The organism is Dactylosporangium sp. NPDC000244, from assembly GCF_040300725.1.
Taxonomy (GTDB): Bacteria; Actinomycetota; Actinomycetes; order Mycobacteriales; family Micromonosporaceae; genus Dactylosporangium.
On the sequence record NZ_JBEPEH010000001.1, the window covers coordinates 57,224 to 114,894 of the forward strand.

A 57,671-nucleotide genomic window follows, 5' to 3' on the forward strand; every position below is an offset into this window, starting at 1 on the left:
TCGCCTGAGCCGCCGCCGGCCGACTGCGTCACCACCGACGAGGCCTGTGTTGTTGCGGCTCGGGCTCGCCGTCTCGGCGACCGTCCTGGCCGCCGCCGGCATCGGCGTGTTCGCCATGACCAGCGCCTCGGCCGCCACCTCCGGCCAGATCACCGGCTACGGCGGCAAGTGCGTCGACGTCGCCGCGGCCAGCTCGGCCAACGGCACCCAGGTGCAGCTCTACACCTGCAACAGCACCACCGCCCAGCAGTGGACCGTCGGTGACGACGGCACCATCCGCGCGCTGGGCAAGTGCCTGGACGTGAACGCGGCCAGCTCGGCCAACGGCACCAAGGTCCAGATCTACGACTGCAACGGCACCGCGGCGCAGCAGTGGTCGCGCAACAGCGACGGCACGCTGCGGGCGCTCGGCAAGTGCCTCGACGCGACCGGGCCCAGCTCGGCCGACGGCACCCCGCTGCAGATCTGGGACTGCTTCGCGAGCGCCAACCAGCAGTGGACGCTCCCGGGCGGCACCACCCCGCCGACGTCGAACCCGCCCACGAGCAACCCGCCGAACACCGGCAACCCGGACCTCGGGCCGAACGTGTCCATCTTCGACCCGTCGATGCCGGCCGCCACCATCCAGAGCCGGCTCAACGCGGTGTTCAACGGGCAGCAGAGCAACCAGTTCGGCTCCCAGCGCTACGCGCTGCTGTTCCGGCCGGGCGCCTACAACGTCGACGCCAACGTCGGCTTCTACACCCAGGTCGCCGGCCTCGGCCTGTCGCCGGACCAGGTGACCATCAACGGGGCCGTGCACGCTGAGGCGGACTGGTTCCAGGGCAACGCGACCCAGAACTTCTGGCGCTCGGCCGAGAACCTGTCGGTCAACCCGACCGGCGGCACCGACCGGTGGGCCGTCTCCCAGGCCGCGCCCTACCGCCGCATGCACGTGCGCGGCAACCTCCAGCTCGACGACGGCGGCTGGTCCTCGGGCGGCTGGATCTCCGACTCGGCCGTCGACGGGCAGATCCGCTCCGGCTCGCAGCAGCAGTGGATCACCCGGAACTCGACCATGGGCAGCTGGACCGGCTCCAACTGGAACATGGTGTTCGTCGGCGACACGAACGCGCCCAGCGGCAACTTCCCGAGCCCGCCCTACACGCGCGTGGCGAGCACCCCGGTGGTGCGGGAGAAGCCGTTCCTGTACGTCGACGGCGCCGGCAACTATCAGGTGTTCGTGCCGAGCCTGCGCACCAACGCGACCGGCAACTCGTGGCAGGGCGGGAGCACGGCCGGCACCTCGCTGCCGATCAGCCAGTTCTACGTCGTGAAGGCCGGGGCGACCGCCGCCTCGATCAACGCGGCCCTCGCCGCCGGGCAGAACCTGCTGTTCACGCCGGGCGTGTACCACGTCAGCGACACTATCCGGATCACCCGCCCGGACACCGTCGTGCTCGGCCTCGGCCTGGCCACGATCGTGCCCGACAACGGGGTGACCGCGATGACCGTCGCCGACGTCGACGGCGTGAAGCTCGCCGGGATCCTCTTCGACGCGGGCACCGTCAACTCGCCGGTGCTGCTCGAGGTCGGCCCGAGCGGCTCGTCGGCCGACCACTCGGCCAACCCGGTCTCGCTGCACGACGTGTTCTTCCGCATCGGCGGGGCCACGGTCGGCAAGGCCACGGTCAGCCTGCGGATCAACTCGAACAACGTGATCGGCGACCACGCCTGGATCTGGCGCGCCGACCACGGCAACGGGGGCACCGTCGGCTGGAACACGAACACCGCCGCCAACGGGCTCGTGGTCAACGGCGCCAACGTGACGTTCTACGGGCTCTTCGTCGAGCACTATCAGCAGTACCAGGTGATCTGGAACGGCAACGGCGGGCGCACGTACTTCTTCCAGAACGAGATCCCCTACGACGTGCCGAACCAGTCGGGCTGGTCCAGCGGCGGCGGGGCGCAGGGCTGGGCGGCGTACAAGATCGCGGCGAACGTCACCACCCACGAGGCCTGGGGGCTCGGCAGCTACTGCTACTTCAGCACCAACCCCAGCATGGTGCTCGGGCACTCGTTCGAGGTGCCGCAGACCGCCGGCGTCAAGTTCCACGACATGGTGACCGTCTCGCTGGGCGGCACCGGCACCATCTCGCACGTCGTCAACAGCACGGGCGCCGCGGTCAACTCCGGGCACCAGGTCGAGAACCTGGTCAGCTACCCGTGACGCGTTAGGCTTTCCCGGTGCCGACTCTGCTCATCCTGGGCGGCACCGGGGAGGCCCGGCGGCTGGCCTCGGTGCTGCCGCCGACGTACCGCGTGATCTCCTCCCTCGCCGGCCGCGTCGCCGACCCGGTGCTGCCGGCGGGGGAGGTTCGCATCGGCGGCTTCGGCGGGCCCGCCGGGCTCGCGGCCTACCTGCGCGCCGAGCGCATCGACACGGTGGTCGACGCCACCCACCCCTTCGCCGCCCAGATCTCCGCCAACGCGGCCCTCGCCTGCGCCGAGGCGCACGTCCCGCTGATCGTGCTGCGCCGGCCCGGCTACGCGGTCGCGGGCCACCGGGTCCCGTCGCTCGAGGCCGCCGCGGAGCTGCTGCCGTCGCTGGGCCGGCGGGTCTTCCTCACCACCGGCCGGCAGAGCATCGGGCACTTCCGCGACCCGGGGACCCACTACCTGCTGCGGTGCGTGGACGAGCCCGACGAGGTCCCGTCCAATGTGGACGTCATCCGGGATCGCGGCCCGTTCACGGTGGACGGCGAGGTCGCGCTGATGCGTGAGCACGCCATCGAGGTGCTCGTCACCAAGGACAGCGGCGGCGACATGACGGCCGCGAAGCTGGAGGCCGCCGAGCGCCTGGGGATCCCGGTGGTCGTCGTCGACCGCCCGCCGGTCACTCCCGGCGTCCCCGTCTGCGCCTCCGTCGAAGAGGTCACGGCCCGCCTGATCGGCTAGCATTGCCCCGATGCGTGTCGATGCCGTCTTCGTCGGCCGGGGACCCGAACAGGCGCGCTTCCGGGCCGTCCTCGCCGACCCGGACGGCGGCCGGATCCTCGTGCTCACCGGCCACGGCGGCGCCGGCAAGACCACCCTGCTGCGCCGCCTGACCGCGATCGCCGCCGCCGACCCGGGCCGTGACATCGTCGCCACTGTCGACTGGGAGGCGGAGCAGCCGGTCATCCGGGCCGAGTCCGCCACCGCCGCCGGGCCACCGATCTGGCTGGTGCTCGACCGGATGTACCGCGCCCTGACCGACGCCGTTCCGCCCGGCGCCGGCCGCAGGCGGATCGAGCGCGCCTTCCACCCGTTCCGCGAGCGGATGCGGCGCGTCCCGGCACTGGCCGCTCGCGCCCGGGACCTCGGCCTCGACGCCGGACGCCGCCCCGCCCTCAGCGACGAGGAGCGCACCCGCCTCGCCGACGCCGGGGAGGACCTCGCCGCCGTCGCGCTGGCCGCCCCGCTCGGCCCGGCCGCCGCCCCGCTGGCCAAGGCCGGCCGGGCGGCGATCACCGCGGCCGTTCGCCGGATCTCCGGATGGCGGGTCGAGGACGAGGAGTATCCGAGCCTGATCTCCGAGGTCGACGCGCTCGTCCGCGCGTTCGGCCACGGCCTGGACAAGCTGGCCGGTCGCGGCCGCCCGCCGGTGCTGCTGCTGGACTCCTGCGAGCTGCTCGGCCCCGCGCTGGACTGGCTGCCCGCGCTCGCCGGCCGCCCCCGCGCCGCCGAGACCTGGGTGCTGGGCCTGCGCGACGCGGCGGACCCCACCGCCGGCGGCCCCGCGGCCCGCCTGGTCGCCGCCCTGCCGGCCGAGCGCGCCGAGACGATGCCAATGCGCCCGTTCGGACCGGACGAGTCGGCCGCGTACCTGGCCGAGGCGTTCGGTGCGGCGCCGCCACCCGACGTGACGGCGGAGCTGACCGCGATGACCGGCGGGGTGCCCCTCGCCGTCGCGCTGCTCGTCGGCCTGCTGCGCAGCGACGTCCCACGCGCCGAGGTGTTCGCCGACGGCCCGGGCCGGGCGGTGGTGGCGACGCTGATGCGCCGGTATCTGGTCCGGCTGCTGGCCCGGCCCGAGTCGGCCGAGGACCTGGCGTTCGTGCACGGGCTCGCCCTGCTGCCCGGCCGGCTCGACCCGACGCTGCTGGCCGCGCTGTGGGACGTGCCGCCGGCCGAGGTCGCGGGCCGCCTGGACACGCTGGCGGCGCGCTACGACTTCGTGACGCCCGGCCCGCTGCCGCTGCACCGCGACGTGGCCGCGGTCGTGCTCACCCACCTGTCCGGCCCGGCGGAGCGCGAGATGGTGCGGCCCATGCACGAGCGCGCCGTCGCCGCGCTGCGGGCCCGGCTGTCGCGGCACGCGGCCGCGGGCGAGGCCGCGGTGACCGACGCCGACTGGCAGCGCGACGTGGCCGCCCTGCTCTGGCACACCTGCTGGACCGGCGAGCGGGCCGGGCACCGCCTGCTCTGCCACCTGTATGCGCCGGTGGCCGTGCTCGCGCCCCGCTTCGCCCTCGAACTGGCCGGCATCGCGGGCCGGTTCGCCGGGTCCTACGCCTCCGCCGATCTCCCGGTGCTCCGTGGGCTGCTGGTGCTGGCCGGCCGCCCGCTCGAGCCCGGCCCCGCGGACCCGGCCGCCGCCGGGCCGCCGGTGCTCGAGGCGCTGCGCGGCCACGACGACGAGGGGGTCCTCGCGGCCGATGTCCGCCGCCGTCATGCGGATCTGGTCGCGGTGATGCACGGTGATCTGCTCGGGCTGGGCATCCTCGAGCGGCTGGACCTCGCCGACACCGCGGTCGAGCGGGTCAAGGGCGACGACGAACGCGTGCGGCGCCCGGTGGTGCAGGCGCACCGCCGTTGCACCAGCTGGTTCGCCGCCCGGTTCCTGGACGAGGGCACGGCGGTGCCGCGCGAGGTCGCCCTGCGCGCGGGTCGCCGCGGGGTCGAGGTCAGCCCGGACGACCCGCTCGCCCACGCGGCCTACGGCACGGTGCTGACCTGGATCGGTGAGTTCGCCGCGGGACAGGCCGCCCTGCGCGAGGCGAAGCGCCGCGACCCCGCCAATCCGGCGCGGAGCATCATCCTCGCCTACGCGCTGCTGATGGACGGACGATACGAGGAGGCGGAGCCCGAGCTGCGCCGCGGGGTCGAGGCGCGGCCGGAGTCGGCGCGGCTGCGGCAGCTGCTCGGCCGGGTGCTGCTGTCGCTGCGGGAGCCGGGCGGGGAGGCGGTCCGGGTGCTGCGCGAGGCGGACAGGCTCGCGCCCGGCGACGTCGCCACCCTGGAGGCGCTGGCCGCGGCGCTGATCAACGAGGCCAGGTATGCCGAGGCCGAGCCCGTGCTCCGGCGGGCGATCGCGATCGGGCCCACGGGGAAGCTGCACAACCATCTCGGTCTGGCCGTCGGGCAGCTCGGCCGGCCGGACGCCGCGCTGGCGGCCCACCGCCGTGCCGCCGAGCTCGCCCCGGACGACGCCGACATCCGGGTCGGCCTGGCGGCGGCGCTCGGGGCCCGGGGCGATCACGCCGGGGCCGAGCGGGAGGCCCGGGCGGCGATCGAGCTCGACCCGGGCCACTACCTCGCCCACGAGAACCTCGCGGCGTCCCTGCACCACCAGGGACGCCGCGAGGAGGCGGAGCGGTCCTCGCGCCGGGCGGCCGTGGCCAAGGCCGCATCCGGCGGCGAGATCACGGAGGTGCCCCTGCGCGGGTGAGGGTCAGGCCTTGCGGAGCCAGTACGTCAGCCCCGCCGCCTCGTTGACCTCCGCGCCCGGCCACGGCTCGCCGGGGCCGAACGTGGTCGCGAGGACCTCGTCGGCGATCGCGGAAGCGTGCTCGGTCAACGCCGCCGCGGTCTCCTGGTCGGAAGGGTCGGAAGGGTCGGTCGTGGCGTATCCGACCTCGATCCGGTCCACCACCTCGAGCCCGGAGGACTTGCGCGTCTCCTGCACCTGCCGGATCACCTCGCGGGCGATGCCGGCGCGGCGCAGCTGCGGCGTGATGTGCAGGTCGAGCGCCACGGTCGCGCCGGCGTCGCTGGCCACCGCCCAGCCCTCGCGGGGCGTCTCGGTCAGGAACACGTCGTCGCGCTCGAGCACCACCGGCTCGCCGCCGACCTCGAGGGTCGCCGAGCCCGCCTCGCGCAGCGCGGTGCCGAGCGCCGCGGCGTCGGTCGCGGCGATGGCGGCCGCGATCTCCTGCACGCGCTTGCCGTACCGCTTGCCGAGGCTGCGGAAGTTCGCCTTCGCCGACGTGTTCACCAGCGAGCCGGTGAGCGGCTCGACCGACTGCACGTTGAGCTCCTCGGCGAGCAGCTCCAGCAGCGGCCCGTCGAGGCCCGGCGCCGAGACCAGCACCCGGGCCAGGGGCTGGCGGGTCTTCACGGTGGCGTCCGCGCGCGCGGCCCGGCCCAGCTCGACCAGGCGCCGCACGAGCGCCATCTCCTCCGACAGGCGCGGGTCGATCAGGGTGGGGTCCGCGACCGGGTAGGCGGCCAGGTGTACCGACTCCGCAGCGTCGGGGGTCGTGGACACCACGAGGTCCTGCCAGACCCGCTCGGTCATGAACGGCGTGAGGGGCGCCATGAGCAGCGTGACGGTCGTGACCGCCTCGTGCAGGGTGCTCAGCGCGGCCGGGTCGCCGCGCCAGAACCGGCGCCGGGCCCGCCGCACGTACCAGTTCGACAGGTCGTCGACGAACGCGGCGAGCAGCCGCCCGGCCCGCTGGGTGTCGAACGCGTCCATGGCCGCGTCGACCTCGCCGACGAGCAGGTTGAGCTCGGAGACGACCCAGCGGTCGAGCACCGGCCGCTCGGCGACCGGCACGATCTCGGCCGGGGTCCAGCCCGCGGTGCGCGCGTAGAGGCTCTGGAACGCGACGGTGTTCCAGTACGTCAGCAGGACCTTGCGCACGACCTCCTGGATGAGCGTGTGCCCGACCCGCCGCGCCGACCAGGGCGAGCCGACGGCCGCCATGAACCAGCGCACCGCGTCCGCGCCGTGGCGCTCCAGCAGCGCCATCGGCTCCAGGATGTTGCCGAGGTGCTTGGACATCTTGCGGCCGTCCTCGGCGAGGATGTGGCCGAGGCACACGACGTTGCGGTAGCTGGACCGGTCGAACACGAGCGTGCCGACCGCCATGAGCGTGTAGAACCAGCCGCGGGTCTGGTCGATCGCCTCGGAGATGAAGTCGGCCGGGTAGCTCGCGGTGAACACGTCCGCGTTCTGGTGCGGGTAGCCGTACTGCGCGAACGGCATGGCGCCCGAGTCGTACCAGGCGTCGATGACCTCGGGCACGCGCCGCGCGGTGCGCCCGCACTCGCACGGCAGCTCGACCTCGTCGATGTAGGGGCGGTGCGGGTCCAGGTCGCTCAGGTCGCGCCCGGCGAGCGCCCCGAGCTCGGCCAGCGACCCGACGCAGGTGAGGTGGCCCTCCTCGCAGCGCCAGATGGGCAGCGGGGTGCCCCAGTACCGGCTGCGCGACAGCGCCCAGTCGACGTTGTTCGTGAGCCAGTCGCCGTACCGCCCGTGCTTGATCGACTCCGGGTGCCAGGCGGTCCGCTCGTTCTCCCGCAGCAGGGCGTCCTTGATCCGGGTGGTGCGGATGTACCAGGAGGGCTGCGCGTAGTACAGCAGCGGCGTGTGGCATCGCCAGCAGTGCGGGTAGCTGTGCTCGTAGGCGAGGTGCCGCAACAGCAGGCCGCGCGCCCGCAGATCGTCGACCAGCGCGGCGTCGGCGTCCTTGAAGAACACGCCGCCGACCTCGGGCACCTCGGGCGCGAACCGGCCGTCGGGCTGGATCGGGTTCACCATCGGCAGGTCGTAGGCCTTGCACGTGGCGTAGTCGTCGGCGCCGAAGGCGGGCGCCTGGTGGACCAGGCCGGTGCCGTCCTCGGTGGTCACGTAGGTGCCGAGGACCACGAAGTGCGCGCCCTCCATCGGCACCAGGTCGAAGGGGCGCCGGTACGTCCAGCGCTCCATCTGCTTGCCGGTGAAGGACTCGCCGGTCGTCGTGAAGTCGTCGCCGAGGGCCTTGCCGACGAGGGGCTCGGCCACCACCAGGCGCTCGGTGCCGTCGGTGGCCACGACATAGGTGACGTCCGGGTGTACCGCCACCGCCGTGTTGGACACGAGGGTCCACGGCGTGGTCGTCCACACCAGCAGGGACGCGTCCTCGAGCGGCCCGGAGGTGAGCGGGAACCGGACGAAGACCGACGGGTCCGTCACGGTCTCGTAGCCCTGGGCGAGCTCGTGGTCGGACAGGCCGGTCTGGTCCCGCGGGCACCACGGCGAGACCCGGAAATCCTCGGCGAGCAGCCCCTTGTCGAAGATCTGCTTGAGCGACCACCACACGGACTCGATGTACTGCGGGTCCATGGTCCGGTAGGCGCGATCCATGTCGACCCAGTAGCCCATGCGCTCGGTGAGCCGGCCGAACGCGTCGGTGTGCCGGGTGACCGACTCGCGGCACTTGGCGTTGAACTCGGCGACGCCGTAGGCCTCGATGTCCTGCTTGCCGGAGAAGCCGAGCTCCTTCTCGACGGCGAGCTCGACGGGCAGCCCGTGGCAGTCCCACCCGGCCTTGCGCCCGACGTGGAAGCCCTTCATGGTCTTGTACCGCGGGAAGACGTCCTTGAACACGCGCGCCTCGATGTGGTGCGCGCCCGGCATGCCGTTGGCGGTGGGCGGCCCCTCGTAGAACACCCACTCGGGCCTGCCCTCGGACTGCGCGAGGCTGCGCCCGAAGACGTCGCGCTCCTTCCAGAGCGCGAGCACCTGATGATCCAGCTGGGACAGGTCGACCTGCGCTGGAACCGGCCGATACATGGTGAGTGGCACCTCTCCGTCGTCGTGGCGTTCGACGGAGGGACGAGACCGTGCGCCGGCCCCGCGGTACCACCCTCCTTGGCCGCGGCGGTCGCACGGCCCACTCGTGTTCAGTTGTGGCCGGGTCTACTGAGCCGCGCGCGGCCGTTCTTCCGGCGGCTCCGGGGTGATCTTCCCGCCCGCGCACGCCTGCCGGGCTTCCACCGTCCCCGGTTCGCTCAAGGCTGCGTGCGGGGGTACTCGTCCCCTTCAACGCCCGCCGCAGAGTATAGGCGCCGCCGGGGGATCACGAGCGCGGTGCCGGTCTCGGGGTCGGGGATCACGCGGCAGGGCAGCGCGAAGACCTCCTCCATCATCGCCTCCGTCACCACCTCGGCCGGGGTGCCTTCGGCCAGGATGCGCCCGTCGCGCATGGCCACCAGGTGGGTCGCGTAGCGGGCGGCCAGGTTCAGGTCGTGCAGCACGGCGACGAGGGTCCGGCCGTGCTCGCGGTGCAGGCGCGCGCACAGCTCGAGGATGTCGAGCTGGTGGGTGATGTCGAGGTAGGTGGTCGGCTCGTCGAGCAGGAGCAGCGGCGTCTCCTGGGCGAGCACCATCGCGATCCACACGCGCTGGCGCTGGCCGCCGGAGAGCTCGTCGACGAACGCGCCGGCCAGGGGCGTGACCGCCGTGGCCTCCATGGCCCAGCGCACCGCCCGCTCGTCGGCGTCGCTCCACGTGCTCAGCGGGCCCCGGTGCGGGTAGCGGCCGCGGGAGACCAGGTCGGCGACGGTGATCCCGTCCGGGGCGACCGCGGTCTGGGCCAGCAGGCCGAGGGTGCGGGCGACCTCGCGGGCCGGTCGCGTCGCGATGTCGCGGCCGTCGAGCAGGACGTGCCCGGCCTTGGGCTTCAGGACCCGGGCCAGGGAGCGCAGCAGCGTCGACTTCCCGCACGCGTTGGGCCCGACGATCACGGTGAAGGAGCCGTCCGGGATGTCGATGGAGAGGTCCTCGGCGACGGTCCGGCCGTCGTAGCCGAGGGTCAGGTCGATGCCGCGCAGCCGGTCAGACACGGGCTCTCCTTGCGGTTCGGGCCAGGAGCAGGACGAGGTAGCCGCCGCCGAGCAGGCCGGTGACGACGCCGACGGGGAGCTGGTGGCCGGGGAAGAGGCGCTGGGCCAGCACGTCGGCCCCGGTGAGCAGGGCGGCGCCCAGCAACAGCGACGGCAGCAGGTTGGGGCCCGTCGCCCCGGTGAGCCGGCGGGCCAGCTGCGGGGCGGTGAGGGCGACGAAGAGCACCGGCCCGGCGGCGGCCGAGGCCGCGGCGGCGAGCAGCACGGCGCACGCGAGGGCGGTGAGCCGGACGGCGCCGACGTTCACGCCGAGCCCGCGGGCCGGGTCGTCGCCGAGCTCGAGGTTGGCCAGGGCCCGGCCGAGGACGGCGACGACCGGGGTGAGCAGGACGAGCGCGCCGCCGGCGACGGCGGCTTGGCCCCAGCCGCGCCCGTCGAGGCTGCCGGTGAGCCAGAGCACGGCCCGGGCCGCGTCGACGATGTTCGCGCGGGTGAGCAGGTAGCTGTTGACGCCGGTGAGGATGCCGGCCACGCCGATGCCGACGAGGATCAGCCGGTGGCCGTGCCCGCCGCCGCGCCAGGCCAGCAGGTAGATCGCGGCGCCGGTGGCGATCGCGCTCAGCACGGAGCCGGCGGCCACGGCCGTGCTGCCGCCGCCGAGGACGACGACCGCGAGCAGGCCGCCGGTGGCCGAGCCCTGGGTGAAGCCGAGCACGTCGGGGCTGCCGAGCGGGTTGCGCACGAGGGACTGGAACAGCGCGCCGGCCAGGGCCAGGGCGCCGCCGACGGCGAGGGCGGTCACGACCCGGGGCAGGCGCAGCTCCCGCACGATGAACGCGTCGGCGGGGGAGCCGCCGCCGAACAGGGTGCGCACGACGTCGGGCAGGCTCATCGGGTAGTCGCCGCCGCTGATCGAGACCAGGGCGATGACGATCGCCGCGACGGCCAGGGCGGCGCTGACCCCGACGACCCGCAGGCGCGCCCGCGCGGTCACGTTGCCCTCCGGCGCCGCACGATGGCCAGGAAGAAGCCGCCGCCGACGACCGCGGTGACCACGCCCACCTGCAGCTCGCCGGGGCGGCCGGCCACGCGGCCGAGCACGTCCGAGGCGAGCAGCAGGGCCGGGGCGAGCACCGCGCTGAACGGCAGCAGCAGGCGCACGTCCGGGCCGGTGAACGGGCGGACCAGGTGCGGCACCATGAGGCCGAGGAAGACGATCGGGCCGCAGGCCGCGGTCGCCGCCCCGCACAGCAGCACGATCGACACCGCGGCGAGGACCCGGATGCGGCCCGGGTGGGCGCCGAGCGCGCGGGCCGGGTCGTCGCCGAGCGCGAGCGCGTTGAGCGGGCCGGCCAGCAGCGCGGCGATGACGACGCCGGCCAGGACGAACGGGGCGATCAGCGCCGCGGTGCCGGGGCGGGCCGCGGCCAGCGAGCCGGCGGTCCAGAACCGCATCCGGTCCAGGGACGCGGTGTCCAGGAGCTGGACGGCGGCGACGTACGCGTACAGGGCGGCGCTGACCGCGGTACCGCTCAGCGCGAGGCTGCCCGGGGAGGAGCCGCGCCCGCCGGCCACGGCATAGACCACGACGGAGACCAGGGCCGCCCCGCCGAAGGCGAACCAGACGTAGCCCGAGAGATCCGCCACGCCGAGGAAGGCGATGGCGCTCACCACGGCCGCGGACGCGCCGGCGTTGACGCCGAGCAGGCCCGGGTCGGCGAGCGGGTTGCGGGTCAGCGCCTGCATGAGCGCCCCGGCCAGCCCGAGCGCGACGCCCACGAGCAGGCCGAGGACGGTGCGGGGCAGCCGCAGGTCGCGCACGACGGTGGCCCCGGCCGAGCCGGCGTCGGTCAGGCCGTGCCAGACCTCGGCGGGGCTCATCGCCCTCGCGCCGATGGCGAGGCTGGCGGCGGCGACCACGACGAGGACGCCGGCCGCCCCGGCGAGGCGAGCGAAAGACTGCACAAGGACCGCCTTGACACGATCAAGTTAAGTGAGGCTACCCTAAGTGCCGATCGAGAGAGAGGCAACCCGCCATGTCCTTCAACGTGTCCCGCCGCGGCCTGCTCGCCGGCGTCCTCGGCCTCGGCGCGCTCGCCGCTTGCGGGGATGGCGAGTCCGGCTCGGGCGCCGACCCGGCGGCGAGCGGCACCGCTGGTGGCCCCTTCGCCTTCACCGACGACCGCGGCACGGCCGTGAACCTCGCCGCCGCGCCGAAGCGGATCGTGGCCTACGTGGGCACCGCGGCCGCGCTGCACGACTTCGGCGTCACCTCGTTCGCGGGCACGTTCGGCCCGCTCAAGGGGGCCGACGGCGCCAAGGACCCGCTCGCCGGCGACCTCGACCCGGGCAAGGTCGAGTCGCTGGGCAACGCGTGGGGCGAGTTCAACATCGAGAAGTACGCCGCGCTGCGCCCCGAGCTGCTGATCACGAACATGTACGAGGCGAACCAGCTGTGGTACGTCCCGGACGACTCCAAGGACAAGATCCTCGCCCTCGCGCCCAGCGCCGGCATCACGGTGTCGCGCACCTCCCTGGCCAAGGTCATCCAGCGCTACGCCGGCCTGGCCAAGGCGCTCGGCGGCGACCCGGAGGCGGGCAAGGCGCGCTTCGACGCGGCCGCCGAGGCGGTCAAGGCGGCGGTGAAGGCCAACGGCGGGCTCAAGGTGCTGGCCGCCTCGGCGAGCCCGGACCTGCTCTACGTCTCCGACCCCAAGGTCTACGGCGAACTGAGCTACTACCAGGAGCTCGGCGTCGAGGTCATCGCCCCGACCGCGGTCACCGGCGGCTACTTCGAGAACCTGAGCTGGGAGAACGCCGACAAGTACAAGGCCGACGTGATCCTGCTCGACAACCGCGCGCAGGCCCTGCAGCCCAAGGACCTCACCGCGAAGCCGACCTGGGCGAACCTGGCCGCGGTCAAGGCCGGGCAGGTCGTGCCGTGGCAGAGCGAGCCGCGCTTCAGCTACGCCGGGTGCGCGGGCGCGCTGGAGACCCTGGCCAAGGCGCTGGCGGGGGCGAAGAAGGTCGCGGCGTGACCTACGACTTCTTCGACGTCCACGTGGTCCGGCACGAGGCCCTGACGCCGGACGCGGTCCGGGTCACCTTCGCCGGGGACGCGCTGGACCGGTTCGTCAGCGGCGGGCGGGACCAGCGGTTCAAGCTGTTCTTCCCGGCGCCTGGGCAGGACGCGGCGATCGTCCCGCGCGGCGACGCGTGGTATCCGGACTGGCGCCGGCTGGACCCGGCGACCCGCGGGATCATGCGCACCTACACGGTCGCGGCCGCCCGCCCCGGCGAGTTCGACGTCGACTTCGCCCTGCACCCGGGCGGCGGCCCGGCGATCCAGTGGGCCTCGAGCGTGGCCGTGGGCGATCGCCTGCTCGTGCTGGGCCCGACGGTGACCGACAACGGCGGCGTCGACTTCCAGCCGCCGGAGGGCACGGAGTGGGTCCTGCTCGCGGGCGACGAGACGGCGGTGCCGGCCCTGGACGCGATCAGCGCCTTCGTCGGCTCCTCGCTGCCGGTGTACGGGTTCGTCGCCGCGTCGCCGAGCCGCTGCGTCGCCGGCGTGCACTGCCCGGACGGCCTGCTCGAGCCGATCCGCTCCGCGCGGCTGCCGGACGGCCCCGGCTACGCCTTCGTGGCCGGCGAGTCGGGCGAGGTCCGCGCGCTGCGCCGGCACCTGGTGCAGGAGCGCGGGTTCGACAAGCGCCGCGTGACGTTCACCGGCTACTGGCGCCGCGGCGCGTCCGAGGACGACCTGATCGAGGAGTCGGCCGCCTGATGAGCTGTGGTCCCGGCGGTTGGTCTGTCCGCCGGGACCACGTCCTCACGCGATCGGCGCCGGGGCCGAGGGCCGCGGGGCGGCGGCCAGGCGGCGCAGCACCGCCGGGGTGACGGCCCGGTAGGCGGCCGGGTTCACCGGGTTCAGCCAGTGCGACGCGCGGACCGGGGCGCCGATGTTCACGTCCAGGTCGCCGAGCACCTCGTCCACGTTGTGCAGCGAGAACGGGATGATCTTGCCGCCGCGGCTGTGGTGGCGGTTCGTGGCCTCGTCCATGAACGCGAGCTGCTGCGTGATCGCCGCGCGCATGTCCGGGGGGCTGGGGCGGCGGACCGCGCCCGCGATGTCGGCCGCGATCCACAGCGCGGCCATCTCGGCGTTGAGCGGGCTGAAGAACGACGAGTTGTAGCCGTTGAAGTACAGGTCGGGCACGTCGGCGGGGAGGATCTGGCGGTACAGCTGGAAATTTCCCCGCTCGTCCAGCAGATGCCCGGTCACCGCGTCCGGCAGGAAGGGCACGCCCTGCGTGAAGCCCGTCGCGCAGACGATCAGGTCGGCCGGGAGCCGGGTGCCGTCGTCCAGTTCGGCGTGCGGGGCGCCGCCGACGGTGAGCAGGCGCGCGATCACGCGGTTCTTGTGCACGGCGATCCGGCCCGCGGTCACGCCCTCGAAGAAGCCCTCGGTGGCCAGGCCGATCGCGCCGCGCACGATGTCCTCCATCCGGCCCGGCGGGACCAGGCCGAGCCGCTCGAGGCCGAACTGGCGGACCGACACCGTGCCGATCGAGTTGATCATGCTGGCCCGCAGGCCCTTGCCCGGGCCGTGCAGGAACCTCTCCATGCCGCGCAGGACCCGGTACCGGAACAGGGCCTCGCCCATGCGGGTCAGCAGGAGCAGCTTGAAGTTCCGGACGCCGCCGACCTTGCGCGGGACCTTCCACAGCAGATGGCGCGCGACGACGCCGGTGCTGGCGGCGACCTGCGACAGCGGCACGGTGACGTCGCACGCCGACTTGCCGTAGCCGACGACGAGGACATGCCTGCCCCGGGCGGCGCCGGCGTCGTGCAGCGCGGTGCCGGCCAGGACCTCGCCGCCGGCCGCGGTGAACTCCTCCAGGCCCGGGTAGGCGGGGACGAGGGGCTCGCAGAAGATGCCGTTGGCCACCACGAGCTTGTCGAAGCTCGCCTCCCCGGCCGGGGTCGTGAGCGTCCAGCCGCCGCCCGCCGCGGGCGTGGCCGAGCGGACCTCGGTCGACAGGCGCAGGGCGGGCGCCAGGCCGAACTCGTTCGCGTAGGACTCCAGGTAGGCCTGGACCTGGGCGCCGGTCGGCCACTGCGGGTAGTCGCGCGGCATGGGGTGGTCCGACAGGGAGTACTGCGCCTTCGGGCTCTGCGTGGTCAGGCCGGGATAGCGGCGGGTCCGGCTCCACACCCCGCCGACGTCGGGCGCCTTGTCGTAGACGGTCACCTCGTGGCCGGCCTGCCGCAGCACCTTCGCGGTGCTCAGCCCGGCGACGCCGGCCCCGATGACGCCGACGCGCATGCTCAGCTCACCTCGGGCGGCAGCTGGAGCACCAGGCCGAAGTCGGCCATGATCTGCTTGATCTTCGTGATGTCCCGCGGCCCGGGCGGCAGCTCGGCCAGGGCCTGGTAGTAGCCCTCGAGCCCGGCCGGCGAGACGACGGAGATGACCCGCGCCTCCTCGCCGGTGCTGTTGCGGAACGTGTGCACGACGTCGCGGGGCAGGTACAGGTAGTCGCCCAGGCCGATGGTGAACCGCTCGCCGCCGAGGAAGCAGTCGAGCCGGCCGGCCAGGCAGATGAACGACTCGTCCTCGCGGGTGTGCAGGTGCGGCGGGGGTCCGTCGGTGTGCGGGGGGACGGCGTACTCGAACAGCGAGTACGCGTCGCGCGTCGTCTTGCCGTCGGCCTTCATCGTGATGCCGAGGCCGATCGCCGCGATCTGGGTTCCTTCGCGGGAGGGCAGCATGTATCCGCCGCCGAGGGTCATCGTCGTCTCCCTAAGCCGTAGGTCGTCACAGCGTGGGCGCCCCGCGGAAGGAGAAGCAATCGGCAGTCCCGGTGAGCGGGACTACGAAAGCCGCGAGTAGGCCCGGGACGCGGCCGCGGCGGCCAGGCGCACCGCCGGGCCGATGCGGTCGGCCCGCACCAGGGGGCTCGGGCCGGTCACCGACAGGGCCGCCGCCACCGAGCCGAGCGGCCCGAAGATGGGTGCGGCCACGCAGCTCACGCCGATGTTGCCCTCCTCCCGGTCGACCGCCCAGCCCCGCTCGGGGACCGCGGTGAGCTCCCGCATGATGGCGACCGGGTTCGTGAGCGTGCGCGGGGTGCGGGCCGGCATCGGCTGGCCGAGGACCGCGTCGATGACCTCGGGCTGCGAGTACGCCAGGATCGCCCGGCCCAGCGCCGAGCAGTACGCCGGAATCACCCCGCCGACCTGGGACAGCATCGGCAGCGCGCGGTGCCCGCTGATCTTCTCGACGACCAGGATCTGCGCGCCGTCGAGGACGCCCAGCTGCACGGTGATCTTCGTGGCGTGGTGCAGGTCCTGCAGGAAGGGCAGCACCGCCTCCCGCAGCTCCAGCCGGATCGGGGCCAGCCCGGCGACCTCGAAGAGGCGGTTGCCGATGCGGTACCGCTCGGCGGGCTTGTCCAGCCACCCGAGCCGGATCATCTTCTCGGCCGTGCGGTGCGTGGTCGAGCGCGGCAGCCCGCACCGGGCCACCAGGGCGGCGAGGGTCAGCTCCCGGTGCGCGGCGTCGAACGCGCCGAGGATCGCCGCGGCCCGGTCGAGCGCGCCCTCGGCGGGTGTGTCCCGCTCAGCGGGACTCATCGTTGGTTCCGGCTGTGCACACCGGTCAGGCTAGGCGCACTCGCACTCAGGCTAGGCGCACTCGCACTGAGGAGGCCACCATCAAAGCCCTCGTCGGCGGGGGAGCGAGCGGCATCGGCTTCGCGATCGCCGCCCGGCTCGCCGCCTTCCACGACGTCACCATCATGGGCCGGCACGAGCGGACCCTGCGCAGGGCCGCGGCGCAGATCGGGGCGGACTTCCTCGTCGCCGACATCACCGAGCCCAACGACCTGCGACCCGACGTGCTGATCGTGAACGCGGGCGGCCCGCCGCCCGGACGCATTCTCGACGTCGGCGACGATGCCTGGCAGCACGGCGCCGAGCTGCTGCTCTTCGGCCCGCTGCGGATGGCGAGGGCATGCCTGCCCGCGATGGCCGGGCGCGGGTTCGGCCGGGTCGTGTTCATCACCTCCACCGCCGTCCGCCAGCCCCAGCCCGATCTGGCCGTCTCGGTCGTGCTGCGCTCGGCCGTCACCGCCGCCGCCAAGCTCCTCGCGCGGGAGTACGCGGACCGTGGCGTCACCGTCAACTGCGTCGCCCCCGGCCCGACGGACACCGCCCGCCGCCGCGAGATCCTCCAGGCCCGCGCCGCCCGCACGGGCGAGTCCTACGCCGAGCTCGACCGGCGGGACGCGGCGCTGGTGCCCGCGGGCCGGGCCGGCGAGCCGGACGAGATCGCGGCGGCCGTGCAGTTCCTGGTATCCCGGGACGCGAGCTACATCAACGGGACCGTGCTCACGGTCGACGGCGGAAGAACGGAAACCATCTGATGGGATTGTCTGGCAACGGCTTCGACCTGGGCGAGTTCCTGGCCACCATCGGCGACACCGTCCGGCCCAGCGCCGCGCGGCCCGTGGTCGTGCACGCCGGCGAGCTCGAGACGCTGCCGGCCGGGCAGATCCACAACCCGACGACCCTCGCGATCGCCGGGAAGCTGCCCACCGCGACCTTCGAGATCTTCCGGCAGACCATCCCGCCGGGCGAGAGCTCCGACATGCAGCGGCACTACCACGAGACCGTCCACTACGTGATCGCCGGGCGCGGGCACAGCGACGTCGAGGACGAGACCGAGGCGTGGGCCACCGGCGACTTCGTCTACACGCCGCCGTGGACCTGGCACCGGCACTACAACGACTCGGCCGGGGAGCCGGTCGAGTTCCTGACCATCGAGAACTCCCGCCTGCTGGCCGCGCTGGGGATCGTGCGCCGCCAGAGCGCCGGGCTGTGCACGGTGGACGAGGCCCGGAGGAGATTCCATGACTGACCTGCCCGAGCACATCTCGATCTGGGCCGAGCTGGCCGACCTCGACCACGAGCTGCGCCACGTCGACGTCGCCGGGGTGCGCACCCGGGTCCTGCGCGCCGGGAGCGGGCCCGACCTGGTGCTGCTGCACGGCACCGGCGGGCACCTCGAGGCCTACGCGCGCGACCTCGCCGGCCTGGCCGAGGACTTCACGGTCACCGTCTACGACATGGTCGGCCACGGCTGGTCCGGCCTGCCCGACCGGCCGTACACCATCGACGTGCTCAGCGATCACCTCGTCGGGCTGCTCGACGCGCTCGGCATCGGCGCCGCGCACCTCTCGGGCGAGTCGCTCGGCGGATGGGTCGCGGCCTGGACGGCGGCCTTCCACCCCGGCCGCGTCGACCGCCTGGTGCTGAACACGCCCGGGAACATCACGAACAAGCCCGAGGTGATGCGGCGGCTCAAGGATTCGACCCTGGCGGCCGTGCGCGACCCCAGCGACGAGACCGTCCGCCGCCGGGTCGAGTTCCTGTTCCACCACACCGAGATGGTCACCGACGAGCTCGTCGACCTCCGGCGGCAGGTGTACTCCCGCCCCGGCTTCGTCCGCGCCATCGAGAACACGCTCGTGCTGCAGGACCCCGTGGTCCGCCGGGACTTCGCGTGGGACCCCGCCTGGGTCGGCAAGATCGCGGCGCCGACGCTGCTGCTGTGGACCGACCACGACCCGACCGGCGGGCTGGACGAGGCCGAGCTGCTGCTCGGCTGGATTCCCGACGCCCGGCTCACGGTCATCGCCGACGCCGGGCACTGGCCGCAATGGGAGAAGCCGCGGCAGTACCTGCGGGTGCACCGCGAGTTCCTGCGTGACCGCCGGGACCCCTCATGAGCGGTACGGAGCGGAGCGGAGTGGCCGCTCATCGGCAGGCTCAGTCTTCGTCATGGCGTGGCCGGAGCGAAGCGGAGGCCGCGTCATGAGCGAGATCGTGGGACTGGTGGGGATCTCGCATTCGCCGTTCGCCACGATGATGCCGCCGACGGGCCCGGACGCGCCCGGGGGCCGGTTCCTCGCCGACGCCGCCCGGGTCGCCCGCGCGGTCGCCGCCCTCGCGCCCGACGCGCTCGTCGTCGTCGGCCCCGACCACTTCCACGCCAACTTCTACGACGCCATGCCCCCGTTCGTGCTCGGCGTCGAGGAGGCCCACGCGTTCGGCGACTTCGGCAGCCGCCGCGGCCGCCTGCCGGTCGCCGAGGAGCTCGCCTGGGCGGTGCGCGACGGGCTCGCGGGCGCGTTCGACGTGGCCCTCTCCTTCGCGCTGACCGTCGACCACGGCATCGTCCAGGGCTACGAGATGCTCCGCGGAACCGCGGACCTCCCGCTCGTGCCGCTGGTCGTCAACACCGCCGCGCCCCCGCTGCCGTCCCTGGCCCGCTGCGTCGGGCTCGGGCGGGCGCTCGGCGCCGCGATCCGCGCCTGCGCCGACCCGGGCCGGGTGCTGCTCGTCGCGAGCGGCGGCCTGTCGCACTGGCTGCCGTCGAACGACCCCCGCGACCCGGCGGTCCCGGCCGACCGGCGGGCCTCGATGATCCACGGCCGCCGCGACGTCGAGGCGTTCTCGGCCGCCCGCGAGCCCCGCGTCCGGGCCCTGGCCGGGCGCCCCGACGCCCCCGTGAACGCCGACTGGGACGCCTGGTTCCTCGGCCGCCTCGCGCGCTGCGACGTGGACGCGGTCGTCGGCCTCGGCGACGACGGGCTGGAGAAGGACGCCGGCAGCGGCGGCCACGAGGTGCGCACCTGGCTCATCGGCCTGGCCGCGGCCGGGCGCCCGCTGGTGTGGACGAGCTACGAACCGGTCCCCGAGTGGATCACCGGCATGGCCATCGGCACGACCTTCGAGGTGAGCTGAGCGTGGACGCGCTGTCCTGCCTGCTTCAGGCGCGGGCCTCCGGCGTCCCCTGCCCGCCGGTGCGCGGGCTCCTGCCGCCCGGCGACGTGGCCGCGGCCTACGCGGTGCAGCGGGCCTGGGCCGAGGCGGACGGCTCGCCGGCCTCGACCTGGCGGCGGTGCCGATGACTCGACCTGGCCGCACGCGCGTGAGCCTGGCCGCGGTCCGATGACCGCGGCCAGGCTCCGGGGCTTGCGTCAGTTGGAGGCGACGCCGAGGCCGGCCTGGCCGGTGGTGTCCGGGCCGCCGAGGTTGCCGAGGCGGGCGTGCAGGTCGTCGATGTCGCCACCGGTGAACGACGGCGACTCGCCCTCGTCGTAGCCGGCGCTGTACGCCTCGTGGTGACCCTGCTCGAGCGCGGTCGACTCGGCCTGGTGGGTGTCGTGCTCGAACACGCCGAACTGCTGGCCGAAGTCCGTCTCCGAGCCGTGGTCCGCGTGCAGCTGCTCCATCGCGCTGTGGTCCTGGCCGGCCTCGAAGTGGCCGAAGTCGGCGCCCTGGCCGGCGAAGTCCGGCTGCTCGTCGCCGTGGAAGCCGGGGTCGAGCTGGCCGCCGTCGTCGTAGTCGCTCATGCTGTCCGTCCTTCGGGAAATGTCGCGGTGGGTGTTCGGCTGAAACGATAGGCGCCCGGCCCCGGCCCGCGTATCCCCAAACCGCGCCACCCCGCTCAGGCGGGATAGCGCCGCGGCGTCCAGACCACCGGCGGCTCGCCGTCGCGCTCGCGGACCCGCGTCTGGGACGAGCCGATGATGAGCAGCGTGCGCATGTCCACCTCGGAGGGCTCCAGGTCGGCCAGGGCGACCACGCGCACCGACTCCTCCGGGCCGCCCACGTCGCGGCCGATGACGACGGGCGTGCCGGCCGGCCGGTGGGTGAGCAGGAGCGCCTTGGCCGCCTCGACCTGCCACGTGCGCGACTTCGAGCCGGGGTTGTAGACGGCGATCACGAGGTCGGCCCGGGCCGCGGCCTCGAGGCGGCCCGCGATGACGTCCCAGGGCTTGAGGCGGTCCGACAGCGACAGCACGCAGAAGTCGTGGCCCAGCGGGGCGCCGGCGCGGCTGGCCACGGCCTGGGCCGCGGTCAGGCCCGGCAGGACCCGGACGGGGACGTCCTTCCAGCGCGGCTCGGCCGCGACCTCCAGCACCGCGGCGGCCATCGCGAAGACGCCCGGGTCGCCGGAGGAGACGACCGCGACCCGGCGCCCCTCCTTGGCCAGGGCCAGGGCGAACTCGGCGCGCTCGGCCTCGACCCGGTTGTCGGAGGCGTGCCGGCGCTGGCGGGGGTTGCCGGGGACCCGGGCCAGGTACGGCCCATACCCCACGAGATCGTCCGCGGCGGCGAGCGCGGCCTGGGCCTGCGGCGTGAGCCAGTCGCGGCCGGCCGGGCCGAGGCCGACCACCACCACCTCGCCCGCGGACCCCGGTGCGGGCCGCTCGGCCAGTGCCGCGGCGGTCTCGTCGTGGACGCGGGACGGCAGCAGGGCGATCGAGAAGTACGGCACCGTCGCCGGGTCCACCTCGGCCAGCGGGGCGACGCGCTCGCCGGCGGTGGTGGCGCGCTCGACGTACCAGGCCTCGTCCAGCCGGCCCGCCCGCTCGAGCGCGTCGCGGACCTTGCCGAAGGTGCGGCCCAGCTTCATCACCGCGGCCGAGTCGGTCGCGGCGAGGCGCTCGGCGAGCGCGTCGGCGGGCAGGGTGCCGGGCAGCACGGTCAGCACCTCGTCCCGCTCGACCAGCGGGCGGCCCAGCACCGCGGAGGCGCCGGCCACGGACGTCACGCCGGGGACGACCTCGGTGCGGTACCGCTGCGACAGCCGCTTGTGCATGTGCATGTAGGAGCCGTAGAACAGCGGGTCACCCTCGCACAGCACGACCACGTCCCGGCCGGCGTCGAGGTGGACGGCCAGCCGCGCCGCCCACGCGTCGTAGTGCTCCTCGATCACGCCCCGGTAGTCGGGCGTGTCCTCGGTCGTCACCGGGTAGACCAGGGCCTCCTCGACCTGCTCCGGGCGCAGGTAGGGCGCGGCGATCGCGCGGGCGATGCTGCGGCCGTGGCGGGCGCTGTGATAGGCGACGACGGGCGCGGCCGCGACGAGCCGGGCCGCCTTGACCGTCATCAGCTCCGGGTCGCCGGGGCCGAGGCCCACCCCGTACAGCCGCCCAGTCTCCACCGTGATCATTCCTTCTCGCTCGCGATGGCGTTGACGGCGGCGGCCGTCATCGCGCTGCCGCCCCGGCGGCCGTGCACCACGAGGTGCTCGAGGCCGGACTCGGCCAGGGCCGCCTTCGACTCGGCGGCGCCGATGAACCCGACCGGGATGCCGATCACCGCGGCGGGCGTGCCGGCCCCCTCAGCGACCATCTCCAGCAGCCGGAACAGGGCGGTGGGCGCGTTGCCGACGGCCACGACGGCGCCGTCGATGCGGCCCCGCCACAGTTCGAGCGCGGCCGCGCTGCGCGTGTTGCCCAGGGTCGAGGCCAGCGCCGGTACCGCCGGATCGCGCAGCGTGCACACGACCTCGTTGTCGCGGGGCAGCCGCGCCCGGGTCACCCCCGACGCGACCATCTCGGCGTCGCACAGGATCGGCGCGCCCGACCGCAGCGCGGCGCGCGCGGCCGCGACCACGCCGGGGGAGTAGCCGACGTCGGCGGGGAGGTCGACCATGCCGCAGGCGTGGATCATGCGGACCGTCACCTGGGCGACGTCGGCCGGCAGCCCGGACAGGTCGGCCTCGGCCCGGATGGTCGCGAACGAGCGCCGGTAGATCTCGGCGCCGTCGCGGATGTAGTCGCTCATCCGCGCACGCTGCGCTGGTAGCCGGACGCCGTCGCCAACATCTCCACGTGCCTTCCCTTCGGTGCGCCACAGCGCCGCTCGCAGCCCACCCAGTGCGCCGGCTCCGAGGAGCCCGCGAGCACCGAGGCCCGGGCGTCCGCGCGAACGTCGGCGAGCGCCTTGGCACACCCCGGCCGGCCCGCGCACGCCGTCACCCCGGCCCACGGCGAGGCCGGGTCCGCGACGAGCCCGGACGCCACAGCTTGCGGCATCGTCGATGTGGGCACGACCACGGTGCGCCATGGCGTGACGATGATCTCTCCGGCCAGCGCCGCGGACTGGGCCGGCGTGAGCAGTCCGAGCGGCACGGCGAGCACGGCGGACGAGCCATGGATGCCGGGCTCGGGCGGGTCCAGCCGGGTGAGCGGAATGTCCGAGACGGTGGTGCCCAGCCGCGCGGCGACGCGCGCCGGGCCGTCGTCCAGCTCGGCCAGCCGCCACGCCCTCGAGGCCTGCGCGGCGCGCTCGGCCAGGAACGCCTCGGCGGCGCAAACGAGCAGCTCAGGGCCGCCGTGCCGCGCGGTGGGGCGACCGGCCAGGGTCAGCCGGGAACCGTGCAGGCCCACGTCGCCGAGCAGCGGCGTCACGTCCCCGCGGCCGTCGTCGACGGTGGCCAGGAACCGGCCCGGCAGCCCCGCGAGGGCCGGCGTGGCGCACAGCAGCGCGTCGAACGCCGCGACCAGGGGGCGCACGGCCGCGCTCAGCGGGCTGGCGACGATGTTGCGGACCCGCTCGTGGGTGGCCGACGGCAGCAGCCCGGCGTCGGTGAGCCGGGCCGCGAGCTCGTGCTCGGCCCCCGGCCTCAACGCCCTGACCTGCACGTTTCCGCGCGAGGTGAGCTCCAGCGCCGGATCGCCGAGCTCGGCCGCGGCGGTGCGCAGGACCGTCAGCCCCGCGGCGGTGAGCCGCCCGCCGGGCAGCCGGACGCGCGCCAGCCCGCCGTCGGCGGCCGCGTGGACCTGCACGGCGCCGGGGCACCGGTCGGGGGCGTCGCGTCCGCTGGGAGCCTGCACGCGGCGGATACTACCTGCGCTTGACGGCACACACGCTCGTCCTGAAGAGTTGACGGCGCTGTGCAACGGCGACGTGGAGGAACCCGGTGCGAATCCGGGACGGTCCCGCCACTGTGAACCGGAGAGACGATTTCCGGCAAGCCAGGATACTCTCCGCCGCCGGACCCATCCCACCGTCTTGGGGCGCGGACCCCGAGGGAGGACCCGGCGTGATCCTGCTGTTGTCGACGTCCGACACCGACCTGCTCAGCGCCCGGGCCAGTGGTGCCGCGTGGCGCCTGGCCAACCCCTCGCGCACGGCGGTCGAGGACCTGCCGGGGCTCGCCGAGGGCGCGGAGCTGGTCGTGGTGCGGTTCCTCGGGGGGTACCGCGACTGGCAGGAGGGCTTCGACGCGCTCCTGGCGACCGGGCTCCCGGTGGTCGTCCTCGGCGGCGAACAGGCCCCCGACGCCGAGCTCATGAGCCACTCCACGGTCCCGGCCGGCCTCGCCGCGCAGGCCCACGCCTACCTGGCCTTCGGCGGCGCCGCCAACCTCGCCGAGCTGCACCGCTTCCTCTGCGACACCGTCCTGCTCACCGGCCACGGCTTCGCCGCCCCGGTCGAGACCCCCGCGTGGGGCGTGCTGGACCGCGAGGCCGCGCCGGTGGACGGGCCGACGGTCGCCGTCATCTACTACCGGGCCCACCACGTCGCCGGGAACACCGCGTTCGTCGAGGGCCTCTGCGCCGCGCTGGAGGCGGAAGGTGTACGGCCCCTGCCGGTCTTCGCCGCCTCCCTGCGCACCGCCCCGCCCGAGCTGCTCGGCACCCTGGGCCGGGCCGACGCGCTCATCGTGACCGTGCTCGCGGCCGGCGGCACCCGCCCGGCCGACGCGCAGGCCGGCGGCGAGGACGAGGCCTGGGACGTGGGCGCGCTCGCCGCCCTGGACGTGCCGATCCTGCAGGGCCTGTGCCTGACCAGCAGCCGCGAGACGTGGGACGGTAACGACGACGGGCTCTCGCCGCTGGACACCGCGACCCAGGTCGCCATCCCGGAGTTCGACGGGCGGCTCATCACGGTGCCGTTCTCGTTCAAGGAGATCGACGAGGACGGCCTCACCGTCTACGTCGCCGATCCCGAGCGGGCGGGCCGGGTGGCGGGGATCGCCGCGGCCCACGCGCGCCTGCGGGGCCTGGCGAACGCGGACAAGCGGATCGTGGTGATGCTCAGCGCGTACCCGACGAAGCACTCGCGGATCGGCAACGCCGTCGGCCTCGACACGCCCGCGAGCGTCGTGCGGCTGCTGGCCGCGCTGGCCGAGCGCGGCTACGACCTCGGCGAGGGCTTCCCGTCCGACGGCGACGCGCTCATCCACGAGCTCATCGCGGCCGGCGGCCAGGACGTCAACTGGCTCACCGAGGAGCAACTGCGCGGCAACCCGGTGCGGATTCCGGCCGAGCGCTACCGGGCGTTCTTCGAGACGCTGCCGGAGGACCTGCGCGCCGGGATGGAGCAGCACTGGGGCCCGGCCCCGGGCGAGCTGTTCGTGGACCCGGACAACGGCGACATCGTGCTCGCCGCGCTGCGGCGGGGCAACGTCGTGGTGATGGTGCAGCCGCCGCGCGGGTTCGGCGAGAACCCGGTGGCCATCTACCACGACCCGGACCTGCCGCCGTCGCACCACTATCTCGCCGCCTACCGCTGGCTCGCCGACTCCTTCGGCGCCCACGCCGTCGTGCACGTCGGCAAGCACGGCAACCTCGAGTGGCTGCCGGGCAAGACGGTCGGGCTGTCGGCCGGCTGCGGCGCGGACGCGGCCCTGGGCAACCTGCCGCTCATCTACCCGTTCCTCGTCAACGACCCCGGCGAGGGCACCCAGGCCAAGCGCCGCGCCCATGCCACGCTCGTCGACCACCTGGTGCCGCCGATGGCCCGGGCGGACACCTACGGCGACATCGCCCGCCTCGAACAGCTGCTCGACGAGCACGCGAACATCGCCGCGCTCGACCCGGCCAAGCTGCCGGCGATCCGGGCCCAGATCTGGACGCTCATCCAGGCCGCGAAGCTCGACCACGACCTGGGCCTGGACGACCGGCCGCACGACGCCGAGTTCGACGACTTCCTGCTGCACGTCGACGGCTGGCTGTGCGAGGTCAAGGACGTGCAGATCCGCGACGGCCTGCACGTGCTCGGCCAGGCCCCCTCCGGCGAGGCGCGGATCGACCTGGTGCTGGCGATGCTGCGGGCCCGCCAGATGTGGGGCGGCCAGGTGGCGGCCCTGCCCGGCCTGCGCGAGGCACTGGGGCACGATGAGTCCACTGTGGATCGGGCTGCGGTCGACGACGTCGAGTCGCGCGCCCGCGCGCTTGTCGCGGCGATGGAAGCTCGCGATTGGGCTGTCTCCGATTTGTCGGATATTTCCGACAATCCGGATGTCGTACGTGTCCTGCGCTTCGCTGCCGAGGAGATCGTGCCGCGCCTGGCCCGCACCACCGACGAGCTGACGATGGTGCTGCACGCGCTCGACGGCGGCTACGTGCCCGCCGGGCCGAGCGGGTCCCCGCTGCGCGGGCTCATCAACGTGCTGCCGACCGGGCGCAACTTCTACTCCGTGGACCCCAAGGCCGTCCCCTCGCGACTGGCCTGGGAGACCGGGCAGGCGATGGCCGATTCGCTGCTCACGCGGTACCGGGCCGACCACGGCGACTGGCCCCGCTCCGTCGGGCTGTCGATGTGGGGCACCAGCGCCATGCGCACCGCCGGCGACGACATCGCCGAGGCCCTGGCGCTGCTCGGGGTACGCCCGGTCTGGGACGAGGCCTCGCGCCGGGTCACCCGCCTGGAGCTGATCGACCTCGCCGAGCTGGGCCGCCCGCGCATCGACGTGACCATGCGCATCTCCGGCTTCTTCCGCGACGCCTTCCCGCACGTGGTCGCCCTGCTCGACGACGCCGTCCAGCTCGCGGCCTCGGCCCCGGGGGAGTCGCCGGAGGAGAACTTCGTCAAGGCGCACATCGAGGCCGACGTCGCCGAGCACGGCGACGCGCGCCGGGCCTCGCTGCGCGTGTTCGGCTCCAAGCCGGGCGCCTACGGGGCCGGCATCCTCCCGCTCATCGACAGCCGGAACTGGCGCGACGACCGCGACCTCGCCGAGGTCTACGCGGTCTGGGGCGGCTACGCGTACGGCCGCGGCGTCGACGGGATCGAGGCGCGGGCCGACATGGAGGGCGCGTACAAGCGGATCAGCGTCGCGGTCAAGAACACCGACACGCGCGAGCACGACATCGCGGACTCGGACGACTACTTCCAGTACCACGGCGGCATGGTGGCGACCGTGCGCGCCCTCACCGGGAAGGCGCCCGCGGCGTACGTCGGCGACAGCACGAACCCGGACGCCGTGCGCACCCGGACGCTGAGCGAGGAGACCGCGCGGGTGTTCCGGGCCCGGGTCGTCAACCCGCGCTGGCTCGCGGCGATGCGCCGGCACGGCTACAAGGGCGCGTTCGAGCTCGCGGCCACCGTCGACTACCTCTTCGGCTTCGACGCCACCGCCGGGGTCGTGGCCGACTGGATGTACGAGAAGCTGGCCGAGTCCTACGTGTTCGACCCGGACAACCACAAGTTCCTGACCGAGTCGAACCCCTGGGCGCTGCACGGGATCGCCGAGCGGCTGCTGGAGGCGGCCGACCGGGGCCTGTGGGAGCACCCCGAGCAGTCCACTCTGGACGGTCTGCGCGAGGTGTACCTCCAGACGGAGGGCGACCTCGAGGACGTGTAGCCCAGCCTCGCCGGGGCCGCGACCGTTAGCTGCTTCGGCGGGCCGCGACCGCTAGCTGCTTCGGCGGGCCGCGACCGCTAGCTGCTTCGGCGGGCCGCGACCGCGACGGTGCTGTAGACGACCGGGAACGCGTCGGGGATCGCCCGGCCCACCTTTGCCAGGACGCCGGCGAGGGTCTCGGCCGGGAGCCGGTTCACGCCGCCGGAGGTGGAGACCTGCTCGAGCCATTCGTCGCGGGTGTAGTCGCGCCGCCACGGGAACGTCCACGGCTCCGGCTCGCCGAACCCGCCCGCCGTCCGCATGCCCTCGGCGGCCCGGTCGGCGAGGGGGCGGTACGCCTCGCCGCCGAACGAGAACCGGCCCGGCACCGGGATGTGTTCGCGCAAGGCGTCCCCGGTCGCCTCGGCGACCTCCGGCGGCGGCTCGACGCCGTTCCAGAACAGCGCGAGCAGCCCGCCCGGCCGCAGTGCCCGCGCCGCCGTGGCCGCGCCCCCGACCGGCTCGACCCAGTGCCAGGTCTGCCCGGCGACGACGGCGTCGAAGGCGCGCCCGGCCGGGTCCCACGCCTCGATCCTCGCCACCTCGACCTCGAGCCCCTGCCGGCGCGCCACCTCGGCCATGCGCGGGTCGGGGTCGACGCCGAGCACCGAGCACCCGGCGGCCTGCAGCTGCCGCGCGACGATCCCGGTGCCGCAGCCGACGTCGAGCACCGTCCGGCCGGGGCTGCCGGCGAGGATGCGCTCGATCAGCGCGGCGGGGTAGCCGGGGCGGGCGCGGTTGTAGCGCTCGGCGTCGGCGCCGAAGGACTCCGCGACCGCCCGCTGCTCATGTGAGTGCTCGGATGACGGTAGAGTGGGCATGCGCCCACCTTAATGGGCAAGTGCCCACTAGGCAATGGAGGGTTGCACACGTGCCGACCGGGGTGGCCATCCGCGACGTCCGCGAGCAGCTGTTCGCCGCCGCCGACCGCATCCTGCTGCGCGACGGCCCGAGCGGCCTGACCAGCCGCGCGGTGACGACCGAGGCGGCGGTCGCCAAGGGCGTCCTGCACAAGCACTTCGCCGACTTCGACGCGTTCCTGGCCGAGTTCGTGCTCGACCGCGCGCACCGCATGGCGCCGCAGGCCGAGGCGCTGCGGTCCGCGGCGGGCGGCGGCACCGTCGCCGGCAACGTGGCCGACGCCCTCATCGGCGTCTTCGGCTCGGTCGCGGTCGCCATCGTCGCCCTGATCACCTTCCGCGACGAGCTGCGCGCGCGGCTGCGCGAGACCTGGCCGGCCGGCGTGCCGGTGCTCACCGACGCCGCCGTCATGCTCGGCGACTACCTGGCCGCCGAGCGCGACCTGGGCCGCCTCGCGCCCGGCGCCGACCCGCAGACCCTGGGCGCGATGCTCATCGGCTCCGCGCACCTGCTCTTCGCCGACCGCACCGGGCCGACCCCGGACCGCGCGGCGGTCGAGCGCACGGTCCGCGGCGTGCTCGACCTGGTCCCCGGGTGAACCTGCTCTTCGCCGACCGCACCGGGCCATCCCCGGACCTCGACCTGGTCCCCGGGTGAACCGGCCCCCACAGATATTCACATTCCTCGTTTAACCGGCTACCCTGCCCGGCGGGAGCCGCGCGCGTTGACATGGTCCGTCCGAATGTCAGCCGCGTCGCCGCCGCGCCCGGATGCGCGACGGCGGCAGCGCACCCCCGAGGAGTACCGATGCAACTTTCATCGACCGCCCGGCGCCTCGCGGTCGGGGCCCTCGTCGTGGTCACCGCCGCCCTGGGCCTGACCGTGCTCGACCGGCCCACCCCGGCCGCCGCGCACGGCTCGCTCACCGATCCCCCGTCCCGCAACTACGGCTGCTGGGCCCGCTGGGGCTCCGACTTCCAGAACCCGCACATGGCCGACACCGACCCGATGTGCGCCCAGGCCTGGCAGGCCAACCCGAACACGATGTGGAACTGGAACGGCCTCTACCGCGAGGGCGTCGCCGGCAACCACCAGGCCGCCATCCCCGACGGGCAGCTGTGCAGCGGAGGCCGTACGCAGAACGGCTTCTACGCCTCCCTGGACACCGTCGGCCCGTGGGTCGCCGCGACGAAGCCGAACAAGTTCACGCTCACGCTGACCGACCAGGCCCAGCACGGCGCGGACTACCTGCTCATCTACATCACGAAGCAGGGCTTCGACCCGGCCACGCAGCCGCTGACCTGGAACAGCCTGGAGCTCATCCAGCGCACCGCCCGGTACGCGCCCGCGCCGCAGTACCAGGCGGAGGTCGACGCCGGCACCCGCACGGGCCGGCACGTGATCTACACGATCTGGCAGGCCAGCCACCTGGACCAGTCGTACTACCTGTGCAGCGACGTCATCTTCACCGGCACCGGCGGCGGGACGGGCTCGCCGTCGGCCTCGCCCTCGAAGTCCCCGTCGGCGTCCGCCTCGCCGTCGCGCTCCGCGAGCACCTCGCCGTCGGCCAGCCGCTCGGCGTCCGCCTCGGCCTCGGCCTCGACCCCGCCGGTCACCGGCGCGTGCGCCGCGACCTTCACGAAGACGTCGGAGTGGGCGGGCGGCTTCGGCGCGGACGTGAAGGTCGCCGCCGGCTCGGCGGGCATCAGCACCTGGACGGTGAAGATGACCTTCGCCAACGGCCAGACCGTGAGCAGCTACTGGAACGCCACGCTGACGAGCAGCGGCTCCACGGTCACCGCGGTCAACGCGAGCTACAACGGCCGGCTGAGCGCGGGGCAGAGCACGAGCTTCGGGTTCAACGGCACGTGGACGGGCACGAACAACCCGCCGGCGCTGACGTGTAGCGCGGCGTAGCGCTCGCTCAGCGGATCCAGTGGTCGTACGGGTGGCGGCCGGGCCGGAACCCGGTCGCCTCCGCGAGCGCGGCGGCGTCGGCGAACCCGGCCGCCACCGCCTCGGGCCGGTGCGCGTCGCTGCCGAAGCTCACGGCGGCGCCACCGGCCTCGCGCCACCACCGCAGCAGCGTGGGCTCGAGCGTGCGGCGGGTGTTGATCTCCAGCGCGCGGGACTGCCCGGCGAGGGTCTTCAGCACCTGCCGCACCTCGTCCTCGTAGTCCTCGATGCGGAACACGTGGCCCTCGGGCACGTACCGCACCGGGTAGTCCAGGTGCGTGAGCGTCGAGAAGTCGCCGAAGGACTCCAGCATGCGCACGACCTCGGCGAAGTAGTCGCGCAGCACCTCGGAGACGCCCCGGGAGCCGTACTCGTCCTCGACGAGCCGATCCTCGTCGCCCACGCGCACCGAGTGCAGCGAGCCGATCACCCGCTCGAACGGCGCGCTCGCGAGCAGCGCGGCGGCCGGCTCGGCGAACCAGTGCGGCTCGCCGAGCTCGACCCCGGTGATGATGCGCAGCGACGGGTACTTCGCGCGGCACCGCTCGATCGCCGCCAGGTAGCCGTCCACGTCCAGCGGCGGCGGCGCCAGGTGCGCCGGGTCGGCCATGTGCGGGGTCCACCGGTCCGGCACCGTGTCCGGGTCCACCGTCCACGACACGAAGTCGGTGTGCTCGGTGAACGCGATCGCCGGGAGCCCGAGCTGGACCGCCCGCGCGCACGAGCCCTCCATGTCGCCGGTGTCGGTGTCCCAGGAGAACTGGGAGTGCGTGTGCAGGTCGGCGGGAAGCTGGCTCACGCGCCCAATGCTACGGCCGGGCCCAACTACGGCTTGGGCTCAACTACGGCTTGGGCTCAGCTACGGCTTGGGCTCAACTACGGCCGGGCCAGGATTTCGCCGTGCAGCAGGGACATCCAGCCGTCGGGATCGCCCGCCCACTGCTTCCAGCCCTCGGACAGCCGGTCCAGCTCCTCCTGCGCCACCCCGGCCGCAAGCGCCTGCCGGGCCATCGCCGACTCCCGCACCCGGTCGGCCCACATCCCGCCCCACCACGCGCGGTCCTGCTCGTCGGCGAAGCACCAGGTGCTCGACGTCGCGGTCACGGCGGTGAACCCGGCCGCGTGCGCCCAGGCCAGCAGCCGCCGGCCGGCGTCCGGCTCGCCGCCGTTGGCGCGGGCCATCCGCTGGTACAGGGCCATCCAGTCGTCGAGCTCGGGCGGCTGGGGGTACCACGTGAACGCCGCGTAGTCGCTGTCACGCACGGCCACGTAGCCGCCCGGCTTGCACACGCGGCGCATCTCGCGCAGGGCCGCCACCGGGTCGGCGACGTGCTGCAGCACCTGGTGGGCGTGCACCACGCAGAACGTGTCGTCGGGGAACGGCAGCGCGTGCACGTCGCCGAGCACCACGTCGGCGTTCTCCACGCCGGCGAGCCCCTCCCGGGCCACCCCGACCGCCTCCTCGTTGACCTCGAGCGCGGTGACGTGCGCGACGCGTGCGGCCAGGTCGCGGGTGATGGTGGCCGGACCGGCCCCGACGTCGAGCACGCGCATCTTCTTGATGAGCACCGGCAGCAGGTAGGCGGCGGAGTTCTCGGCGGTGCGCCAGCGGTGGGAGCGCAGCACCGACTCGTGGTGCCCGTGGGTGTACACGTTCGTAGGCATGCTCGTACGCTAGCCCCGTCTTCTCAAACTTCGGAACGCCTGTCCCGAATAATGAGATCGCGCCATGACCGGATCGGTCCGTTTCGAGCCCGGCCCGGCCCTGGCTCAACCGGCGGGACGCGCGCAGGATCGACGGCATGAGAAGCGCACTGCTCGTCATCGACATCCAGGAGTCCTTCCGGCAGCGGCCCAGCTGGGCGGACATCTCCAACCCGGGCATCGCCGCCACGGTGGCCCCGCTCATCGCCGCCGCCCGCGAGCGCGGCGACCTCGTCGTGTGGGTGCTGCACTCCGAGCCCGGCACCGGCACCGTCTTCGACCCGCAGCGCGGCCACCTGCGCTACCTCGAGGGCCTCGAGCCGCTGCCCGGCGAGCCCGAGCTCGTCAAGACCAGCCGCAACGCGTTCACCACGACCGGCCTGCAGCAGCTGCTCACCACCGAGGGCGTCCGGCACCTGATCGTCACCGGCATCCAGACCGAGCAGTGCTGCGAGACCACCGCCCGCGTCGCCGCCGACCTGGGCTACGACGTCACCTTCGTCACCGAGGCGACCGCGACGTTCCCGATCGCCCACCGCGACCCGGACGGCCCGGCGCTGAGCACCGAGGACGTCATCGCGCGCACGGAATATGCTCTGGCCGGCCGCTTCGCCACCATCGCCACCGTCAAGGAGGTTCTCGCGCGGTGAGGATCGTCTTCCTGCTCGTGCCGCAGGTGCACCTGCTCGACCTGGCCGGCCCCGCACAGGTGTTCTCCACCGTGCGCGACCTCGGCCTCGGCTACGAGCTGCACTACGTGGCCGAGCGGGAGGAGGTGCCCACGGCGCAGGGCCTGCCCCTGCGCGCCCAGACCGGCTGGCCGCCGCTCACCCGCGACGACCTCATCCTCGTCCCCGGCTGGCGCGCGAGCCGGCTGGGCGAGCACGGCCGGCTGACCGGATCGACCCGGGCCAGGATCGCCGGCCACCACGCCGGCGGCGGGACGGTCGCGAGCGTCTGCGCCGGCGCCGACGCGCTGGGCCAGGCCGGCCTGCTCGACGGCCGCCGCTGCACGACGCACCACGGGCTCCAGGAGCATCTCGCGCGGCGTTACCCGAACGCCCGCGTGGTTCGCGACGTGCTCTACGTCGTGGACGAGCGGGTCGTCACCTCGGCCGGCATCGCCAGCGGCATCGACCTGGCGTTGCACCTGGTGGCGACCTGCCACGGCCCGGCCGTGGCCGCCCAGGTGGCCCGCGAGATGGTCGTCTACGCCCGCCGCAACGGCGACGAGCGCCAGCACAGCGCGATGCTGCGCCACCGGGACCATCTGAGCGATGTCGTACACCGCGTGCAGGACGTCATCGACGGCCGCTTCGCCGAGCGCCTGCCGCTGCGCGACCTCGCGGGCGCGGCCGGGGTGAGCGAGCGGACCCTGACCCGCGCGTTCGGCGAGGCGACCGGATTGACCCCGCTGCGCTACCAGCAGGTGCTTCGCCTCGAGCGGGCCGAGCACCTCATCGGCCACGGCGCGACGGTCGAGGCCGCCGCCCGCGCCGCCGGGTTCGAGGACGCGCGCATGTTGCGGCGCCTGAGGGCTAGAGCGTGAGCCGCCGTCAGCCTGTTCGTTGACGCGTGCGTGCTGGGCGCCTGAGGGTCAGGGCGTGCGCGCCGCCTCCTGCGCGGCGTCTCGTGCGCGGCGTCTCGTGCGCGGCGTCTCCGGCGCGCCGCCTACCGCGACGCTGCCGCCGCCGTCGGCCTGTTCGTTGACGCGTGCATGCTGCGGTGCCTGAGGCTGGAGCGTGAGCCGCCGTCAACCTGGTTGACGAACGTCGGCCCGCCGAGCCGAAATCAACATGGTTGACGAAAATCAACGTGGCGCGTCGACATCGACGCGCCGGATGGACATCCACGTGCTTGGCGGGCATCAAACGAAACGGCCGCCGGATGGCATCCGGCGGCCGTTCCCCTGGTGCGGTGGTGTTACGGGTTGATCGTGAGCGTGAACGTGCTGGTCGTGTTCCTGATGTTCTCGGCGTTCCCGGAGAACGTCAGGTGGTTGAACGTCGCCGAGCCGACCGCCGGGCCCTGGCCGGGCTCGGGCATCTCGTTGACCCAGATGCCGATGCCGGACTTGGCGTCGAACGCGTCACCGCTCCGCTTGGCGCCGGAGATGCTGATGTTGGTGAACACCGTGTCCGTCACCGGGTTCTCCGGCGAGGAGCCGGTGTACTTCGTCTGGAACATGATGCCGGAGTACGTCGGGTCGACGATGTCCACATCGGACACCCGGATCCCGCGGAACACCTTCGAGGCCGAGAAGACCCAGATGGCGCCGAAGGCCTGCTGGCCCCAGAAGTGGCCACCGTCGCGGACGAGCGACACGTTCTGGATGTTGGTCGGCTGGGTGCCGAAGCCCACGAACGGGTAGCCGAAGTCCAGCGAGCTGATCGTGATGGCCGAGTACGTCAGCATGTCCGCGATGTACATGTTGCGGAACGTGTTGTTGTACCCGCCGTAGACCGCGAGGCCGGCCGCGCGCCAGGTGAGCGTCGCGGACAGGTTCTCCCACAGGTTGTCGTGGTTGCCCACCGAGCCGCCGCCGTCGGTCGCCGAGAACAGCGCGAACGAGTCGTCGCCGGTGGAGCGGGCGTCGATGTTGTTCAGGTGGGTGTTGGTCGTGTCGTTCGTGAAGTTGATGCCGTCGGCGAACGTGTCCCGGATGCGGCTGTTGGAGATGTTGATGCCGCTGTTGTGCACGCCCCAGTACATGCAGACCGTGTGCTCGACCCAGACGTTGTCGATCGTCAGGTTCTGGTTGTCCTTCAGCTCGCCCCACACCTTGCCGGGGCCGTCGATGCGCTCGACGTAGTTGCCGAAGAAGGCCAGGTTCTTGAACGTCGAGCCGTTCGCCGAGGTCGCGACGCGGAAGCCGGCGTCGGTGTTCTGCTGGTCCTGCGGCGTGGTGAACTTCGTGTACCACGGGCCGGCCCCGACGACCTGGATCCCCTTGCTGTTGATGTCGAACTTGCCGGTGGTGACGTAGGTGCCCGCCGGCAGGTAGACGCCGACCGCGGTGCTGCTCTGGGTCGCGGTGTTGAAGGCGTTCTGCACGTCCTGCTGGGTGAAGCCGGCCGGGGTGATGTACGTGGCCGGGTTCGGGTTGGCGATCGGGGCGACCTGCTCGGTGTTGATGAAGTCGACCGCGATGTTGCCGCCGTTGGCCGCGTCCTTCTGCAGCTTGATGGTGCTGCCGGCGTTGACCGTGCTGTCCAGCATGACGTTGGCCTCGTCGTAGATGTGACGGGGGCCGGTGCCGGGGGAGTTGCTCGGCGACGCCTCGTTGCCGTAGAGCCACGAGTACTTCGACGTCAGCGAGATCGCCTTGGCGAAGGAGCCGTTGACGTAGACGTTGACCGACGACGTGGTGCCGTCCGGGATCGAGAACCGCACGACCACCGTGTTGGTGCTCTGCCGCGTGGTCCACTGCACGTACTGCCCGGTCCCGTTCAGCGTGACCGCCTTGCGGCCCGACGCCTCGCCGGCGAGGTCACCGATGGTGCGGTTCGGCCCGACGACCTGCGCGCCGCCGCCGACGGTGCCGTCCTCGGCCTCGTACATGTCGTAGGGCATGTTCGCGCCGCGCCCGACGAACAGCGGGTTGTCGCTGGTGTTGTTGGCCTGCTTGACCGACAGCTCGTTGGTGTCCGCGGCGAGGACGGTGGTGACCGTGTACTTGCCGTTGACCGCGGTCCACGTGCCGAGCGTGACGACCGGGGAGCTGGCGCCGGCGGCGAGCGTCCCGGTGTACGACCCCGTCAGCGTCTTGACCGTGGCGCCGGCGTTGTCCTTCAGCGTCAGGGTGATGCCGTGCGCGCCCGAGCCGCTGGCCTGGGTGCCCTGGTTCTTGATGACGACGCTGAAGGTGACCGTGTTGCCCGCGGACGGGTTCGACGGCGACCAGGCCACCGGGGCGGCGACCAGGTCCGAGGACTGCACCGGCTGCACCACGAGGTTCGAGCCGCTGGTGAACGAGTTGTTGGCCTCGTCGGTCTCGATGACCGAGTTGCTCTCGTCGACCTTCGCGCTCACCGTGTACGTGCCCGCGGTGCGTGGCCCGATGTTCGCGGTGAACGTGCCCTGCGCGCCGGCGGCGAGGCCGGTCACGTTGGCGGTGCCGGCCAGGACGGTGCCCTGGGCGGTGCCGAGGTAGAAGTTGACGTTGGTCGCGCCCGAGGCGGCCGTGCCCGCGTTCTTCACCGTGGCGGTCAGGCTCACCGAGTCGGTCTCGACCGGCGAGGCCGGCGAGGACGAGATCGCGGTCACCTGGAGGTCCGGGTTCGGCGCCGCGGCCCCGAAGATCTGGAACTCGGCGATCTGGCCCGACGGGGCGCCGGTGTTCGAGTTGATCTTCAGCTGGACGTCCGCGACCCGGGCCGAGACGGTGATGTCGACCGAGTTGCCGGTGGCCGGGTCGAAGCGGTAGTCCGCCGCCGACACCAGGTTGGTGAACCCGGTCGCGCTCTGCTCGCGGCCGAGGACCTGGATGTTCTGGGTCCGCGCGCCCCACGCGCTGCTCGGGTCGAGCTTGAGCGTGATCTTGGTGATGTCGTTGTTCGAGCCGAGCTTCGCGGTCAGGGTCGCCGGGAAGCCGGCCGCGCCCTCCCAGTACGTGGTGACGCTGTTGTCGTTGGCGTTGGCCGGCACGAAGGTGAAGACCGAGCCGCTGGCCTCGACCGGCTTGCCCAGCGCCACGTTGGTCCCCGGCGGCGGGTTGCCGGTGCCGGTGCGGGTGACCGTGTTGCTGGCCGCGGAGGCGTTGCCGGCGGCGTCGCGGGCCTTCACGTAGTACGACACCGTGGCCGTGTCCGGCTGGTTGTCCGTGTAGGTCAGCACGTTGCCCGCGACCGAGCCGCGCAGCGAGTTGTTCGCGTAGACGTCGTACCCGGCGATGGAGCCGCTGTTGTCGGTCGAGGCGGTCCAGGTCAGCTTGATCTGGCCGCTGGCCGGCGTGGTGTAGGCCAGGTTCCCGGGCGCGGTCGGCGCCTGGGTGTCGGGGTTGGTGCCGGTGCGGGTCACCGTGTTCGAGTTCGCCGACTGGTTGCCGGCGGCGTCGCGGGCCTTGACGTAGTACGCGACCGTCGCGGTGTCGGGCTGCATGTCGGTGTACGTCAGGATGTTGCCCGCCACGCTGGTGCGCAGGGCGCCGTTGGCGTAGATGTCGTACCCGGCGATGGAGCCGCTGTTGTCGGTCGAGGCGGTCCAGGTCAGCTTGATCTGGCCGCTCGCCGGCTGGGTGTAGGTGAGGTTCCCGGGCGCGGTCGGCGCCTGGGTGTCACCGGTCGTGGGGCCGTACACCTCCAGCTCCGAGAGCTGCGCGGCCGCCCAGCCGGTGTTCGCGGTGATGTTGACCCGCACGTACCGGGTGGTCGTCTGCGTGAACGGGATCGTCACGGTGTTGCCCGTGCCCGGCGCGAAGGTGTACGCGTTGCTCGCCACGATGTCCGAGAACGAGCTGCCGGTGGTGCTGCCCTGCACGGACAGCGTCTCGGTGCGCGCGCCCCAGGCGGCGGGGAGCTTCAGCACCACGGAGCTGACGGGCACCGCGGAGCCGAGGTCGACCTGCAGCCACTGCGGGAAGGCGCCGGAGCTCTCCCAGTAGGTGTCCTGGTTCGAGTCGCCGCCGTTGCCGGGGACGTACTGCGCGTTCTGGCTGCTGGCCGAGAACGTCTTGCCCGCGGCCAGGTTGGTGCCGGTGGTGGACACGCCGTAGATCTCGAACTCGGAGATCTGCGCCGCGGGCCAGCCGGTGTTGGCCGAGAAGTTCAGCCGCACGTACCGGGTGGTCGTGGCGTTGAAGCTGATCGTGACCGTGTTCTGGGAGGCCGGGTTGAACACGTATCCGGTCGAGCCGACGATCGTGGAGAAGCTCGTCCCGTCGGGGCTGCCGGTCACGGTCAGCGTCTCGGTGCGGGTCGCCCAGGCGGTGTCGTTGGGCAGCTTCAGCTTGATCTGGTCGATGCTCTTGGCGCTGCCGAGGTCGATCTGGGCCCACTGCGGCCAGGAGTTGTTGGCGCTCTCCCAGTAGCTGGCCTGGTTGCCGTCGTTGATGTTGCCGATGCCGTTCGCGCCGTTGGTGCTGCTGGAGGTGGCGGGGCGGCCACTGGCGAGGTTGGGGCCGCCGGCGGCCTGCGCCGGCAGCGTCTGCGCCGTCACGGCGACGAGGGTGGCCACGGCGAACGCCGCGAGCACCCTTCGCGTCACGAGCCTTCTGCTCATCGGGATCCTTCTCAATGCGTCTGAGCGGGGTGGTCGGTGCGGCGTGGCGGCGAGTTCGACCTGCTCTTGTGTTGGTGGACGGCAAGAGGCATTGGCGGGGGTCGTCGTCGGTGTTCGCTGGGCGCTTCCCGCGCGCGGGCGGGATTGGCGGTGCGCCGGCGGGCGGCCACGGGGGTTTGTGCTCATCTGTGGGGTCAGCAGGTGGTGAAGCGCGGCCGCGTGGGTGGTCCGCGACCGTGCGGCGACGTGCCCCTCTGCACGGCAACCCTCTCCGTAGGCGGGTGATGGGCGATCGGGCCGCGTTGGCGGTTCGGCTGCGATCGAGTTGCGGAGAGTAGCGAAAGTCTGTCTGACGCTTGTAGGAATCTTGCACTGCGTTGCGCCAAATGTTGCAGACAAGCTACCGGCAAGTCAACGGTCATCGCTCGCACTCTTGAGTTGTGTGGCATCCCGTTCGATTGACGCGTTGGAATCTGCGCGGGTGGTTGGCCCTCTCCCGCCGTGTTTCGAAACGTTGACGATTCGTTGCCCACGGGTCTGGTGCAGCCGGGACGTTTCGTGGTTGATTCGTCGGACGGACCACGAGTGAGCCGCGTCGATGCGCTGCTCCCGGCCCCGGGCCCTTCGGCAAGGCCCCGTGCGCCGAATCCGGTCCGCCGTGTGTTCACGTCGTTGGCGCCGCAGGAGTCGGCGCGCGCGTGCTGGAGCCCCAGGGGTGAGCCGATGGTGAGCAAGGAACGCGCGGGCGCCGGATCCGCGGAGGAGCCCACCGACCAGCTGGCCCTGCGCCGCACCAACCTGACGAGAACCCTGCGCCACATCAGGAGGAACGGCCCGAGGTCGAGGGCCGCCATCGCCGCCGCGACGGGCCTGCACAAGGCGACGGTGTCGAGCCTGGTGGACGAGCTGCTGACCCGCCGCCTGGTGCGGGAGATCGGAGCCGACCCCTCGGGCGCCGCCCGCCCGGCCCGCGGGATCGCCCTGAGCCCGGACGTGGGCGCCATCGGCATCGAGATCAACGTCGACTACCTGGCCGTCCACGGCGCCGACCTGACCGGCCGCACGGTGATCGAGAAGCGCGTGAGCTTCGACGCCATGCACCGCGACGTGGAGCGCTGCCTCGAGGACCTGACGGAGGCCGCGAGGCGTTCCGTGGCCGAGCTGGTGCGCCGGGGCGTGACGCCGGTCGGCCTGACGGTGGCGGTGCCGGGCCTGGTGGACGTGGCCCGAGGGGTCGTGGTGCTGGCCCCGAACCTGGGCTGGCGGGACGTCCCGGTGGCGGCGAGGCTGGCGCACGGCCTGGCGCCGGGCCTGTGGGTCGGCGTGGACAACGACGCCAACCTGGCCGCGCTGGCCGAGTACACCTGGGGCGTGGCGGCCGGCACCGACGACCTCGTGTACCTGACCGGCGAGGTGGGCGTCGGCGGCGGGGTGATCGTGAACGGCCACCTGCTCAGGGGCGCCGACGGCTTCTCGGGCGAGGTGGGCCACCTGCCGGTGGAGCCGGGCGGCACCCCCTGCGGCTGCGGCCGGGTCGGCTGCTGGGAGACCAAGGTGGGCCTGGCCGAACTGGTCCGCAAGGCCACTCCGGACGAGCCCTACGGCCGCTCGGACGACCCCGTCCCGGACCCGCAGGAGCGCATCGCCGAGATCAGCCGCCGCCTGCAACGCGGCGACGAGGCGGCGACGCGGGCCGTGGAGGAGGTGGGCCGCTGGCTGGGCCACGGCGGCGCCATCCTGGTCAACCTCTTCAACCCGAGGGTGATCGTCCTGGGCGGCTACTTCGCCGAGCTGGCCGACCATCTCATCCCCGCGGCCCAGGCGAACCTGGCGCGCCTGGCGGTGGCCTCAACGGCCGCGAGATGCCACTTCGTAGCGTCCCACCTGGGCTTCACCGCAGCCGCGAGAGGCGGCGCCGGCGTGGTGGTGGAGCGCATGATCGAGGACCCGACGGCGGTGACGCTGACCCCCGCACAACCCCAGCCGGGTGGCGGCCCGCGCCCGCTTCTCCTGACCGGCCCCTGATCCACGTCGCTCTGTTTCGACGGGGTTCGGAATTGTCGTCGGGGGTTCGTTGGAGGGTATTGTTTGAGCGGTCCGGTATCGCGGATTCGGCGGCATTTTCGGCACCGTCGGAGCGTTCCGGAAATGCGATACGGTTCGACGGTGAGGTGTGGTCCGCGGTTTGCGGATCGGGCTGGGCCGGGGGGCGGCAAGTGCCGGATGCGTCTCCGTGCCGGCGTCGTTGCCGCCGCGGCGCTTGGCACCGTCGCCTTTGTTCTCGTTCGGCGAATCGCGGCACGCGGCCAAGGTGGTCGATGTGGCCCGGCGGTAGGCGGGGCGGTCGACTCGCGAACCACCGCCGCCGGCCGCCCGCCGCCTTCGTCCGCGGACGGTGGCTGCTCCGGCTGTTCAAACGCAGCGACCATGTTGGGCTGTTCGGGGGCGGTCGGTTCGGGTGTGGTTGCTTTGTGGGGTGCGGTGGTGGGGGTTTTGGGGCGTTCGGGGGCGGTCGGTTCGGGTGTGGTTGCTTTGCGGGGTGCGGCGGCGGGGGTCGCTGGCGAGGTGCCGCCGTGGATGCGGCGCAGCTTCGCGGCGTGCCGCTGTGCGAGTCCCCAATCGCGATGCCGGGCGTGTTCGCGCCGGAACTGCTCAGCGGCGGGCGAGTAGTTCCGGCGCCGGCTCCGATCCCGCATGGCAGCTATTTCACTTCGCGTGAAAAACTGCAGCTGGCCCATGCCAAGAATTATCCCAGAATTGACCCGAAAACCCGACCTAAGGCCGCACCCGATCGCAAATAGCGCACACTTTGCTCTTGCCGCCGAATGCGTCCACGAATCGCGAAGCCAACAACGCCGGGACTGACGATCGCGTATCCGCGCAACGTGGGAACCGGGAGTGGCGATCGTGTATCAGCGCAGCGTGGGACAGCGGCTGAGGAGTGCCTCGAGAAGAGCGATGAGCTTCAGCGCCGCGTGCGCGCCGTCGTCGTGCAGCGGCACATGCTCGTTTCCCGGCTCGCCGGCGACAAAGGCGCAGACGTCCACGGCCCGCTCCGCACCACGAACGGGTGGTGGCGCGAGCGCAGGGCTCGGATGGCTCCCGTGGCGCGTCCGCGCGCTTCTACCGCGACCTGCTCGAGGCCGCGGACGCCCCGCCCTGGGGCCTGTTCGGCCGGGACCGCGTTCGTCTGGCGTGCCTGTGCCTCGACGGTGGGCCGGTCTCGGGCGATTCCGGCCGGGGCCGTGTTCGTCTGGCGTGCGTGTGCCCCGACGGTGGGCCGGTCTCAGGCGACTCCGGCCGGCCTGAACTGCACCGACACGCGGGGGCCGACCGCGCGGGCCGTCTTGGGTATGCAATGCTCCCAGGTCCGCTGGCAGGAACCGCCCATCACCACCAGGTCGCCGTGGCCGAGCGGGAAGCGGACGCTGTCTCCGCCGCCGCGGGGCCGCAGCAGCAGTGCGCGCGGGGAGCCGAATGACACGATCGCCACCATCGTGTCGAAGCGGGCTCCTCGTCCGATGGTGTCGCCGTGCCAGGCGACGCTGTCGCGCCCGTCGCGATACAGGCACATGCCGGCGGTCATGAAGGGCTCGCCGAGCTCCTCCACGTAATGCGCCGTGAGCCGGCGCCGGGCCTCCGTCAGCAGCGGGTGCGGGAGCGTCTCCTCGGCGGGATACCACCGCAGCAGGCGGGGGACGTCGACCACGTCGTCATACATCTTGCGCCGTTCCGCCCGCCAGTCCACCTCGTGCAGGAGCGTCTGCAGGATGGCGTCGGACCCGAGCACCCAGCCCGGCAGGTGATCGACCCACGCGCCGCGGCTCAGGTGGTGGCGGGTGACCTGCCCGGTCAGGGACCCGAGCGAGGGGCCGGCGACGTCGAACATCGACGGCTGATACGCGAGGTCAATCATGGCTTCGAGTCTACCGGAGTTCGAACACTAGTACGAGCGCAATCCGCCGAACGGGTTGGGGATTTACAGTATGTCGATGTGGTCGTCACGCAAGGTTGATCGGGGTCCGGTTCCGTTCGGCTGTCCGGCCGTGACCAGGGACGATGAGGCGTCCCGTCCCCGTGCCGCGGTCGAGGGTGAGCCGGTGAGGCCAGGCGATGGCGGCCCGCGTCCGAGCGCTGTCGCGAGCGCGAGCGGCGAGGGCTTGAGCGGCGGCCGCGTGAGCGGTGAGGACGTGAGCGGTCAGGATGTGGGCGGCGAGGGCGTCAGCGGCGGCCGCGTGAGCGATGGGGACGTGCGTGGCGGGGGAGTGGGCGGCGAGGGCTTGAGCGGCGGCCGCGTGAGCGGTGAGGACGTGAGCGGTCAGGGGGTGGGCAGCGGGGGAGTGGTCCGCGGTGACGACGGGGTGTGGCACGTGTGCGGGCACGCGGCCGGGCGGGCCGTCCTGCGCAGTGCCGACACCGTGCAGGCGGGGCTCGGCGTGGAGACGGTGGAGAAGCTGCCGCCCAGCATTCGCCGGCCCGTGCTCTATCGGGATGGGGCGGAGCATCGGGAGTACCGTCGGCAAACCGCGAAGTTCTTCACCCCGCGCCGCGTGGACGAGCACTATCGCGGGCTCATGGTCGAGATCGCTGAGCGGCAGCTCGACGTCCTGCGCCGCGACGGGGAGGCCGAGCTCTCCACGCTCAGCTTCCGGCTCGCGATCGACGTGGCCGCCGCCGTGATCGGGCTGACCGAGAGCCGCCCAGGCATCGACGCGCGGCTCGAGCGCTTCTTCCCGGAGAAGTTCGGCCGCCCCGGGTTCACGAGCCTCGCCGGCCTGCGGTGGTTCCTGCGCCAGAACGTGCAGTTCCTCGGGATCTACCTCAAGGACGTGCGCCCGGCGATCCGCCCCCGCCGCCGGGCCCGACGCGACGACCTGATCTCGCACCTGCTGGACGAAGGCTGCCGCGACGGCGAGATCCTGGGCGAGGTGATCACGTTCGCGGCCGCGGGCATGGTGACCACGCGGGAATTCATCAACCTGGCCGCCTGGCATCTCTTCACAGACCAGGACCTGCGCCAACGGTACCATCACAGCCCCGAACCCGCGCGCCACGCCATCCTGCACGAGCTGCTGCGCCTGGAGCCGGTGGTCGGCAACCTCAAGCGCCGCGCCACGGCCCCGATCACCGTGCCCGACGGCGAGCGCACCGAGACGATCCCGGCCGGCGCCGTCATCGACGTGGCCGTGCACGCCACCAACCTCGACCCCGCCGCCGTGGGCCCGGACCCGTGCGCCGTCCGCCCGTCCCGGCCCCTGGCGCAGGGCGTGGCCCCGGCGGCACTGTCGTTCGGCGACGGCGCACATCGCTGCCCCGGCGCGTACGTCGCCATCCAGGAGTCCGACATCTTCCTCACGCGCCTGTTCGCGCTTCCGGGCCTGCGCATGACCAGCCCGCCGAGGGTGACGATGAAGCCGGACATCAGCGCGTACGAGCTGCGCGGCCTCCGCATTGCCGTAGACCGTCCCTGACGCGGGCTCCGGCCCCGCGTTCGCTCCTGGCTCGGCTCCAACCCCGCGTTCGCTCCTGGCTCGGCTCCAACCCCGCGAGCGCTCCCGACTCGCTTAGAGCCCGCGACCCGCCGCGAGATCCGGGCCGGCGGCGGGCGGGCCCGTGCTCGTTCGGTGTTGAACGATTCGCCCATGGTGATGGCCTGGGGTGACGTGCGGCGTGAATGCCCGTATCGTGAGAGCGGCTCGAATGTTGGAAGGTGTTGAGCCCGATGAGTCCCGCCGATCGTTTCGCCGTGTTCCCCGAATTCAACGTGACCGTCGAGCCGTTGCCCAACCAGGCGCTGCGCGTGCGCGTCGCCGGCGAGGTGACGCTGGAGAACGTGGGCGAGCTGCGCACGGTGCTCTTGCGCGCCATCGACGACGTCCGCGCCCGTGCCGTCGAGGTCGACCTGAGCCTGGTGACCTTCATCGACTCGACCGGCATCGGCAAGCTCGTCAGCGCGCGCGCTCACGCCATCACGAACAACAGCGACCTGTGGATCGTGAACCCCAGCCCGGGGGTGCGCCGCGTCCTGAGCCTCCTCGGCCTGATGGAGATCCTGGGCACCCCGACCGGCACGAGCGGCTGGGCCCCGCCGAAGTCCGCCTGAGGATTCCCGCTCGCAAGGCGCGAACAAGGCGGATCGCGCGCGAAGGGCGAACGCCAACCGGCCGAGCGAGCGCCGGCGCGGGGATGGTCGAGCAACGCCTGGGGGAGCCGGGTGCCGGCCTTCCTCTAACAGCGGCGCCGGGCGAGCCCCGAGGCCGCAGTAAACGAACGCGTGCCGGGGGAGCCGCGGCGGTCGCGACGGCGGCTTCGGTCCCGTCGGGCCAGTCGAGCAGCGCCGGGGCAGAGCCCCCGCAGACGCGGCGGAGGCGGTCCTGACAAAGCTAGTCGAGCAGCGCCTGGGCGAGTCGATGCACGCCCTCCTCCAGCAGCGCCGGGGGAGCCGCGGCGAACGTGAGGCGCAGGTGCGGCGCGTCCGGCTCGGCGGCGTACCAGGGCCGTCCCGGGAAGACCACCACGTGCCGGGCCGCCGCGGCGGTCGTCACGGCCACGTCGTCGGTCCCGTCGGGGAGGCGGAGCCAGGCGTGGAGGCCTCCGCGCGGTACCGGCGGCGGATCCAACGCCGGCAGATGGCGCCGGATCGCGTCGAGGAGGGCGTCGCGGCGCGTGCGCAGGGCCGCTCGCAGCGCCCGGAGGTGCCGCGGCCACGCCGGTGAGGTCACGAAGTCCAGGGCGGCCTGCTGCAGCGGGCCCGACACGAAGAAGTCGTCGAGCACGCGGGCCGCACGCAGCCGGGCGCCGGCCGGGCCCCGGGCGCCGATCGCGGCCACGCGCAGGCCGGGCGCGGCGGACTTCGTGAGCGAGCGCAGGTACACCACGTGGCCGTCCGTGTCGGCGCAGACCAGCGGCGGCGGGGGATCGGCGTCGATGGCGAGGTCGCGCGCGTAGTCGTCCTCGAGCAGGAACGCGCCCGCGGCCCGGACCTCGGCCAGCACCCGCTCGCGGCGCCCGGGTGCGAGCGTGGCCCCGTGCGGGTTGGCGAACATCGGCTGGCAGTAGAACAGCCGGGCGCCGGTGCGCCTGAACGCGGCGGCGAGCAGGTCGGGGCGCACCCCGGCGGCGTCGGCCGGCACCGGCACGACGCGCAGGCCGGCGGCGCGGGCGGCGGCGAGCGCGCCGAGATACGTCGGGGACTCCACCAGCACCGTGTCGCCCGGCGCGGCCAGCGCGCGGAACGCGGTCGAGAGCGCCGCCTGCCCGCCCGGGCAGATGACGAGGTCGTCGGCGCGCAAGGCCCCGGCGCCCCGGGCGAACCAGGCGCGCAGGTCCTCGCGCCCCTCGGCCGGCCCGCGCTGCCAGCTCGAGGGGTGCCGGGCCGCCCGTGCGAGCGCGGCGCCGAGCGTGGCGGCCGGCTGGAGGTCCTCGTCGAGGTACCCGCTCGACAACGGGATCGCCCCCGGCCGCGGTACCGCCAGCAGCGCCGACATCGCGTCCTCGCCCGCCGGCCGCGGCCCGAGCGCGATCGACTGCCACGAGAGGTCGGGCGCGGGCGCGGCCGCGGCGCGCGCGGCGACGAACGTGCCCCGCCCGGGCTGCGTGTCGAGCAGCCCTTCGGCGGCCAGCGTCCGGATCGCGCGGCTGACGGTGATCGGCGACGCCTGGTGCCGCGCGGTGAGCTCCCGCACGGTGGGCAGCCGGCTCCCGGGCGCCGACCCGGTCGCGACGGCGCGCAGATCTTGGATAACGCGATCGGCTGCGTTATCGTCATTCATGAGAAGCAAGGATAACGTTACCCGCTCGGATGCGATAACGGGGGCCGCGCTCGGCGCGCTGGGCGTCCTCGGGTTCAGCATGTCGCTGCCGGCCACGCGGGTGGCCGTCGAGCACCTGGACCCGTGGTTCGTCGCGTTCGGGCGGGCGGTCGGCGCGGGCCTGCTGGCCGCGGCCTATCTGGCGCTCGTCCGCGCCCCGCGCCCCACCGCGGTCCAGTGGCGCCGCCTCGCCGTGGTCGCGCTGGGCGTCGTGGCGGGCTTCCCGATGTTCACGAGCCTGGCCCTGCAGACGAGCACCGCCGCCCACGGCGCCGTCGTGGTCGCGCTGCTGCCCGCGATGACGGCCGGCTTCGCGGTCCTGCGCGCCCGGGAGCGCCCGACCCCGGCCTTCTGGCTCGCGGGCGCGGCCGGCCTGCTGGCGGTCCTCGTGTTCCTGGTGCTGAGCGGCTCCGTCTCCGGCGCGCTCGGCCCCGCCGACCTGTTCCTGCTGGCGGCGATCGTGCTGTGCGGCCTCGGGTACGCCGAGGGCGGCGCCCTGGCCCGCGAGCTCGGCGGCGCGCGCACGATCTGCTGGGCGCTCGTGCTCGCCCTGCCCGCCACGGTCGCCATCACCACGGTGGCCGCGCTGCGCCACCCGCCGGCCGCTCCCGCCGCCGGATGGGCCGGCTTCACCTACCTCACCGTGATCTCGATGTTCCTGGGCTTCTTCGCCTGGTACGCCGGTCTGGCCCGCGGCGGCGTCGCCCGCGTGGGGCAGACCCAGCTCGCCCAGCCCGTCCTCACGCTGGCGTGGTCCGCGTGGCTGCTGCACGAGCACGTCCCGCCGGTCGCCCTCGCCGCCGCCGTCCTGGTCCTCGCCTGCGTGGCGCTGACCCAGCGGCTCCGGTTCGAGAAGCCGAAGGCCTACGGCCCGGACCGCGTCACCACCTGATCGCACCGTGGAGGCGCACGATGGACGGGCACAATGGGGTCGTGCGCATCGCCTTCGCGGCCGACGACAGCAACGCGACCACCGAGGCCGTCCTCGCCCACCTCGCCGAGGCCGGTCACGACGTGCTGCGCCTCGGCGAGCAGCCCTGGCCCGGCCTCGGCGCCGGGGTGGGGCGGGCCGTGGCCGAGGGCCGCGCGGATCTGGGTGTCGTGATGTGCTGGACCGGCACCGGCACGGCCATCGCGGCCAACAAGGTCCCCGGGGTCCTCGCCGCCGTGGCCTGGGACCCCTGGGTCGCCCGCGGGGCCCGCCTCTGGAACGACGCCAACGTCCTCGCGATGAGCCTCAAGCGCCTCGCCCCGGACGTCGCCGTCGAGGTGCTCCGCGCCTTTCTCGAGACCCCCGGGCCGGACCCGGACGAGGCCGGGAACATCGCGCTGCTGAGGGGGCTGGACGACGACTGAGGCACGCGTCGCGGCCGTCGGACAAGAATCGGTAACGCAGGCAACCGTTTGCGCGCTCGCGGTCTGACCGGCGGCCCGCTGCGCGGTGACCAATCCGTTATCCGGCAATGAAGTTCCCGACGCAACCGGGCCGGGCCGCCCGAGGTCTTTGCACAATGACGGCGACGAACATCGCCGTCCACGTGACGTAGCAACGCCATCGTCAACCGACATCCGGCGACCCACACGGTGGGCGTGGTGCATGCCCGCGCCCTGTGCACAGTGGACGGTCCACTGTGCACACGTTTCGAGCCGCATCCGAGCGGCACGCCGTGGAGGGCCGAAGCGGACGCCGGCCGATGGGTGCTGCCTGCGTCCGGGACCCCGAATCCGCGGCCCTACAACCGCGGCACCCTGAAAGGCCCTGCTCGTGAACATGACGTATGCACATATGAGAAGGCGTGCGATGGTGGCCGGTGCGGCCGCCGCGGCGCTCGCGCTGTCGGCCTGCGGAGGCGGCTCCAGCGGCGACGATACCAGCAAAAACAACGGTCAGAAAGGCTCCGGGGGTTACAACGCGGCCATCAGCGGTGTGCTGAACCCGTCCGACAAGAAGGGCGGCACGCTCAAGCTCACCACCAACCCCGACCCCGACTCGTGGGACCCGGCGATCGCGTACTACGCGAGCGAGTGGAACATCATGAAGGGGTTCTACGTTCGTACGCTGCTGGCCAACGAGTCCAAGCCGGGCGCCGACGGGCTCAAGCTCGTGGGTGACCTCGCGACCGAGGTGCCCAAGCCGACCGACAACGGCACGACGTACACCTTCCACCTGAAGCCGAACGTCAAGTTCGAGGACGGCGCGCCCGTCACCTCGAAGGACATCAAGTACGGCATCGAGCGCATCTTCGCCTCCGAGGTCGTCAACGCCGGCCCGAAGTGGCTCGTGGAGGCGCTCGACCAGGGCCAGAACTACCCCGGCGCGTACAAGGACCCCGACCCGAACAAGCTCGGCCTGAAGTCCGTCGAGACGCCGGACGACAACACCATCGTGTTCCACCTGGCCAAGCCGAACTCGGATCTCCTCTACTGGCTGCAGATGCCGGCGTCGAGCCCGGTGCAGCGCTCCAAGGACACGGGCACGCAGTACGCCAACCACCCGCAGTCCACCGGCCCGTACAAGTTCGAGTCGTGGGAGCAGGGCAAGAAGCTCACCATGGTCCGCAACGACCAGTGGGACCCGGCGACCGACACCGTGCGCAAGGCGCTGCCGGACCGCATCGAGATCACCTACGGCACCGCGGTCGACGAGATCGACAACCAGCTGCTGTCCAACGAGGTCGACCTGGACATCGCGCAGACCGGCGTCCAGCAGGGCGCGCAGCCGAAGATCCTGCTCGACCCGGAGAAGAAGAAGAACGCCGACGCGCCGGTGACGGGCTTCATCCGCTACGTCGCCATCAGCACCAAGGTCGCGCCGTTCGACAACATCCACTGCCGCAAGGCGGTGCAGTACGCGCTGGACAAGACCGCGATGCAGACCGCCCGCGGTGGCGCGGAGGCCGGCGGTGACATCGCCACGAACATGCTGCCGCCGACGATCAACGGCCACGACCCGGCCGACGACCTGTTCAATACCAAGTCCGGCAAGCCGCAGATCGACAAGGCCAAGGAAGAGCTCGCGGCGTGCGGCAAGCCGAACGGCTTCGAGACGGTCATCGCGACGCGCAACCAGGGCAAGGAGCCCAAGACCGCTGAGGCACTGCAGCAGTCGCTCGCCGCGGTCGGCATCACCGCGAAGCTCGACCCGCAGGACTCGGGCCTGTACTTCCGCTCCACCATCGGCTCGCCCAGCAACGTGCACAACAAGGGCTACGGCCTGATGATGGCGGGCTGGGGCGCCGACTACCCGGCGGCGTCGGGCTTCCTGAAGCCGCTCGTCGACGGCCGGGCCATCTCCGAGTCGGGCAACAACAACTACGCCGAGCTGAACGACCCGGAGATCAACTCGCTCATCGACCAGGCCGCGGCCGAGGCCGACCCGGCGAAGAACGCCGAGATCTGGAAGCAGATCAACCGCAAGGTGTCGGAGTCGGCGGCCTACATGCCCTTCACCTACGACAAGGCGCTCAACTACCGCAACCCGCGGCTGACCAACGTCTACATCACGCAGTACTACGGCATGGTCGACTTCGTCAACCTGGGCGTCATGAGCTGACCGCTGCATGCAACGTGCCGGGTTGACGAGGGACTTCCCGGCACGCGCGGTCAACCGGCCGGCTGCTCTGCCTCCTTGAGCGGCCGGCCGTCGTCGCGCCCTCGTGCGGGTCCTCGTGCGGGTCCTCGTTCAGTACGCGACATTGACCCGGCGGCGGATCCACTCCGGCTCGTCGAGGGCCCGGAACATCGCATCCGCCACGTCGGCGCGCGACAGCGTCCGTCCACCCCGGACGTTCACGTCGAGCACCGTCCGATATGGACGGTTCGGCCCGTCGGTCAGCCGGGGCGGCGCGATCAGCGTCCAGTCGAGGTCGCTGTCGCGCAGCACCCGCTCGGCCACGGCCAGGTCCGCGAACCCCTCGCCGAGGATGCGTTGCAGGAGCGGCTTGACGACGTGCCGCGTGACCGGCCCGTCGCCGCGGTCCGTGACCCGCCCCGCGGCGTCGACGGTGACGATCCGCCGCACGCCGGTCGCCAGCATCGCGGCGACCTCGGCCCGGGCCCCGTCGGCCTGCACCGTGCTGCGCGCCCCCGGCTCCCGGCTCCGGCGCGCCTTCACCTCCGCGGGCCGCATCCCGAGCGCCGACAGCACCGCGTCCCGCCCGGCGACCGCGGCCGCCAGCGCCCCGGCGTCGCCGAAGCCGGCCACCACCACCTCGCAGCCGAGGTCGACGGGCCGCCGCGAGACCGCGGTCAGCTCGTGCCCGCGCGCCCGGCCCTGCCGGATGAGCTCGCGACCGATCCCGCCGGTCGCCCCGAACACGGTCAGCTTCATGCCTGCCGCCCCCCCTGTCGGTTAGTAAGTACTCACTAACCCCTACGATGGCACGTGACCACGAGTTTCGGAAGGGGTGCCGGTTGGCGACGACGCGCGATGTGATCCTCGACGCCGCGGCGCGCGTGCTGCGCGAGCGCGGCCTCGCCAACGCCACGACGAAGGAGATCGCGCGCGAGGCGGGCTTCTCCGAGGCGACGCTCTACAAGCACTTCCGCGACAAGCTCGAGCTCATGGTCGTGGTCCTGCACGAGCGAGGCCCGCAGTTCATCCCGATGCTCATGACCCTGCCGGGCCGCGCGGGCTCGGCCCCGGTCCGCGACATCCTGACCGAGCTGGCGACCGTGTGCATCACGTTCTACCGCGACGGCTTCCCGATGTTCGCGTCGATCTTCTCGGACCCCGCGATCCTGGCCGCCCACCGCGACCACCTGCGTGCGCGCAACCTGGGCCCGCACCGCGCGAACGAGGGCCTGGCCGCGTACCTGCGGGCCGAGCAGGCGCTGGGCAACATCGCGGCGGACGCCTCGCCGGAGGCCCTGGCCGGCCTCATCCTCGGCGCGTGTTTCCAGCACGCGTTCATCACGTTCTTCGCCCCCGAACCGGTCGCGGACGACGAGGCGGCGGCGGCCTTCATCGCGGGCCTGCGGCTCTAGCGGGCCGGCCTTGACCACCGCGGAGGCCGGGATTCCTGGCGGGAGCGACGGCCCGGACCACCGCGGACCCGAGCCATGAGCTTCTAGAACCTGACGATGAGCGCTATCCGGCCGTCGCCGGCGAGGCTTTCGTCGCCGACGAAGGTGACCTCGCCGCCTTGGCGGGCCACGGTTTCGACGATGTCGTCGACGGCGTCGTCGAGGAGCACGCCCGGCGCGTCGCGGTGGGGCTCCTGGTCGGGCGGGTGCAGGTGGTCGTCGTGGACCCAGGCGGGGCTGTGGAAGCCCTCCTCGACCAGCAGGTGCGCGCCGCGGCCCTGGTGCGCGAGCGACCAGCACTCGGCCAGGCCGGCCGCGAACCGGTTCGCGCCGCGCGCCGCGTCCAGCGCCTCGAGGGCCGCGACCTGCTCCATCGCCGTGTACGCGGCCAGGCGCGGGGCCAGCAGCTCGTACACCTCGTGCGCGCCCGCGTGGTCGTAGTTGCCCAGCACCGTGCCGGCGAACGGGCGCGGCCACTCGGCGGCGAAGTGCGCGAGGTAGCGGTCGACCCCGAGCACGAACACCGGCCGCGGGTCGAGCCGGTCGACCTCGCCGAGCGCGGTCGCGATGTCGCGGAAGAAGCGCCGGTGCCGCTCGCGCTCGTGCTTGCTCGGCTCCTGCCCGTAGTCGCGCGGTAGCCCCATGCCCTCGTGCGTGAACGGGAACCCGTGCGTGGTCACCTCGACGAGCTCGGCCCCGTCGCCGCTCCACAACCGTGTGGGCTGCTCGGACAGGACGACGGCCCAGTACCGGTGGCGCCGCGCCGCGTCGGCGACGACGTCGCGCACCTCGAACGTCTCGGCGATGACGACCCGCTCCTGCACCGGGGAGTCGAGCACGCGCACGTGCACCTGCCCGGGCGAGGCGAACACCGCCAGCCCGTCGCCGGTGTGTCGCATGTCGACCTGTCCGGCGGCCGTGGCGATCTCGTCGTACACCTGCGTGGCCACCTCCCGCGGCACCGTCTCGTCGTGCTCGAGCCGCCGCCGCGCCTCCGCGAGCAGGTTGCGCAGCCGAATCGGGTCCTGCAGGTTCTCCGGCGCCGTGCGGTGGGTCGGCATGAGCAGGGACACCGCCGGGTACCCGCTCGGGGTCAGGGTCGCGAGGTCCTTCACCGTCATGTGCCCACGGTCCCGCGCACACCGCCGCCCGGGGTCGCCTCCGGAGGGTCAACGTCCGCGGCATTTCCATGGCTCGGGCCCGCGGTGGTCCGGACCGTCGCTCCCGCCAGACATCCCGGCCTCCGCGGTGGCAGGACCGCACCAGGGCGCCCTCACCCGGGGCGCCGTACCCGTCACCCGCCCGGATGAGCGCCAGGTGGCCGCCGGTCCGGCCGGAGTCCCACGCCGAGATGGTTGTAAACGCGTCGGGCGGGGGAGATGGTGGCCGGGGTATCGCCGGAGTTACACGTGTGCGTGAGTTCAGTCACCAGGCGTTGGCTGATCTTGCGGAGTGTGCAAGTTTGAACTGAGGCAAGCCTCCACTTCACGGGGAAAGGCGAGGTGGTTGCATGGGACGTGGTCAACCGGTCGGCTGGGCGGCACACCGCCGGGCCGTCGATACCCTCAAAGCTTCCTATGCCGCGATTCCACTCGGCGACACGGTGCGGCTGGCGAAGAAGACCTCGAATCTGTTCCGGCCGCGCGCCGAGGTGCACCACGGGCTGGACGTCAGCGGGCTCGGGGGGGTGATCGAGGTCGACCCCGCGGCGCGCACGGCCGAGGTGCAGGGCATGTGCACGTACGAGGACCTGGTCGACGCCACCCTCCCGCACGGGCTCATGCCGCTCGTCGTACCGCAGCTGCGCACCATCACCCTCGGCGGCGCCGTCACCGGGCTCGGGATCGAGGCCACCTCGTTCCGCCACGGGCTGCCGCACGAGTCGGTGCTGGAGCTGGACATCCTGACCGGCGCCGGCGAGGTGCTCACGGCGCGGCCCGACAACGAGCACGCGCAGCTGTTCGAGGCGTTCCCGAACTCGCTCGGCAGCCTCGGGTACGCCACCCGCCTGCGCATCGAGCTGATGCCGATCGCCGCCGGGGTGCGCACCAGCAACGTGCGCTTCGACGAGCTCGACGATCTGCTCGAGGTCGTCGGCGAGGTGATGAAGACCGGGCAGTACGAGGGCCGGACGGTCGACGTCATGGACGGCGTCGTGTTCCGGCCGGGCGAGTCCTACCTGGTGCTGGGCCACTTCACCGACGAGCCCGGCCCGTCCAGCGACTACGCCGGGCAGGACGTCTACTACCAGTCGCTGCGCGCCAAGGCCGGCGATCGTCTCTCCGCCTACGACTACCTGTGGCGCTGGGACACCGACTGGTTCTGGTGCTCGGCCGCGTTCGGGGCGCAGATCCCCGCCGTGCGCCGGCTGTGGCCGCGGCAGTACCGCCGCTCCGACGTGTACCACCGCATCGTCCGCCTCGAGAACCGCTACGGCTTCGCCGCCAAGGTCGGCCGCTGGCGGGGCGAGCTCGACCGCGAACGGGTCGTGCAGGACGTCGAGCTGCCACTCGAACGCACGGGCGACTTCCTGCGGTGGTTCGCCCGGGAGGTACCGATGGCGCCGCTCTGGCTCTGTCCCCTGCGACTGCGGGAGCGGGAGTGGCCGCTCTACCCGATGCATGCCGGGCAGGCCTACGTGAACGTCGGCTTCTGGGGCACCGTGCCGATCGAGCCGGGCCGCGCCGACGGCGACGTGAACCGCCTCATCGAGGACAAGGTCTTCGAGCTCGGCGGCCACAAGTCCCTCTACTCCGATGCCTACTACGACCGGGAGACCTTCGACCGGCTCTACGGCGGTCCCGCGTACCGCGCCGCCAAGGACCGCTACGACCCCGGTCACCGATTGACCGACCTCTACGACAAGGTTGTGGGGCGCAGATGACCAGCACCTATCGTCCGACGAACACTCAAGGATCCGTACCCGGCCAGCCCCGCCGCCGGCCCCCCGTGCCCAAGGTCGCCGACATCGTCCGGGCCGTCACCAACAGCGAGCCGACGGTCCGCATCACCGCCTACGACGACAGCGCGGTCGGTCCCGCGGACGCCGCGATCGGCCTGCACGTCGCGTCCGAGCGGGGCCTGTCCTACGTGCTCACCGCGCCCGGCGATCTCGGCATGGCCCGCGCGTACGTCACCGGCGACCTCGAGGTCCGCGGCGCCCACCCCGGCGACCCGTACCCGGCCCTCGCGGCGCTCGCGAACGGCCTGCAGCTGCGGATGCCCTCCGCGAGCGAGGCGCTGCGGCTGGTCCGCGGCCTCGGCTGGGAGCGCCTGCGCCCGCCGCCGCCCCCGCCGCAGGAGGCGACCCCGGGCTGGAAGCGCACCCTCGCGGGCCTCGGCCTGCGCCACGCCAAGGGCCGCGACGCCGACGCGATCCACCACCACTACGACGTCTCGAACCGCTTCTACGAGATGGTGCTCGGCACGTCGATGACGTACACCTGCGCCTGCTTCCGCTCCGAGTCCGACTCGCTCGAGCAGGCGCAGGCGAACAAGTACGACCTCGTGGCCGGCAAGCTCGCGCTCAAGCCGGGCCAGCGCCTGCTCGACGTCGGCTGCGGCTGGGGCGGGATGGTGCGGCACGCGGCGCGCGAGTACGGCGTGCGCGCCCTCGGCGTGACGCTCTCGCGCGAGCAGGCCGAGTGGGCGCAGGAGGCGATCGAGCGGGAGGGCCTCGGCCACCTGGCCGAGGTACGGTACCTCGACTACCGCGACGCCCCCCTCGAGCACTTCGACGCCGTCAGCTCCATCGGCCTCACCGAGCACATCGGCGTGCGAAACTACCCGCGCTACTTCGGGGCGCTGCGCGATCGCCTCAAGCCGGGCGGCCGCCTGCTCAACCACTGCATCACCCGCTCGGACAACCGCGCCTCGCACAAGCCGGGCGCCTTCATCGACCGCTACGTCTTCCCCGACGGCGAGCTGGCCTCGCCGGGCCGCCTCGTGAGCGCCGTGCACGACGCCGCGTTCGAGGTGCAGCACGAGGAGAACCTGCGCCTGCACTACGCGCTGACCCTCGCCGGCTGGAACCGCAACCTGGTCGAGCACTGGGACGCGTGCGTGAACGAGGTCGGCCTCGGCACCGCGCGGGTCTGGGGCCTCTACATGGCCGGCTCGCGGCTCGCGTTCGAGCGCAACGAGATCCAGCTGCACCAGATCCTCGCGACGAAGACGACGAAGGACGGCGTTTCCTCGTACCCGCTGCGGCCCGACTGGACCGCCTGACACCACGTGCCGCCTGCCGCGGGCGGCCGGGTTCGTGCCCCGGCCGCCCGCGCTCGCGTCTCCAGCGGGCGGCGACGGTTTTCTGCGGATGGCGGGGCGACAGGCCGCTCGCGCGCGATCGCGGCTCGTCGGCGGGCGGCGACGGTTTCTGCGGAGGGCCGGGCGTGGACAGGCCGTTCGCGACCCCGGCGTCGGCTCGTCAGCGCGTGGGCGATGACGACGGCGTGGCGACGATGACCGTTCCGCACGCCGGACGCCCGATGTGCCCGGCCGTCAGCGATAAATCCGGACAAGCGAGCTTGTCCGGATTTATCGCTTATATCACCATGTAGCGGGTTGTCATCGCCCGGACGAAGGCGGACGTATCCGACTGCGGCGGTCGAATCGCGGCTCTCGGCTTTCTCCCAGGGAGAATCCAGTTTCGTGGCAGCCGCGGCGTGCAATCTGGACATCATGAGTGACCAGGACCGCCAGTGGAGCACTGCGGAGCCCGCCGAGACGCCCGGCCCCGCTTCGAAGCCGGAAGAGCTCGCCGCTCCGCCGCAGCCGCCCCAGGCATCCTGGCCCCCACCGACCCCGCCCGCCGTGAACCCGCCGACGCCTGCCGCCGCGAACCCACCGGCCCAGTACAACCCGGCCCCGTCCTCGGCCGCGCCGGCCCAGTACCACCCAGCCCCGTCCTCGGCCCCGCCGGCCTGGATGACCCCGTCAGACCCGAGCGCCCAGGCCTCAGCGCCGCCCGCCTACCCGGCCTCGGCCCCGCCGGCCGCCATGAGCTCCGCGCCCCCGGCCCCGCCGCACCCGCCCGTGTTCGCGCCCCCAGGCGGCGCCGTCACCGCGCCCCAGCCCGTCGTCGCGCCGCCCGGCTCCCCCTGGAGCCGCCCGGCGACGAACGGCCATGCCTACCCGGCGACCCACCCGACGCAGCAGCTCCCGGCCAACGGCCACCCGACGGGCACCTTCGCCACGACCCCGATCTCCACCGGCGCCCCCTACGGCCACAGCCCGGGCGCCTTCCCGCAGGCCGGCCACCCGTACGGCCCGCCGCCCGGATACCCGCCGCACCCCGGCCAGCCCGGGTACGGCCAGCCGGGAGGGCAGCGCGGCGGACGGGTAGGCCTGCTCATCGTGGGAGCCGTCGTGCTCGCGCTGCTGTCGGCGTTCGGCGGGGGACTGGTCGCGACCCAGCTCGCCGGCGACAAGCAGGCCGCGTCGCCCTCCGTGGTGTCGCAGAACCCGGCCCCCAACCTGGACCGGTCCTCGGTCGGCGGGGTGGCGGAGACGGTGCTGCCCAGCGTCGTGGACATCAGCACCGGCGAGGCCGAGGGCTCCGGCGTCATCATGACCGCCGACGGGCAGGTCATCACCAACAACCACGTGGTGGCCGGGGCCACGAAGCTCCAGGTCACCTTCAGCACCGGCAAGACGGCCGCGGCGACCGTGGTCGGGACCGACCCGGCCGGCGACATCGCCGTGATCAAGATCCAGGGCGTGTCCGGGCTCACGCCGGCCAAGTTCGGCGACAGTGACGCGCTGCGGGTCGGCGACACCGTGCTCGCGGTCGGCTCCCCGCTCGGCCTGCAGGGCTCCGTGACGGCCGGGATCGTGAGCGCGCTGCACCGTACGATCGAGGGCGAGCAGGGCGGCAAGTCCATCGCCGACGCGATCCAGACCGACGCCGCCATCAACCCCGGCAACTCCGGCGGTGCCCTGGTCAACCTGCGCGGCGAGGTCGTCGGCATCAACACCGCGATCGCCACCGCGGGGGAGAACAGCGGCAACATCGGCGTCGGGTTCGCCATCTCCGCCAACCGCGCCCGCTCCTCGGCCGACCAGCTCGCCAAGGGCGGGAAGGTCAGCCACCCGTACCTCGGTGTGCAGCTCACCGACGGCAACGGCGGCGCCCTCATCGGCGGCGTGGTCGCGGGCGGCCCGGCGGACAAGGCCGGCCTGAAGACCGGCGACCTGGTGACGAAGTTCGGCTCGGCGACGGTGAACGACGCGACCGGCCTCATCAACGCGGTCCAGGGCGCCAAGGCCGGCGATAAGGTCCAGGTCACCATCAACCGCAACGGCAGCGAGCAGACGGTCACCGTCACGCTCGGCGAAGCCCCCTAGTCCAAGATTCCTTTCGCAGCAGCGGCCCGCGTTCGCCACAACGCGGGCCGCTGCGTTTTCCCCGGACGCGCGGCGGCAGAATGGCGGGATGGACGATCAGCGGTACTGCCGCCTGCGCGTGATCGGCGACAACCTCGACCTGACCGGCTCGCCCGCGGCGCTGCGGGCGCTCGCCGACCTCCTGCGCGAGGCCGGCCCGGCCGTGCGGGTGCCGATCCGCAACGGCGCCGTGGAGCAGGAGCGGGCCGAGGGGCCGCTGGTGATCGAGCTGCGCGGCTCGCCCACCCTGCACCTGCGCGGGGGCGACGACGGGCTCAAGGACGTGTGGGCCGCGCTGGAGGCGGTCGCCGCCGAGGCGCCCGTGGCCGGCCAGCCCGCGCCGCACCGGCACGTCGAGC

47 protein-coding genes and 1 riboswitch (1 of these 48 cut by a window edge) are annotated in these 57,671 nt (G+C 73.1%); of the genes, 27 read left to right on the plus strand and 20 right to left on the minus strand.

Features of this window, described 5'->3' with window-relative positions; genetic code table 11:
• Positions 1-46: 46 nt before the first annotated feature.
• The 3 genes from ABT369_RS00260 to ABT369_RS00270 are packed head-to-tail and all read left to right on the plus strand — an operon-like array spanning position 47 to position 5,692.
• A complete protein-coding gene (locus ABT369_RS00260) occupies positions 47-2,209 on the plus strand; it encodes a pectate lyase-like domain-containing protein (RefSeq protein ID WP_350608997.1) in 2,163 nt (720 codons plus the stop codon).
• A gap of 17 nt (positions 2,210-2,226) precedes the next feature.
• On the plus strand, positions 2,227-2,937 hold the full coding sequence (locus ABT369_RS00265) for a cobalt-precorrin-6A reductase (protein ID WP_350608999.1): 711 nt from the start codon (positions 2,227-2,229) through the stop codon (positions 2,935-2,937).
• Positions 2,938-2,947: 10 nt separating this feature from the next.
• Positions 2,948-5,692: a tetratricopeptide repeat protein gene (locus ABT369_RS00270; protein WP_350609001.1), complete on the plus strand. Its 2,745-nt coding sequence runs from the start codon at positions 2,948-2,950 to the stop codon at positions 5,690-5,692.
• Positions 5,693-5,695: 3 nt separating this feature from the next.
• Here the strand turns inward: ABT369_RS00270 and ileS are convergent, their stop codons facing one another.
• From ileS to ABT369_RS00290, 4 genes are all read right to left on the minus strand, one after another.
• The gene (gene ileS / locus ABT369_RS00275; protein WP_350609003.1) at positions 5,696-8,803 is read right to left on the minus strand and encodes an isoleucine--tRNA ligase; all 3,108 of its coding nucleotides are present in this window, start codon (positions 8,801-8,803) and stop codon (positions 5,696-5,698) included.
• 218 nt (positions 8,804-9,021) lie between these two features.
• Positions 9,022-9,855, minus strand: coding sequence for an ABC transporter ATP-binding protein (locus ABT369_RS00280; protein WP_350609005.1), 834 nt, complete (start codon positions 9,853-9,855; stop codon positions 9,022-9,024).
• Positions 9,848-10,849 (minus strand): FecCD family ABC transporter permease, encoded by a 1,002-nt coding sequence (locus tag ABT369_RS00285; protein WP_350609007.1) that lies wholly within the window; start codon positions 10,847-10,849, stop codon positions 9,848-9,850. The genes ABT369_RS00280 and ABT369_RS00285 overlap by 8 nt, the downstream gene beginning before the upstream one ends.
• The gene (locus ABT369_RS00290; RefSeq protein ID WP_350609848.1) at positions 10,846-11,736 is read right to left on the minus strand and encodes a FecCD family ABC transporter permease; all 891 of its coding nucleotides are present in this window, start codon (positions 11,734-11,736) and stop codon (positions 10,846-10,848) included. Before ABT369_RS00290 ends, ABT369_RS00285 begins: the two co-directional genes overlap by 4 nt.
• A 155-nt stretch (positions 11,737-11,891) precedes the next feature.
• On the opposite strand from ABT369_RS00290, the gene ABT369_RS00295 reads away from it, so the two are divergent.
• Together ABT369_RS00295 and ABT369_RS00300 are read left to right on the plus strand one after the other, a co-directional pair.
• A complete protein-coding gene (locus tag ABT369_RS00295; protein ID WP_350609009.1) occupies positions 11,892-12,893 on the plus strand; it encodes an ABC transporter substrate-binding protein in 1,002 nt (333 codons plus the stop codon).
• Positions 12,890-13,642 (plus strand): siderophore-interacting protein, encoded by a 753-nt coding sequence (locus ABT369_RS00300; protein WP_350609011.1) that lies wholly within the window; start codon positions 12,890-12,892, stop codon positions 13,640-13,642. Before ABT369_RS00295 ends, ABT369_RS00300 begins: the two co-directional genes overlap by 4 nt.
• 45 nt (positions 13,643-13,687) lie before the next feature.
• On the opposite strand, the gene ABT369_RS00305 is transcribed toward ABT369_RS00300, so the two are convergent.
• From ABT369_RS00305 to ABT369_RS00315, 3 genes are all read right to left on the minus strand, one after another.
• Positions 13,688-15,184, minus strand: a complete 1,497-nt coding sequence (locus ABT369_RS00305; protein ID WP_350609013.1) for a flavin-containing monooxygenase — start codon at positions 15,182-15,184, stop codon at positions 13,688-13,690.
• Positions 15,185-15,186: 2 nt separating this feature from the next.
• Positions 15,187-15,651 (minus strand): cupin domain-containing protein, encoded by a 465-nt coding sequence (locus tag ABT369_RS00310; protein ID WP_350609015.1) that lies wholly within the window; start codon positions 15,649-15,651, stop codon positions 15,187-15,189.
• Between the two features lie 81 nt (positions 15,652-15,732).
• Complete coding sequence (locus ABT369_RS00315; protein WP_350609017.1) at positions 15,733-16,494, minus strand: IclR family transcriptional regulator; 762 nt, start codon at positions 16,492-16,494, stop codon at positions 15,733-15,735.
• Positions 16,495-16,508: 14 nt separating this feature from the next.
• Between ABT369_RS00315 and ABT369_RS00320 the strand changes: the two genes are divergently transcribed.
• The 5 genes from ABT369_RS00320 to ABT369_RS00340 all read left to right on the plus strand — a co-directional run bounded on the left by ABT369_RS00320 (position 16,509) and on the right by ABT369_RS00340 (position 19,835).
• Positions 16,509-17,285 carry an SDR family oxidoreductase gene (locus ABT369_RS00320; RefSeq protein WP_350609019.1) on the plus strand — a complete coding sequence of 259 codons (777 nt, stop codon included), beginning with the start codon at positions 16,509-16,511 and terminating at the stop codon, positions 17,283-17,285.
• The gene (locus tag ABT369_RS00325; protein WP_350609021.1) at positions 17,285-17,779 is read left to right on the plus strand and encodes a cupin domain-containing protein; all 495 of its coding nucleotides are present in this window, start codon (positions 17,285-17,287) and stop codon (positions 17,777-17,779) included. Before ABT369_RS00320 ends, ABT369_RS00325 begins: the two co-directional genes overlap by 1 nt.
• Positions 17,772-18,650: an alpha/beta fold hydrolase gene (locus ABT369_RS00330; RefSeq protein ID WP_350609022.1), complete on the plus strand. Its 879-nt coding sequence runs from the start codon at positions 17,772-17,774 to the stop codon at positions 18,648-18,650. The genes ABT369_RS00325 and ABT369_RS00330 overlap by 8 nt, the downstream gene beginning before the upstream one ends.
• An 85-nt stretch (positions 18,651-18,735) precedes the next feature.
• Positions 18,736-19,668 carry a DODA-type extradiol aromatic ring-opening family dioxygenase gene (locus ABT369_RS00335; RefSeq protein WP_350609023.1) on the plus strand — a complete coding sequence of 311 codons (933 nt, stop codon included), beginning with the start codon at positions 18,736-18,738 and terminating at the stop codon, positions 19,666-19,668.
• A gap of 2 nt (positions 19,669-19,670) precedes the next feature.
• Positions 19,671-19,835: a hypothetical protein gene (locus ABT369_RS00340; protein WP_502891676.1), complete on the plus strand. Its 165-nt coding sequence runs from the start codon at positions 19,671-19,673 to the stop codon at positions 19,833-19,835.
• Positions 19,836-19,904: 69 nt separating this feature from the next.
• On the opposite strand, the gene ABT369_RS00345 is transcribed toward ABT369_RS00340, so the two are convergent.
• The 4 genes from ABT369_RS00345 to ABT369_RS00360 form a co-directional block, all read right to left on the minus strand.
• The gene (locus ABT369_RS00345; RefSeq protein ID WP_350609025.1) at positions 19,905-20,279 is read right to left on the minus strand and encodes a hypothetical protein; all 375 of its coding nucleotides are present in this window, start codon (positions 20,277-20,279) and stop codon (positions 19,905-19,907) included.
• 95 nt (positions 20,280-20,374) lie between these two features.
• Positions 20,375-21,886 (minus strand): precorrin-2 C(20)-methyltransferase, encoded by a 1,512-nt coding sequence (locus ABT369_RS00350; RefSeq protein ID WP_350609027.1) that lies wholly within the window; start codon positions 21,884-21,886, stop codon positions 20,375-20,377.
• Positions 21,883-22,503 (minus strand): precorrin-8X methylmutase, encoded by a 621-nt coding sequence (locus ABT369_RS00355; RefSeq protein WP_350609029.1) that lies wholly within the window; start codon positions 22,501-22,503, stop codon positions 21,883-21,885. Before ABT369_RS00355 ends, ABT369_RS00350 begins: the two co-directional genes overlap by 4 nt.
• On the minus strand, positions 22,500-23,555 hold the full coding sequence (locus ABT369_RS00360; RefSeq protein ID WP_350609031.1) for a ferredoxin-like domain-containing protein: 1,056 nt from the start codon (positions 23,553-23,555) through the stop codon (positions 22,500-22,502). The genes ABT369_RS00355 and ABT369_RS00360 overlap by 4 nt, the downstream gene beginning before the upstream one ends.
• A 36-nt stretch (positions 23,556-23,591) precedes the next feature.
• Positions 23,592-23,727, plus strand: a riboswitch (cobalamin riboswitch).
• Between the two features lie 37 nt (positions 23,728-23,764).
• Between ABT369_RS00360 and cobN the strand changes: the two genes are divergently transcribed.
• On the plus strand, positions 23,765-27,313 hold the full coding sequence (gene cobN / locus ABT369_RS00365) for a cobaltochelatase subunit CobN (RefSeq protein ID WP_350609033.1): 3,549 nt from the start codon (positions 23,765-23,767) through the stop codon (positions 27,311-27,313).
• Positions 27,314-27,390: 77 nt separating this feature from the next.
• Here the strand turns inward: cobN and ABT369_RS00370 are convergent, their stop codons facing one another.
• Positions 27,391-28,173, minus strand: coding sequence for a class I SAM-dependent methyltransferase (locus tag ABT369_RS00370; RefSeq protein ID WP_350609035.1), 783 nt, complete (start codon positions 28,171-28,173; stop codon positions 27,391-27,393).
• A 50-nt stretch (positions 28,174-28,223) separates the two neighbouring features.
• On the opposite strand from ABT369_RS00370, the gene ABT369_RS00375 reads away from it, so the two are divergent.
• The gene (locus ABT369_RS00375) at positions 28,224-28,811 is read left to right on the plus strand and encodes a TetR/AcrR family transcriptional regulator (RefSeq protein ID WP_350609037.1); all 588 of its coding nucleotides are present in this window, start codon (positions 28,224-28,226) and stop codon (positions 28,809-28,811) included.
• A 209-nt stretch (positions 28,812-29,020) separates the two neighbouring features.
• Entirely contained in the window at positions 29,021-30,130 is a 1,110-nt protein-coding gene (locus ABT369_RS00380; protein ID WP_350609039.1) for a lytic polysaccharide monooxygenase, read from the plus strand.
• Between the two features lie 7 nt (positions 30,131-30,137).
• Here ABT369_RS00380 and ABT369_RS00385 read toward each other — a convergent pair whose 3' ends face one another.
• On the minus strand, positions 30,138-30,968 hold the full coding sequence (locus tag ABT369_RS00385) for a histidinol-phosphatase HisJ family protein (protein ID WP_350609041.1): 831 nt from the start codon (positions 30,966-30,968) through the stop codon (positions 30,138-30,140).
• 77 nt (positions 30,969-31,045) lie between these two features.
• Positions 31,046-31,822 carry a class I SAM-dependent methyltransferase gene (locus tag ABT369_RS00390; protein WP_502891684.1) on the minus strand — a complete coding sequence of 259 codons (777 nt, stop codon included), beginning with the start codon at positions 31,820-31,822 and terminating at the stop codon, positions 31,046-31,048.
• 149 nt (positions 31,823-31,971) lie between these two features.
• Between ABT369_RS00390 and ABT369_RS00395 the strand changes: the two genes are divergently transcribed.
• Positions 31,972-32,523 carry a cysteine hydrolase family protein gene (locus ABT369_RS00395; protein WP_350609045.1) on the plus strand — a complete coding sequence of 184 codons (552 nt, stop codon included), beginning with the start codon at positions 31,972-31,974 and terminating at the stop codon, positions 32,521-32,523.
• Positions 32,520-33,422: a GlxA family transcriptional regulator gene (locus tag ABT369_RS00400; protein WP_502891677.1), complete on the plus strand. Its 903-nt coding sequence runs from the start codon at positions 32,520-32,522 to the stop codon at positions 33,420-33,422. Before ABT369_RS00395 ends, ABT369_RS00400 begins: the two co-directional genes overlap by 4 nt.
• 374 nt (positions 33,423-33,796) lie before the next feature.
• Here the strand turns inward: ABT369_RS00400 and ABT369_RS00405 are convergent, their stop codons facing one another.
• Positions 33,797-38,092, minus strand: coding sequence for a galactose-binding domain-containing protein (locus tag ABT369_RS00405; RefSeq protein WP_350609047.1), 4,296 nt, complete (start codon positions 38,090-38,092; stop codon positions 33,797-33,799).
• Between the two features lie 723 nt (positions 38,093-38,815).
• Between ABT369_RS00405 and ABT369_RS00410 the strand changes: the two genes are divergently transcribed.
• The gene (locus ABT369_RS00410) at positions 38,816-40,117 is read left to right on the plus strand and encodes an ROK family protein (protein ID WP_350609049.1); all 1,302 of its coding nucleotides are present in this window, start codon (positions 38,816-38,818) and stop codon (positions 40,115-40,117) included.
• A gap of 548 nt (positions 40,118-40,665) precedes the next feature.
• The gene (locus ABT369_RS00415; protein ID WP_350609051.1) at positions 40,666-40,893 is read left to right on the plus strand and encodes a hypothetical protein; all 228 of its coding nucleotides are present in this window, start codon (positions 40,666-40,668) and stop codon (positions 40,891-40,893) included.
• 111 nt (positions 40,894-41,004) lie between these two features.
• Here the strand turns inward: ABT369_RS00415 and ABT369_RS00420 are convergent, their stop codons facing one another.
• Together ABT369_RS00420 and ABT369_RS00425 are read right to left on the minus strand one after the other, a co-directional pair.
• Positions 41,005-41,139 (minus strand): hypothetical protein, encoded by a 135-nt coding sequence (locus tag ABT369_RS00420; protein ID WP_350609053.1) that lies wholly within the window; start codon positions 41,137-41,139, stop codon positions 41,005-41,007.
• Between the two features lie 239 nt (positions 41,140-41,378).
• The gene (locus ABT369_RS00425) at positions 41,379-42,008 is read right to left on the minus strand and encodes an alpha-ketoglutarate-dependent dioxygenase AlkB (protein ID WP_350609055.1); all 630 of its coding nucleotides are present in this window, start codon (positions 42,006-42,008) and stop codon (positions 41,379-41,381) included.
• A gap of 274 nt (positions 42,009-42,282) precedes the next feature.
• Here ABT369_RS00425 and ABT369_RS00430 point away from each other — a divergent pair, with 274 nt between their 5' ends.
• Together ABT369_RS00430 and ABT369_RS00435 are read left to right on the plus strand one after the other, a co-directional pair.
• Positions 42,283-43,563, plus strand: a complete 1,281-nt coding sequence (locus ABT369_RS00430; protein ID WP_350609057.1) for a cytochrome P450 — start codon at positions 42,283-42,285, stop codon at positions 43,561-43,563.
• 251 nt (positions 43,564-43,814) lie between these two features.
• A complete protein-coding gene (locus ABT369_RS00435) occupies positions 43,815-44,195 on the plus strand; it encodes an STAS domain-containing protein (protein ID WP_350609058.1) in 381 nt (126 codons plus the stop codon).
• A 280-nt stretch (positions 44,196-44,475) separates the two neighbouring features.
• Here the strand turns inward: ABT369_RS00435 and ABT369_RS00440 are convergent, their stop codons facing one another.
• Entirely contained in the window at positions 44,476-45,864 is a 1,389-nt protein-coding gene (locus tag ABT369_RS00440) for an aminotransferase-like domain-containing protein (RefSeq protein WP_350609060.1), read from the minus strand.
• Here ABT369_RS00440 and ABT369_RS00445 point away from each other — a divergent pair.
• From ABT369_RS00445 to ABT369_RS00455, 3 genes are all read left to right on the plus strand, one after another.
• Positions 45,863-46,795 (plus strand): DMT family transporter, encoded by a 933-nt coding sequence (locus ABT369_RS00445; protein ID WP_350609062.1) that lies wholly within the window; start codon positions 45,863-45,865, stop codon positions 46,793-46,795. The genes ABT369_RS00440 and ABT369_RS00445 overlap by 2 nt on opposite strands.
• Before the next feature lie 20 nt (positions 46,796-46,815).
• A complete protein-coding gene (locus ABT369_RS00450; RefSeq protein ID WP_350609064.1) occupies positions 46,816-47,259 on the plus strand; it encodes an RpiB/LacA/LacB family sugar-phosphate isomerase in 444 nt (147 codons plus the stop codon).
• A 445-nt stretch (positions 47,260-47,704) separates the two neighbouring features.
• Positions 47,705-49,456, plus strand: a complete 1,752-nt coding sequence (locus tag ABT369_RS00455; protein ID WP_350609066.1) for an ABC transporter substrate-binding protein — start codon at positions 47,705-47,707, stop codon at positions 49,454-49,456.
• Positions 49,457-49,585: 129 nt separating this feature from the next.
• Here the strand turns inward: ABT369_RS00455 and ABT369_RS00460 are convergent, their stop codons facing one another.
• Positions 49,586-50,233: an NAD(P)-dependent oxidoreductase gene (locus tag ABT369_RS00460; protein ID WP_350609068.1), complete on the minus strand. Its 648-nt coding sequence runs from the start codon at positions 50,231-50,233 to the stop codon at positions 49,586-49,588.
• An 83-nt stretch (positions 50,234-50,316) separates the two neighbouring features.
• On the opposite strand from ABT369_RS00460, the gene ABT369_RS00465 reads away from it, so the two are divergent.
• On the plus strand, positions 50,317-50,889 hold the full coding sequence (locus tag ABT369_RS00465) for a TetR/AcrR family transcriptional regulator (protein ID WP_350609070.1): 573 nt from the start codon (positions 50,317-50,319) through the stop codon (positions 50,887-50,889).
• Positions 50,890-50,972: 83 nt separating this feature from the next.
• Here the strand turns inward: ABT369_RS00465 and ABT369_RS00470 are convergent, their stop codons facing one another.
• The gene (locus ABT369_RS00470) at positions 50,973-52,049 is read right to left on the minus strand and encodes an AOC03_06830 family ribosome hibernation factor (protein WP_350609072.1); all 1,077 of its coding nucleotides are present in this window, start codon (positions 52,047-52,049) and stop codon (positions 50,973-50,975) included.
• 389 nt (positions 52,050-52,438) lie between these two features.
• Here ABT369_RS00470 and ABT369_RS00475 point away from each other — a divergent pair, with 389 nt between their 5' ends.
• The 4 genes from ABT369_RS00475 to ABT369_RS00490 form a co-directional block, all read left to right on the plus strand.
• The gene (locus tag ABT369_RS00475; protein WP_350609074.1) at positions 52,439-53,812 is read left to right on the plus strand and encodes an FAD-binding oxidoreductase; all 1,374 of its coding nucleotides are present in this window, start codon (positions 52,439-52,441) and stop codon (positions 53,810-53,812) included.
• Entirely contained in the window at positions 53,809-55,155 is a 1,347-nt protein-coding gene (locus ABT369_RS00480; protein WP_350609076.1) for a class I SAM-dependent methyltransferase, read from the plus strand. Before ABT369_RS00475 ends, ABT369_RS00480 begins: the two co-directional genes overlap by 4 nt.
• Before the next feature lie 453 nt (positions 55,156-55,608).
• The gene (locus ABT369_RS00485; RefSeq protein WP_350609078.1) at positions 55,609-57,273 is read left to right on the plus strand and encodes a trypsin-like peptidase domain-containing protein; all 1,665 of its coding nucleotides are present in this window, start codon (positions 55,609-55,611) and stop codon (positions 57,271-57,273) included.
• A gap of 88 nt (positions 57,274-57,361) precedes the next feature.
• Positions 57,362-57,671, plus strand: the 5' portion of a protein-coding gene (locus ABT369_RS00490; protein WP_350609080.1) for a hypothetical protein. Its footprint extends 47 nt past the window's final position; only the first 310 of its 357 coding nucleotides appear in the window; its start codon is at positions 57,362-57,364; the stop codon falls past the right edge of the window.

Bases quoted from the DNA above. Each gene is read 5' to 3' on its own strand.
- ABT369_RS00315 (WP_350609017.1), bottom strand. From the start codon at position 16,494: ATGAGTCCCGCTGAGCGGGACACACCCGCCGAGGGCGCGCTCGACCGG.
- ABT369_RS00485 (WP_350609078.1), top strand. From the start codon at position 55,609: ATGAGTGACCAGGACCGCCAGTGGAGCACTGCGGAGCCCGCCGAGACG.
- ABT369_RS00370 (WP_350609035.1), bottom strand. From the start codon at position 28,173: ATGCCCACTCTACCGTCATCCGAGCACTCACATGAGCAGCGGGCGGTC.
- ABT369_RS00480 (WP_350609076.1), top strand. From the start codon at position 53,809: ATGACCAGCACCTATCGTCCGACGAACACTCAAGGATCCGTACCCGGC.
- ABT369_RS00305 (WP_350609013.1), bottom strand. From the start codon at position 15,184: ATGCGCGTCGGCGTCATCGGGGCCGGCGTCGCCGGGCTGAGCACCGCG.
- ABT369_RS00405 (WP_350609047.1), bottom strand. From the start codon at position 38,092: ATGAGCAGAAGGCTCGTGACGCGAAGGGTGCTCGCGGCGTTCGCCGTG.
- ileS (WP_350609003.1), bottom strand. From the start codon at position 8,803: ATGTATCGGCCGGTTCCAGCGCAGGTCGACCTGTCCCAGCTGGATCAT.
- ABT369_RS00450 (WP_350609064.1), top strand. From the start codon at position 46,816: ATGGACGGGCACAATGGGGTCGTGCGCATCGCCTTCGCGGCCGACGAC.
- ABT369_RS00395 (WP_350609045.1), top strand. From the start codon at position 31,972: ATGAGAAGCGCACTGCTCGTCATCGACATCCAGGAGTCCTTCCGGCAG.
- ABT369_RS00460 (WP_350609068.1), bottom strand. From the start codon at position 50,233: ATGAAGCTGACCGTGTTCGGGGCGACCGGCGGGATCGGTCGCGAGCTC.
- ABT369_RS00325 (WP_350609021.1), top strand. From the start codon at position 17,285: ATGGGATTGTCTGGCAACGGCTTCGACCTGGGCGAGTTCCTGGCCACC.
- ABT369_RS00335 (WP_350609023.1), top strand. From the start codon at position 18,736: ATGAGCGAGATCGTGGGACTGGTGGGGATCTCGCATTCGCCGTTCGCC.
- ABT369_RS00475 (WP_350609074.1), top strand. From the start codon at position 52,439: ATGGGACGTGGTCAACCGGTCGGCTGGGCGGCACACCGCCGGGCCGTC.
- ABT369_RS00455 (WP_350609066.1), top strand. From the start codon at position 47,705: ATGGTGGCCGGTGCGGCCGCCGCGGCGCTCGCGCTGTCGGCCTGCGGA.
- ABT369_RS00425 (WP_350609055.1), bottom strand. From the start codon at position 42,008: ATGATTGACCTCGCGTATCAGCCGTCGATGTTCGACGTCGCCGGCCCC.
- ABT369_RS00440 (WP_350609060.1), bottom strand. From the start codon at position 45,864: ATGAATGACGATAACGCAGCCGATCGCGTTATCCAAGATCTGCGCGCC.
- ABT369_RS00330 (WP_350609022.1), top strand. From the start codon at position 17,772: ATGACTGACCTGCCCGAGCACATCTCGATCTGGGCCGAGCTGGCCGAC.
- ABT369_RS00445 (WP_350609062.1), top strand. From the start codon at position 45,863: ATGAGAAGCAAGGATAACGTTACCCGCTCGGATGCGATAACGGGGGCC.
- ABT369_RS00290 (WP_350609848.1), bottom strand. From the start codon at position 11,736: ATGAGCCCCGCCGAGGTCTGGCACGGCCTGACCGACGCCGGCTCGGCC.
- ABT369_RS00350 (WP_350609027.1), bottom strand. From the start codon at position 21,886: ATGATCACGGTGGAGACTGGGCGGCTGTACGGGGTGGGCCTCGGCCCC.
- ABT369_RS00470 (WP_350609072.1), bottom strand. From the start codon at position 52,049: ATGACGGTGAAGGACCTCGCGACCCTGACCCCGAGCGGGTACCCGGCG.
- ABT369_RS00270 (WP_350609001.1), top strand. From the start codon at position 2,948: ATGCGTGTCGATGCCGTCTTCGTCGGCCGGGGACCCGAACAGGCGCGC.
- ABT369_RS00345 (WP_350609025.1), bottom strand. From the start codon at position 20,279: ATGAGCGACTACGACGACGGCGGCCAGCTCGACCCCGGCTTCCACGGC.
- ABT369_RS00310 (WP_350609015.1), bottom strand. From the start codon at position 15,651: ATGACCCTCGGCGGCGGATACATGCTGCCCTCCCGCGAAGGAACCCAG.
- ABT369_RS00435 (WP_350609058.1), top strand. From the start codon at position 43,815: ATGAGTCCCGCCGATCGTTTCGCCGTGTTCCCCGAATTCAACGTGACC.
- ABT369_RS00355 (WP_350609029.1), bottom strand. From the start codon at position 22,503: ATGAGCGACTACATCCGCGACGGCGCCGAGATCTACCGGCGCTCGTTC.
- ABT369_RS00410 (WP_350609049.1), top strand. From the start codon at position 38,816: ATGGTGAGCAAGGAACGCGCGGGCGCCGGATCCGCGGAGGAGCCCACC.
- ABT369_RS00380 (WP_350609039.1), top strand. From the start codon at position 29,021: ATGCAACTTTCATCGACCGCCCGGCGCCTCGCGGTCGGGGCCCTCGTC.
- ABT369_RS00295 (WP_350609009.1), top strand. From the start codon at position 11,892: ATGTCCTTCAACGTGTCCCGCCGCGGCCTGCTCGCCGGCGTCCTCGGC.